Raw genomic sequence first — 57,671 nt, forward strand, 5'->3', positions numbered from 1 at the left:
CGGCCTGGGCGAAGTCGGCGTTCTCCGACAGGAAGCCGTACCCGGGATGGATCGCGTCCGCGCCGGAGTCCGCCGCCGCCTGCAGAACCTTCGCGATGTCCAAATAGCTGGCGGCCGGGGTGTCACCACCCAACGCGAAAGCCTCATCCGCCGCACGCACATGCAGAGCGTCCCGATCCGGATCCGCGTAAACAGCCACACTCCCGATCCCCGCATCCCGGCAAGCCCGAGCAACGCGGACAGCGATCTCGCCGCGGTTCGCAATCAGCACCTTACGCACGAACGCTCTCCTCAACTTCGGTGACAGTTCGAACCATCGACGTCAAAAACGTAGCCCCGGCTCTTCGCCGGCGGCCCACCGGCAGGTAATCACCGCACGAGGACCGCCAGAGAACGCCTGGTGACCGAGTTGTGGTCGGGTGGCCGCGCCCCGGGTTCTCCCGCGGTTCTCGTGCCGCGGCTCTGCTCCGGCGCTCTTCTCCGGCTCTTCTCTCGTGTCTCATGGAGGTATGCGGTCATGACCGATGTGTCCCGTCGGGTGCTCATGAAAGGCGCGGCGCTGACCGGCGGCGCTCTGGCGGTGCCCACGATCGGTGTCGTGGCGGCCGCGGGAACCGCCGAGGCGGCCGTCGTCGAAGGCACCGGGGAGGCCGCCGTCCGCGCGGCCGTCCCCGACCCGATCACCGTCACCCGCACCGATCCGCGCTACCGCGGCCTCATATCGGGCTCCAACCAGCGCTGGGTCGGCTCCCCCGACTACGTACGGCTCGTCGGCTCCGCCGACCAGGTCGTCAGCGCGGTGCAGGAGGCCGTCGACAGGAAACTCAAGGTCGTGGTCCGCAGCGGCGGCCACTGCGACGAGGACTTCACCACCAACCCCGAGGTCCGGGTCGTCATCGACATGGCCGGGCTGGGCTCCCTCGAGTACGACCCGCGGATGCGGGCCATCGCCGTCGAGCCGGGCGCCCTGCTGGGCACCGTCTACCGCACCCTCTACAAGCGTTGGGGCGTCGTCCTGCCCGGCGGCACCTGCCCGACCGTCGGCGCCGGCGGACACATCAGCGGCGGCGGCTACGGCGCGCTGTCACGTTCGCGCGGACTGACCGTCGACCACCTGTACGCCGTCGAGGTCGTCCACGTCGACCAGAACGGCCGGGCCCGCAAGGTGGTCGCGACCCGTGAGGCGAACGACCCGAACCGCGAGCTGTGGTGGGCCCACACCGGGGGCGGCGGCGGAAACTTCGGGATCGTCACCAAGTACTGGCTGCGCTCCCCGGGCGCCACCGGCGACGATCCGACGAAGCTGCTGCCCAAGGCGCCCTCCGAGGTGATCCTGTCGGACGTCAGCTGGTCCTGGGACGACCTGGACGAGGCGAGCTTCACCCGGCTCGTGCACAACTTCAACGTCTGGCACGAGAACAACTCGGGCCCCGGCGCCCCGGGCCGATTCCTCTACAGCCAGTTCAAGGCGATGCACAAGGCGGCCGGCTACTTCCGGATGAGCACCCAGATCGACGCGGCGGCTCCGAACGCCGACCAGGTGCTCGACGGGTTCCTCGCGGCCGTCTCCGAGGGCACCGGGGTCCGCTACACCGTCGGCGACCGCTACCGGGCGCCGTGGCTGTACGCGGTCACGGAGTGGTCCGGCTTCGTCGAGGCCGCCGTGCCGCGCTGGAAGTCCAAGTCGGCGTACATCCGCAAGGCGATGCCGCAGGACCAGCTGAAGGCGATGTACCGGCAGCTGACCCGCACCGACTACCCGGGACCGTACGGGATGATCGCCCTGGTCAGCTTCGGCGGCAGGATCAACGACACGGCGAGCGCGGACACCGCAACCGCCCAGCGGGACTCCGTCGCCAAGATGCTCTACTGCAGCCTCTGGACGAACCCGGCGGACGACGCGGTCCACCAGAACTGGGTGCGCGAGGCCTACGCGGACGTGTACGCGAGCACCGGCGGCGTGCCCCGCCCGGGCGGGGTCAACGACGGCTGCTACATCAACTACGCGGACGCCGACATCGCCGATCCGACGCTCAACACCTCGGGCGTCCCCTGGCACCGGCTCTACTTCAAGGACAACTACCCGCGCCTCCAGCGGGCCAAGGCGAAGTGGGACCCGCGGGACGTCTTCTCGCACCGCCTCGGCATCCGCCTGCCGTAACGATTCCTCACACCGCGGCACCGCGCCCCTCACACGCGGTGCCGCACCCAAGGGGAGAGCCCCGCCGGCCTCGGGCCGGCGGGGCTCTCTCGTGGCCGCCCCCGTCACGGGGCCGCCGGGAAGTGGCCTTCCTCGACGAAGAAGCCGACGTACTTCTCGAACAGCTCCTTCGTCAGCACGGGGATCTCGACGCCGGTCCCGGCCAGGGCCGCCGCCGTCTCGGTGGTGTCGATCGGCGGGTAGAACCCGTCGGTGTCGGACGTCATCATCTCGAAGGCGTCCAACAGCGGCAGCAGCGCGTTGTCGCCCGCCTTCACCGTGGTGTTCCAGTTGTCCCAGCTCACCTCGTCGAGCTCGTAGCCCAGGCCGCGCAGGAACTCGGCGCACCGGGTCAGGGCCAGCGAACTCTGGTTGAAGAGGTGGAAGGTGCGGCCCATCGCGCCGGGCTGCCGCGAGATGCCGGTGATGGCCGCGCTGACGTAGTCGACCGGCAGCAGGTGGAAGCGGCCCTCGGTGCCCTTGGGGATGCTCCGGGACTGGACCAGCCCCTTCAGCGTCAGCCACACGAAGTCGGCGGTCTGGCAGGCGCCGTTGACCTGGTCGCCGGAGATCACGTCGACGCGGTAGACCGAGACCGGCAGGCCCCGGTCCCGGGCCAGCCCGATGATCTGCTCCGCGACCCACTTGGAGCGCAGGTACCCGCTCGCGAGGGCCTCGGCCGGCCCGGTCGGGTCGGTCACCTTCAGCGGGACGCCGGGCTCGCGCACCCCGTTGAAGACACCGACGGTGGAGACGTAGTGCACCGGCACGGTGCGGTGGCGCGCCGCGAGCCGCAGCACCTCCTCCGTACCCGTCACGTTCGAGGCCTTGAGGGTCTCGTACGGGTGCAGCCAGTGCACCCGGGCGCCGTTGTGGTAGACCACGTCGACGGTGCGGGCGAGGGCGTCGAAGGCCTCCTCGGTCAGGCCGAGCCGCGGCTCGGCCAGGTCGCCGAGGACGATCGACAGCCGGTCCTCGTCGATCTCGTCCCACGCCCGGTACCAGCGGGCGTTGGCCTTCAGCCGCTCCAGGGCCGAGGCCTCGTCCTCGCCGCGGACCAGGCAGCGCACCCGGCCCGTGGAGCCGCGCATCAGGTCCCGCAGCAGGAACGCGCCGAGGAAGCCGCTGGCCCCCGTCAGCAGGATCTCCTTCGGGTCCACGGCGGTCCGTACGACCTCCTGCGCGGGCCGGATGTCGTCGGCGAGCCGGATCTCCGCCGCGTAGTCCGTTCCCTTGCGGCCGGCGGAACCGCTGGCGACCTCGCCGTGCAGGAACGCGGCGAGCGCGAGCGGCGTCGGGTGGTCGAAGACCAGCGTCGGCGGCAGCTTGAGGCCGGTGGCCGTGCCCAACTGGTTGCGCAGCTCGACCGAGGTGAGCGAGTCGAAGCCCAGCGCCGAGAACGGCTGCCCGGTGTCGATCGCCGAGGTGTCGGAGTGCCCGAGGACCGCCGAGACCTGCGCGAGGACGACCTCCAGCACCGCCCGCGACTGCTCCTCGGCCGCCAGCCCGGCCAGCCGGTCCGCCAGGGTCTCCGTGGTGACCTCGGTGTTCTGGGCGGTCCGGCGGGCCGGCGTGCGGACCAGCTTGCTCAGCAGCACCGGCACCTGGACCTGTTCCCGCAGGGTCGCGAGGTCCATCGGGGTGGCGACCAGCGCCGCGTGACCGGTCTCCAACGCGATGTCCAGCAGGGCGGGGCCCTGCTCGGACTCCACGGGGCGGAAGCCGCTGCGGGCGATGCGCTGGAGGTCGGCCTGGTCGAGGTGACCGGTCATGCCGCTGGTCTGGGACCACAGGCCCCAGGCGAGCGACGTCGCGGCGAGGCCCCGGGCCTTGCGGTGCTGGGCGAGGCCGTCGAGGAAGTGGTTCGCGGCCGAGTACGTGGACTGGCCGGGACCGCCGACGACCGCCGCGATCGACGAGAAGAGCACGAAGGCGGACAGGTCCAGGTCCTTCGTCAGCTCGTGCAGGTTCCACGAGGCGTCGACCTTGGGCCGCAGCACCGCCGAGAGCCGTTCCGGGGTCTGCGATCCGATCAGCCCGTCGTCCAGGACGCCGGCGGTGTGCAGGACACCGGTCAGCGGGTGCGAACGCGGGACGTCCGCCAGCACCGCGGCCAGCGCCTCCCGGTCGGCGACGTCGCAGGCCGCGATGGTCACCCGGGCGCCGAGCGAGGTCAGTTCGGCCGCGAGCGCGCCCGCCCCCTCGGCGGCGAGACCGCGCCGGCTGGTGAGCAGCAGGTTCCGTACACCGTGCTCGACGACCAGGTGCCGGGCGAACAGGGCGCCGAGGCTGCCGGTGCCCCCGGTGATCAGGACGGTGCCGTCGGGGTTCCACTCGCCGGTGCGGCCCGCGGCCGACTCGGAGATCCGGCCCAGGCGCGGTATCAGCACCTGCCCGGCGCGGACGGCCGACTGCGGTTCCCCGGAGGCGACCACCGAGGCCAGTACCGCGAACGGGTCGGCGGCGGGGTCGTCCAGGTCGAGGTCGTGGTCGACGAGCACGATCCGGCCGGGGTTCTCGGACTGCGCGGAGCGCAGCAGGCCCCACACGGTGGCCGCGCCCAGGTCGGTGACGTCCTCGTCGCGGGCGGCCACACCGCCGCGGGTGAGGACCACCAGCCGGGTGTCGGTGAGGCGTTCCTCGGCCAGCCAGTTCTGTACGAGGGCCAGCGCGTTCCGGGCCGCCGTGTGCACGTCGGCGGCCCGGTCCCCGGTGTCGGGAGTCTCCTGGCGGGCCAGGACGACGTCGACGCGTTCGCCGGCGCCGATGACCCGCGCGGCCCGGGCCACGTCGGTGAACCGGCGGTCCCCGAAACCGTCCTTGCCCAGGGTCGCCCAGTGGGTGGTGTCCCCGGTGGCGACGACCGGGTAGGGCGCCCAGTCGACGTGGAAGAGGGAGTCGCGCCGGCGGGCCAGGGCGTTGGAGACCTCGCCGACGGCGATGGCCCGGCAGGCGACCGACGCGACCCGGGCGACGGGCTGTCCGCTCTGGTCGGCGAGCTGGACGACCAGCGCGTCGTCGGCGTCGAGCGAGAGCCGTACGCGCAGCTTGGAGGCGCCGGTCGCGTACAGCCGGACGCCCTTCCAGTCGGTGGAGATCCAGACCGCGCCCTCGGGGACGGTGCCGTAGCTCGCGAGGCAGGAGGCCGCCAGCGCGACTTCGAGGAGGGCCGGGTGCAGGCCGAAACCGGCCTGGCTGGTGCGGCTGCCGTCGGGCAGGCTCACCTCGGCGTACACCTCGTCGTCGCGGCGCCAGACGGCGTCCAGGCCCCGGTAGACCGGGCCGTAGACGTAGCCTTGCGTGGCGAGCTTCTCGTACGCGTCGTGCAGCGGGACCTCCTCGGCCCCGGCGGGCGGCCACTCGGTGAGCGCGAACGGCTCGTCGGCGCCCTGGAAGCTGAGGTGACCGCGGGCGTTGAGGGTCCACGGCACGTCGGCGTTGTCGGGCCGCGAGTAGATCGCCAGCTCGCGGCGGCCGCCGCCGGCGGCGGAGCCCACGCTGACCTGGAGGTGGATGCCGCCCTTCTCGGGCAGGGCCAGCGGGCCGAGGATCGACAGGTCGTCGAGGACGGTGCTGCCCAGCTCGTCGCCGGCGCGGATCGCCATCTCGATCAGCGCGGTCGCCGGCACCAGGATCTGGCCCAGGACGATGTGGTCCGCGAGCCAGGGATGGGTGCGCAGCGAGAGCCGGCTGGTGAACAGGACCTGGTCGGAGCCGGCGATGGTGACCGCGGCGCCGAGCAGCGGGTGGTCCGCCGATTCGAGGCCCAGGTCGGAGGCGTCGGCCACGATCCCGCTGGTCTCGACCCAGTACCGCTCGTGCTGGAAGGCGTACGTCGGCAGGTCGGCGCGGCGGGCGCCCGTGTCGGCGAAGAACGCCCGCCACCCGACGGGAACGCCCGCCGTGTGGAGCCGGCCGAGCCCGCTGACGAGGGTCTCGGCGTCGGGGCGGCCCCGGCGCAGCAGCGGTACGGCCGTCGCGTCGGTGAGGGTGTCGCGGACCAGCCCGGCCAGGACGGCGTCGGGGCCGATCTCGACGAAGGTCGTCGCGCCGAACTGCTCCATGGTGTGGACCGCGTCGGTGAAGCGGACGGCGCCGCGGACCTGGTCGGTCCAGTAGCCGGGGGTGCGCAGGTCGTCGCCGGTGGCGAGCTTGCCGGTGAGGGTGGAGATGACGGGCAGCTGCGGCTTGTTGTAGGTGAGGGTGGCCGCGACCTTCCGGAACTCCTCCAGCATGCCGTTCATGTGGGGGGAGTGGAAGGCGTGCGAGACCGTCAGGCGCTTGCTCTTGCGGCCCCGTTCGGCGAGCTTTCCCGCGACCTTGAGGGCGGCTTCCTCGTCGCCGGAGACGACGACGGAGGTCGGGCCGTTGACGGCGGCGATCGAGAGCCGGTCCTCCAGGCCTTCGAGGAGCGGCAGCACCTCCGCCTCCGTGGCCTGGACGGCGATCATGGCGCCGCCGGTGGGCAGGGCCTGCATCAGCCGCGCCCGGGCGACCACCAGCTTCGCGGTGTCCGGGAGGTCGAGGACGCCCGCGATGTGGGCGGCCGTCAGCTCGCCGATGGAGTGCCCCGCGAGGTGGTCGGGGGTGATCCCCCAGGACTCGACGAGGCGGTACAGGGCCACCTCGACGGCGAACAGGGCCGGCTGGGTGTAGCCCGTCTCGTCCAGGTCCGTGCCCGAGGCGATGACCTCGCGGATCGGCCGGTCCAGGTGCTTGTCCAGCTCGGCGGCGACCGCGTCGAAGGCCTCGGCGTACACGGGGAAGTGCGCGTACAGCTCCTCGCCCATCCCGGCACGCTGCGCGCCCTGGCCGGTGAAGACGAACGCCGTGTGGCCGCCCGCCTTCGCGCCCCGCACCACGCTCGCGTCCGGTGCGCCGGCGGCCAGCGAGCGCAGGCCCTCCAGCAGCGCGTCCCGGTCGGCGCCGACGACCACCGCGCGCTGCTCCAGCGCCGCACGGCCGGTGGCCAGCGAGTACGCCACGTCCAGCGGGGAGGTTCCGGCGTCGGCCTCGACCAGCTCCAGCAGGCGCCGGGCCTGGTCGGCGAGCGCGTCGGGGGTCTTCGCGCCCAGCGTCCACGGCAGGAAGGGGAGCGCGCGGACGGGCGCGTCGCCGGCCGGCTGCGCCTCCTCGGAGGCCTCCTCGGTCGGCGGCTCCTCCAGGATGACGTGGGCGTTGGTGCCGCTGACGCCGAAGGCGGAGATGCCGGCGCGGCGCGGCGCGCCGCCGGCGGGCCACGGGCGGGCCTCGGTCAGCAAGGAGACGGCGCCCGCGTCCCAGTCGACCATCGGGGTCGGCTCGTCGATGTTGAGGGTCCGTGGCAGCACCCCGTGCCGCATCGCCATGATCATCTTGATGACGCCGCCCGCGCCGGCCGCCGCGACGCTGTGCCCGATGTTCGACTTCAACGAGCCCAGGTGCAGCGGCCGGTCCGCCGGGCGGTTCTGCCCGTAGGTGGCCAGCAGCGCCTGCGCCTCGATCGGGTCGCCGAGCCGGGTCCCGGTGCCGTGCGCCTCCACCGCGTCCACGTCGGCCGCGAACAGCTTCGCGGCGGCCAACGCCTGGTGGATGACCCGCTCCTGGGAGGGGCCGTTGGGAGCGGTCAGCCCGTTGGAGGCGCCGTCCTGGTTGACGGCGCTGCCGCGGATCACGGCGAGGACCTCGTGGCCGTTGCGCCGGGCGTCCGACAGCTTCTCGACGAGCAGCAGACCGACGCCCTCCGACCACGCGGTGCCGTCGGCCGCCGCCGCGAACGACTTGATCCGGCCGTCCTCGGCCAGCCCGTTCTGCCGCGAGAAGTCGACGAACCCGCTCGGGTTGCCCGACACCGTCGAACCGCCCGCCAGCGCCATGGACGACTCGCCCTTGCGGACCGACTGCACCGCCAGGTGCAGGGCCACCAGCGAGGAGGAGCACGCCGTGTCCACGGACACGGCCGGGCCCTCGAAACCGAAGGAGTACGCGATGCGGCCCGAGGCGACGGCGCTCAACTTGCTCGTCATCAGGTAGCCCTCAAGCTCCTCGGGGCCCTCCAGCCCCAGGTAGCTCTGCTCCACCACGCCCGCGAACACGCCGACCGGGGTGCCCCGCAGCGAGGTCGGGTCGATGCCCGCCTGCTCGAACGTCTCCCACGCGGTCTCCAACAGCACCCGCTGCTGCGGGTCCATGGCGAGCGCCTCACGGGGCGAGATCCCGAAGAAGCCGGGGTCGAAGAGGGCCGCGCCCGCAAGGAACCCACCCTTCTTCGTGTACGACTTGCCGGGCTTGCCGCGCTCCGGGTCGTAGAGGGCGTCGATGTCCCAGCCGCGGTCCTCGGGCCAGTCGGTGATCCCGTCGGCCTCGTCCATGACCAGCTTCCACAGGGTCTCCGGAGAGGTCACCCCGCCCGGGAAGCGGCAGGCCATGCCGACGATGGCGACCGGCTCGTCCTGGCCGGCCTCCAGTTCCGCGACCCGCTGCCTCGTCTTCTGAAGGTCGGTGGTCACCCACTTGAGGTACTCGACCATCTTCTGTTCTTTGGAAACAGCCTGGTCCGTGGACGCTGCCGGTTCGTTGGACTTGGTCTCATTGGACATGCGAAATCAACTTCTCCTCAGAGCTGCGTACGTCGGGACCATCAGTTCGCGGAACGGCCGAGCTGGTTGTCGATGAAGTCGAAGAGGTCGTCCGCGGAAGCGGATTCGATCGTGCTCGCCAGGTCCGGGCCCGCTGCCGTTGCCGTCGCCTCGTTCAGCCGGGACAGGATCGCCTGGAGACGTACAGAGACCGTGGAGCGCGCCTGGACGTCCTCCAGGAGGGCGGTCAGGCTCGCCTCCACCCGGTCAAGGTCGGCCATCACGGGCGCCGACGCGTCGCCGGCGCCGTCGGGCGCCACCTCGCCCAGCACGTGCTCCGCGAGGGCGGTGGGGGTCGGGTGGTCGAAGACCACCGTGGCGGACAGCCTCACCCCCGTCGCCGCACCGAGACGGTTGCGCAGTTCCACCGCCGTCATGGAGTCGAAGCCCATCTCCTGGAAGGCCCGGTCGGCCTGCACCGCGTCCTGGCCCGAGTGCCCCAGCACCGTGGCCACTTCACCGCGTACGAGGTCCAGCACCAGCTGGTGCTGCTCCAGCGCCGACAACCCGGCCAGCCGGGTCGCGAGGAGCTCCACGGAGCCCGTGCCGGACTGGGCCGCGCGCCGGTTCGCCACCCGCACCAGGGACCGGAACACCGGCGGCACCAGGCCGTGCGCCCGCATCGCGGACAGGTCGACCGGGAGCACCACGACCGCCGGGCCGCCGCCGGCCGCGGCCGCGTCGAAGAGACCGCCTCCCTCCTGCGGGGTGACCGGCCGGAAGCCCTCGCGGCCGAACCGCTTCAGGTCGTTCTCGTCCAGGCCCGCGTTGATTCCGTGGCTCAGGTCCCACAGGCCCCAGGCCAGTGAGGTCGCCGGCAGCCCGAGGGTCCGACGGTGCGCGGCCAGGCCGTCCAGGAAGGCGTTGGCCGCCGCGTAGTTGGACTGGCCGGGGCCACCGATGACACCGACGCTGGAGGAGAACAGCACGAAGGCCGACAACCCCAGGTCCCGCGTCAACTCGTGCAGGTGCCAGGCCGCGTCCGCCTTCGGACGCAGCACGGCGGTCAGACTGTCCGGTCCGAGCGCCGCGACCAGAGCGTTGTCGAGGACACCCGCGGCGTGCACCACGCCCCGCAGCGGATGTTCCGTCGGGATCGCCGCCAGGGCCGCGGCCAGCGCGTCCCGGTCGGAGACGTCCACGGAGGACAGCGTCACCCGGGCGCCGAGCGCCCCGAGTTCGGCCCGCAACTCCGCCGCGCCCTCGGCGTCCGCACCCCTGCGGCTGACCAGCAGCAGGTTCCGTACGCCGTGCTCGGCGACCAGGTGCCGGGCGAACAGCGCGCCCAGCGCCCCGGTACCACCGGTGATCAGCACGGTGCCCTCCGGACCCCACGGGGTCGGCGCGCCCTCGCTCTCGGAGACCACGCGGCGCAGCCTCGGCAGCAGTACCTCGCCGCCGCGCAGCGCCGCCTGCGGCTCGCCCGAGGCGAGTACGGCGGACAGGGCGTCCACCGGCACCGCGCCGGCGTCCGTGTGGTCCAGGTCGACCAGCACGATCCGGTCCGGGGCCTCGGCCTGCGCGGAGCGCAGCAGCCCCCACACGGTGGCCGAGCCCGGCTCGGGAACCCCCTCGGAACCGGTGTCGACCGCGCCCCGGGTGAGGACCACCAGACGGGTCGCCTCCAACCGGTCGTCGGCCAGCCAGTCCTGCGCCAGCGACAGGGCCTGTCGCGCCGCCGCGTGGGCCGCGCCCACCACGTCACCCGAGGTGTCCGGCGCGATGCGGGCCACCACGGCGTCCACGGCGGCACCGGCCTCGGCGGCCTTGCCGACCGCCGCCACCTCCTCGAAGGACGGCCCGTCGAAACCGCCCTCGGCGGCGCCGAGGACGCCCCAGCGGACCCGGCTGCCCGGCTCGGGCAGCGCGGTGGCCGACCAGTCCACCCGGAACAGCGGCAGGTTGCCGCCGGCGCGCGCGGTGAACTCCTCGTCCGGCACGTCCCGGAAGACGAGCCGCTCGATCGTGGCGACGGGCTGCTCCTCCGCGTCCGAGAGCCGTACGGTCACGGCCCCGTCCGCGTCCCCGTCGAGCGGGGCGATCCGCACCCGCACGGCGGTCGCGCCGGTCGCGTGCAGCCGGACACCCTGCCACCGGGCCGGGACCCTGGTCGTGCCGGCCTCGCCGGCGCCGCCGGCCCCGGCGAGCGCGGCCTCCAGCAGCGCCGGGTGCAGCTCGTAGGCGGCCGCGTCGGGCAGCAGCTCCTCGGGCAGCCGGACCTCGACGGCCTCGCCGCCCACCGCGGCGGGCACCTGCTGTCCGCCGGTGGTCTCGAAGGCGCCGTGCGCGTGGGCCGTCCAACCGGCCTCGGCCTCGTCACCGCGGGTGTGGACCGTGAAGGGACGCCGCCCGGAGTCGTCCACCGGGCCCACGCCCAACTGGAGTTGGAGGGCGCCCTGTACGGGCAGCACCACGGGGGTGCTCGACTCCAGCTCGGCGAGCCCGGCCAGCCCCAGTTCGTCGCTCGCCCGGACCGCCAGCTCCACCAGCGCGGAGGGCGGCAGGACGGCCGAGTCGAAGACGGCGTGCTCGGCCAGCCACGGGTGCGAGCGCACCGAGAGCCGGCTGGTGAACAGCACCTGGTCGGCCCCGGCGATGGTGACGGCCGCCCCGAGCAGCGGGTGCCCGGTCGGGTTCAGGCCGTACCCGGCGTCGGCCACCGCACCCGATCCCTTCAACCAGAACGCCTCGTGCTGGAAGGCGTACGTCGGCAGGTCGGTCCGCTCGGCGCCCGTACCGGCGAAGTAGGCCTCCCAGTCGACGCGGACGCCGCGGCTGTGCAGCCGGCCCACGCCCGCGACGAGGGTCTCCGCGTCGGGGCGACCCCGCCGCAGCAGCGGCACGGCGGCCGCGTCCGTCACGATGTTCTGCGCCAGGGCGGTGAGGACGGCGTCGGGGCCGATCTCGGTGAAGGTGGTGGTGCCGAGGGTTTCCAGGGTGGTGACGGCGTCGGTGAAGCGGACGGCGCCGCGGACCTGTTCGGTCCAGTAGTCGGCGGTGCGCAGGTCGTCGCCGGTGGCGAGTCGGCCCGTGAGGGTGGAGACGATGGGGATGCGGGGTTCGTCGTAGGTCAGGCCGGCCGCGAGGGCCTTGAACTCCGTGAGCATTCCGTCCATGTGGGGGGAGTGGAAGGCGTGGGAGACGGTGAGCCGCTTGGTCTTGCGGCCCTGCGCCTCGAACCGCTCCGCGAGGTGCAGCGCCGCGTTCTCGTCGCCGGAGACGACCACCGATGTGGGGCCGTTGATGGCGGCGATGGCGAGGCGGTCGTGGAGGTCTTCGAGGTGGGGGAGTACTTCGGTTTCGGTGGCCTGGAGGGCGATCATGGCGCCGCCGGTGGGCAGGGCCTGCATGAGTCGGGCGCGGGCGGCGACGAGTTTCGCGGCGTCGGGGAGGGTGAGGATTCCGGCGATGTGTGCGGCGGAGAGTTCGCCGATGGAGTGGCCGGCGAGGTGGTCGGGCCTGAGGCCCCAGGTTTCCAGGAGGCGGTAGAGGGCGACTTCGAGGGCGAAGAGGGCGGGTTGGGTGTTGCCGGTGTCGTCGAGGGCTTCGCCGGTGGTGATGACCTCGCGGATCGGCCGGTCGAGGTGCTTGTCCAGTTCTGCTGCGACGGCGTCGAAGGCGGCGGTGTAGGCGGGGAAGGCGGCGTACAGTTCCTCGCCCATCCCGGCGCGCTGCGCGCCCTGACCCGTGAACAGGAACGCCGACTTCCCGCCGACCCGGCTGTCACGCACGACCCCTGGCGCCGAGGCACCCGAAGCGAGCGCCCGCAGGCCCTCCACCAGGGCCTCCCGGTCCGTGCCGACGACCGCCGCCCGGTGCTCGAACAGCGAGCGACCGCCCGCCAGGGAGACACCGACGTCGATCGGGTCGACGTCCGCGCCGGCTCCGGAGAACAGCTCCAGCAACCGCCGGGCCTGGTCCGTCACGGCCTGCGCCGTCTTGCCGGACAGGGTCCACGGCACCACCGCAAGCGGCGACCGGTCCCGGTCGACGGCCGCGGACTCGGGCCGGGCCGCGGGCTGTTCGATGATGACGTGCGCGTTGGTGCCGCTGATGCCGAAGGAGGAGACGGCCGCACGGCGCGGACGCTCGTACGTCTGCCAGGGCCGGGCCTCGGTGAGCAGCTCGACCGCGCCCGCCTCCCAGTCGACGTGCCCGGACGGCGCGTCCACGTGCAGCGTCCGGGGCAGCACCTCGTGGCGCATGGCCTCGATCATCTTGATGACGCTGCCGACGCCGGCGGCGGCCTGGCTGTGCCCGATGTTCGACTTCAGGGAGCCGAGGTACAGCGGCCGCTCCTGCGGACGCCCCTGGCCGTAGGTGGCCAGCAGGGCCTGCGCCTCGATCGGGTCGCCCAGGGTGGTGCCCGTGCCGTGCGCCTCGACGACGTCCACGTCGGCCGTGGTCAGACCGGCGTTGGCCAGGGCCTGGCGGATGACCCGCTCCTGGGACGGCCCGTTGGGGGCGGTCAGCCCGTTGGAGGCACCGTCCTGGTTGATGGCGGAGCCCCGGATGACCGCGAGCACGGTGTGCCCGTTGCGTTCGGCGTCGGAGAGCCGCTCGACCAGCAGCAGGCCCACGCCCTCGCTCCAGCCGGTGCCGTCGGCGCCGGCGGCGAAGGGCTTGCAGCGGCCGTCGGGGGACAGCCCGCGCTGACGGGAGAACTCCACGTACGAGGTGGGGCTGGACATCACGGTGACACCGCCGGCGAGCGCGAGGTCGCACTCGCCGGAGCGCAGCGCGTTCGCCGCCATGTGCATGGCCACCAGCGAGGAGGAGCAGGCCGTGTCGACGGTGACCGCCGGGCCCTCCAGGCCCAGCGTGTACGAGACCCGGCCCGAGGCCACACTGCCCGCGTTGCCGCTGGCCAGGTAGCCCTCCAGGTCCTCCGGGATCGTCGTGAGCGCCGAGCCGTAGTCGTGGTACATCACACCGGCGAACACGCCCGTGCGGCTGCCGCGCAACGAGGCCGGGACGATGCCCGCGTTCTCCACGGTCTCCCAGGCGGTCTCCAACAGCAGCCGCTGCTGCGGGTCGGTGGCCAGCGCCTCGCGCGGGGACATCCCGAAGAACTCCGGGTCGAACAGGTCCGCGTCGTGCAGGAAGCCGCCGCCCCGGGCGTACGTGGTGCCCGTGTGGTCGGGGTCCGGGTGGTACAGGTTCTCCAGGTCCCAGCCCCGGTTGACCGGGAACTCGGTGATCGCGTCCGCGCCCCGCGCGACCAGCCGCCACAGGTCCGCGGGCGAGGAGACCCCGCCCGGGTAGCGGCAGGCCATGCCGACGATCGCGATCGGCTCCGGCGCTCCGCCCGAACCGGCCGCGACCGTGGCGGCCACGACGGCGGCCGGGGCGTTCTCGCGGTCCCCGAACAGCTCCGCCGACAGGTGCGCGGCCAGGGCCGCCGGGTTCGGGTAGTCGAAGACGAGGGTGCTGGGCAGCCGCATGCCGGTGGCCGTGTTGAGCTGGTTGCGCAGTTCCACCGCGGTCAGCGAGTCGAAGCCCAGTTCCTGGAAGGCGCGGTCGGCGTCGATGCCGGTGTGGTCGGAGTGCCCGAGCACCCCGGCGACCCTCGCCCGGACCAGGTCGATCAGCGCCTGGTCCCGTTCGGTCGCGGAGAGCGCGCCCAGCCGGTCGGCCAACGAGGACTCGCCGGCCGCGCGGGCCGCGGCCTTGCGCGGGGCGGCCGTGACCAGGCCCCGGAACAGCGGGTGCGGGCCGTCGGTCTGCTTGCGCAGCGCGGCGGTGTTCAGCCGGGTCACCGCGAGGATCGCCTCGCCGGTGCCGGGGGCCGCGTCGAAGAGGTCCATCGCGTCGGCGGAGGACAGCGGCAGCAGACCGGTGCGCTCGATGCGCCTGAGGTCGGCCTCTTCCAGCGAGCCGCTGAGGGTGGAGGCCTGGGCCCACAGGCCCCAGGCCAGCGAGGTGGCCGGCAGGCCGTTGGCCTGCCGGTACTGGGCGAGGGCGTCCAGGAAGGTGTTGCCCGCCGCGTAGTTGGCCTGCCCGGCGTTGCCGATCAGGCCCGCGATGGAGGAGTAGAGCACGAAGGCCGACAGGTCCAGGTCCTTGGTGAGGTCATGCAGGTTCCAGGCCGCGTCGACCTTGGGCGCCAGCACCTTCTCCAGCCGCTCGGGGGTGAGCGAGGAGAGCAGACCGTCGTCCAGTACGCCCGCGGTGTGGATCACGCCGGTGAGCGGCTGCTCCGCGGGGATCGCCGCCAGCACGCCCGTCAGGGCCTCCCGGTCGGCGACATCGCAGGCGGCCACGGTGACCTCGGCGCCGAGCCCGGTCAGTTCGGCCGTCAACTCGGCCGCGCCCGCCGCCTCGGTGCCGCGTCGGCTGAGGAGCAGCAGGTGCCGTGCGCCGTGTTCGGTGACCAGGTGGCGGGCCAGTACGCCGCCCAGCGCTCCGGTCGCGCCGGTGATCAGGGTGGTACCCCGGTCCCAACGCGGCGTCACCGCCTGCGCGTCCTGACTCGTACGGGCCAGACGCGGCACGAACAGCCGCTCCCCGCGCACCGCGATCTGCGGCTCGCCCGAGGCCAGGGCCGCGGCCGGCAGCGTGTCGCCGTCCAGGTCCACCAGGACGATCCGCCCCGGGTTCTCCGTCTGCGCCACGCGCAGCAGACCCCACACGGAGGCCTGCGCCAGATCGGTCACGGGCTCGCCCGCCGTGGCGACGGCGCCTCGGGTGACCACCACCAGCGTGGTGTCGGCGAACCGCTCGTCGGCCGTCCAGGACTGGACCGTCGCGAGAGCCTCCCGCACCGCGCGGTGCGTGGCGGCCGGCACGTCGGTGTCGACGCCGCCGGCCGGCAGCGCGAGGACGAGCGTGGTCGGCACGGCTTCGGCCGCGGCGACCGAGGCGAGGTCGGCGTACGGGCGGGCACCGTCGACGGCGAGGTCGCCGATCACGGCCCAGCCCGAGGTGTCCACCGTCGGGCGCGCGGCGGGCAGCGTGTTCCAGGCGACCCGGAACAGCCCGTCGCGGGCCGTGGAGTTCGCCTCGCGCAGCGCCTCCTTCGACAGCGGGCGCAGCAGCAGCGACTCGACGGTCGCCACCGGGGCGCCCGTCCCGTCGGCCACCGTCAGCGAGGCCACCTCGGGGCCGGTCAGCGTCAACCGCACCCGCAGCGCGGCGGCGCCCGTGGCGTGCACGCTCACCCCGGACCAGGAGAACGGCAGCAGCGCCACCCGCTCGTCGTCCACCACACCCGGCAGCAGCGGGTGCAGCGCCGAGTCCAGCAGCGCCGGGTGCAGCAGGAAGCGTCCGGCGTCGGCGCGCCGCGCGTCCGGCAGGGCAAGCTCGGCGAAGATCTCCCCCTCGCCCTTCCAGACGCGGCGCAGCCCCTGGAAGGCAGGGCCGTACGCGTAGTCCCGGGCGGCGAGCCGCTCGTACACCCCGTCCAGGGGGACCTCGGTCGCGCCGGCCGGCGGCCACACCGACAGGGCCTCGCCGCCGGTCTCGGCGGCGGGGGCCAGGACGCCCTTGGCGTTCAGGGTCCACGGTCGGGCCTCGGCCGGCTCCTCGCCGTCGGGACGCGAGTACACGTCCACCCCGCGGCGACCCGAGGCGTCCGCTTCCGCGACCACGAGCTGGACCTGCACGCCGCCGTGCTCGGGCAGCACCAGCGGGGCCGACAGGGTCAGTTCCTCCACCTGCGGGGTGCCGAGCCGGCCTCCCGCCAGGACGGCCAGTTCCACGAAGGCGGTGCCCGGGAGCAGGACGCTGCCGAGGACGGCGTGGTCCCCCAGCCAGGGGTGGGAGCGCAGCGACAACCGGCTGGTGAAGAGGGTCTGCTCCCCGTCGGCGAGGTCCAGGCTGGCCCCGAGGATGGGGTGGTCGGTGGGGCTCAGGCCGAGCCCCGACGCGTCGGCGGGGGCCTCGACGCCGTCGAGCCAGTAGCGCTCGCGCTGGAAGGCGTACGTCGGCAGGTCGAGGACGGAGTCGAGCCGGCCGCCGAAGTACGCGGACCAGTCGACGCGACCGCCTCGCGCGTACACCTGGCCCACGGCCGAGGCCAGTTGCGGGGCCTCGGGGCGGCCCGCCCGCAGGGTGGCCGCGGCCACCGCGGCGTCGGGGTCCTCGACGGCTCCCCTCACCAGGGCGGTGAGGACGGCGTCGGGGCCGATCTCGGTGAAGGTGGTGGTGCCGAGGGTTTCCAGGGTGGTGACGGCGTCGGTGAAGCGGACGGCGCCGCGGACCTGTTCGGTCCAGTAGTCGGCGGTGCGCAGGTCATCGCCGGCGGCGAGTCGGCCCGTGAGGGTGGAGACGATGGGGATGCGGGGTTCGTCGTAGGTCAGGCCGGCCGCGAGGGCCTTGAACTCCGTGAGCATTCCGTCCATGTGGGGGGAGTGGAAGGCGTGGGAGACGGTGAGCCGCTTGGTCTTGCGGCCCTGCGCCTCGAACCGCTCCGCGAGGTGCAGCGCCGCGTTCTCGTCGCCGGAGACGACCACCGATGTGGGGCCGTTGATGGCGGCGATGGCGAGGCGGTCGTGGAGGTCTTCGAGGTGGGGGAGTACTTCGGTTTCGGTGGCCTGGAGGGCGATCATGGCGCCGCCGGTGGGCAGGGCCTGCATGAGTCGGGCGCGGGCGGCGACGAGTTTCGCGGCGTCGGGGAGGGTGAGGATTCCGGCGATGTGTGCGGCGGAGAGTTCGCCGATGGAGTGGCCGGCGAGGTGGTCGGGCCTGAGGCCCCAGGTTTCCAGGAGGCGGTAGAGGGCGACTTCGAGGGCGAAGAGGGCGGGTTGGGTGTTGCCGGTGTCGTCGAGGGCTTCGCCGGTGGTGATGACCTCGCGGATCGGCCGGTCGAGGTGCTTGTCCAGTTCTGCTGCGACGGCGTCGAAGGCGGCGGTGTAGGCGGGGAAGGCGGCGTACAGTTCCTCGCCCATCCCGGCGCGCTGCGCGCCCTGACCCGTGAACAGGAACGCCGACTTCCCGCCGGACTTCGCACCCCGCACCAGCCCCGGGGCGGAACCGTCCTCGGCCAGCGCCCGCAGGCCGCGCACCAGCTCCTCACGGTCGACGCCCGCGACCACCGCCCGGTGGTCGAACGCCGCCCGCCCGCCGACCAGCGCCCGGCCCAGCTCGGCCGGATCGAGGTCCCCGTGGGCGTCCACGTACGCCAGCAGCCGCTCCGCCTGCCCGGCCACGGCCCGAGCCGACTTGCCGGACAGCACCCAGGGCACCACCGGCAGGGCCGGCGGGGCCGGCTGCGACTCCGTGTCGGCCGCCTCCGGGGCGGGCGGGGCCTGCTCGACGACCACGTGCGCGTTGGTTCCGCCGAACCCGAAGGAGGACACGCCGGCCCGGCGCGGAGCACCGGTCTCGGGCCACTCCCGGGCCTCGTGGAGGAGCGCGACCGCGCCCGCCTCCCAGTCGATCCGGGTCGAGGGCTCCTGCGCGTGCAGGGTCCGGGGCAGCACCCCGTGCCGGATCGCCTGGACCATCTTGATGATGCCGCCGACGCCGGCCGCCGCCTGGCTGTGCCCGATGTTCGACTTCAGGGACCCGAGGTACAGCGGGCGGTCCTCCGGGCGATCCTGGCCGTACGTCGCCAGCAGGGCCTGCGCCTCGATCGGGTCGCCGAGCGAGGTGCCGGTGCCGTGCGCCTCGACCACGTCCACGTCGGCCGTGGTCAGACCGGCGTTGGCCAGCGCCTGGAGGATGACCCGCTCCTGGGAGGGACCGTTGGGCGCGGTCAGACCGTTGGACGCGCCGTCCTGATTGACGGCCGTACCGCGGATCACCGCGAGCACGGTGTGCCCGTTGCGCCGCGCGTCGGAGAGCCGCTCCACGAGCAGCAGACCCACGCCCTCGGCCCAGCCGGTGCCGTCCGCGTGCTCCGAGAAGGACTTGCAGCGGCCGTCGGCGGAGAGGCCGCGCAGCCGGGAGAACTCGATGAAGGCGGTGGGCGTCGACATCACGGCCGCGCCGCCGGCGAGCGCGAGGTCGCACTCGCCGGAGCGCAGCGCGTTCGCCGCCATGTGCATGGCCACCAGTGAGGAGGAGCAGGCCGTGTCGACGGTGACCGTCGGCCCCTCCAGCCCGAAGGTGTAAGCCAGCCGGCCCGAGGCGATGCTGCCCGCACTGCCGCTGAACAGGTACCCCTCGTTGCCCTCGGGGGGCAGCCCGGCCCGCGAGCCGTAGTCGTTGTACATCAGGCCCGTGAACACGCCCGTACGGCTGCCCCGCAGCGAGGCCGGGTCGATCCCGGCCCGCTCGAAGGCCTCCCAGGTGGTCTCCAGCAGCAGCCGCTGCTGGGGGTCCACGGCGAGCGCCTCGCGCGGGGACATCCCGAAGAACTCGGGGTCGAACCGGTCGGCCTCGTGCAGGAACCCGCCCTCGGCGGTGTACGAGGTGCCCGCGGCGTCGGGGTCGGTGTCGTACAACCCCTCCAGGTCCCAGCCGCGGTTGACGGGGAACCCGCCGACCGCGTCGACCCCGTCGGTGACCAGCTTCCAGAGGTCATCGGGGGTGGCGACCCCGCCGGGGTACCGGCACGCCATCCCGACGATCGCGATGGGCTCCTGCGCCTTGTCCTCCACCTCGCGCAGACGCTTCTTCGCGTCCCGGGCATCGGCGATGGCCCGCTTGAGGTAGTCCCGGAGTTCTTGCTCGTTCGCCACGTGATCTCAGCTCCCCGACGTGATGTGGCTGGGTGATGAATTTCGGGCCCGCACGGTGTTCCGACGCGTGCCGACCGGTCGTCTGCCGCTCCGTGCCGCTCAGTCCATGTCGTCGAGGAGCGCGAAGAGTTCCTCGTCGCTCGCCCCGTCCAGGTCCTGGTGATCGGCCTCGTCCGGCTTGCCGCCGCCCGCCGAGTCGGCGATGTCCAACAGCTCCCGCAGCCGGCCGGTGATCTGGTCGAAGGCCTCCCGGTCCGAGGACGCGGCGTGAATGGCGGACTTCAACCGGTCGAGGTCCGACAGCACCGGAGTCGCCGCCGACACCTCCTCGACGGTGATCTGCCGGCGGAGGTACACGGCCAGGGCCGCCGGGTTCGGGTAGTCGAAGACGAGGGTGCTGGGCAGGCGCAGACCCGTCGCCGTGTTGAGCTGGTTGCGCAGTTCCACCGCGGTCAGCGAGTCGAAGCCCAGTTCCTGGAAGGCGCGGTCGGCGTCGATGCCGGTGTGGTCGGCGTGCCCGAGCACCCCGGCGACCTGACCGCGTACGAGATCCGTCAGCATCGCGAGCCGCTCCTCCTCCGGCAGGGCGCCCAGGCGCTCCGCCAGCGAGGGACCGTCCGTACCCGCCCCGGACCCGGAACCCGCGACCGCGCGGCGCGGACCGACCGGAGCCAGGTCCCGCAGCAGCGGCAGCAGGCGGTCGCCCTGCTTGCGCAGGGCCTCCACCGCGAGCCGGGTGACGGCCAGGACCGCCTCGCCGGTGCCGGGGGCCGCGTCGAAGAGGTCCATCGCGTCCGCCGAGGACAGCGGCAACAGGCCGAGCCGGGCGAGGCGACGCAGGTCGGCCTCTTCCAGCGAGCCGCTGAGGGTGCTGGCCTGGGCCCACAGGCCCCAGGCCAGCGAGGTGGCCGGCAGGCCGTTGGCCTGGCGGTACTGGGCGAGGGCGTCCAGGTAGGTATTGCCCGCCGCGTAGTTGGCCTGCCCGGCGTTGCCGATCAGGCCGGCGATCGAGGAGTAGAGCACGAAGGCCGACAGGTCCAGGTCCTTGGTGAGGTCGTGCAGGTTCCACGCCGCGTCGACCTTGGGCGCCAGCACCTTCTCCAGCCGCTCCGGCGTCAGGTCCGACAGGACGGTGTCGTCCAGCACACCGGCCGTGTGGATCACCCCGGTGAGCGGCTGCTCCGCGGGGATCGCCGCCAACACCCCGGCCAGCGACTGCCGATCGGTGACGTCACAGGCCGCCACGGTGACCTCGGCACCCAGCCCGGTCAGCTCCGTACGCAGCTCCTCGGCGCCCGGGGCGTCGATGCCGCGTCGGCTGAGGAGCAGCAGGTGCCGTGCGCCGTGTTCGGTGACCAGGTGGCGGGCCAGTACGCCGCCCAGCGCGCCGGTCGCGCCGGTGATCAGGGTCGTGCCCCGGTCCCAACGCGGCGTCACCGCCTGCGCGTCCTGACTCGTACGGGCCAGACGCGGCACGAACAGCCGCTCCCCGCGCACCGCGATCTGCGGCTCGCCCGAGGCCAGGGCCGCGGCCGGCAGCGTGTCGCCGTCCAGGTCCACCAGGACGATCCGCCCCGGGTTCTCCGTCTGCGCCACGCGCAGCAGACCCCACACACCCGCGTGCGTCAGATCGGTGACGGGCTCGCCGGCGGTGGCGACGGCGCCCCGGGTGACCACCACCAGCGTGGAACTCTCGAATCGCTCGTCGCCCAGCCAGAACTGAGCCGAGGAGAGGGTCTCGCGCAACGCGGCCCGCGCGGCCTCGGCCGGCTCGCCCTCGACGGCGCCCGGAACGAGCACCACCGTGGCGGGCACCGGTCCGGCCGCCGCCACCGCCTCCAGATCGGCGTACGGGAGACCACCGGGCACGGCGAGGTCACCGACCACGGCCCAGCCCGCCGCGGTGCCCGCGACCGGGTCGGAGGCCGGCAGGGCGTTCCACGCGACGCGGAACAGTCCGTCCCGGGCCGTCGACGCGGCCTCGCGCAGCGCCTCCTTCGACACCGGGCGCAGCAGCAGCGACTCGACGGTCGCCACCGGGGCGCCCGCCCCGTCGGCCACCGTCAGCGAGGCGGCCAGCGTGTCGGTGTCGCGCCCGGACAGCGTCAGCCGCACTCGCAGCACCGAGGCGCCCACGGCGTGGACGCTCACCCCGGACCAGGAGAACGGCAGCCGCGCCTGCCCCGACTCGAAGGCGACTCCGGGCAGCAGTGGGTGCAGCGCCGCGTCCAGCAGCGCCGGGTGCAGCAGGAACCGCCCCGCGTCCGCCCGCCCGGCGTCCGGCAGCCGCACCTCGGCGTACACGTCGTCGCCCGCGGTCCACAGCCGCGTCAACCCCTGGAAGGCGGGGCCGTACGCGTAACCCAGCGCGTCGAGCCGTTCGTACACCCCGTCGAGGGACACCTCGGTCGCGCCGGCCGGCGGCCAGGCCGTCAGCGGCTCACCGGCGGCGCCGGCCGAGGCGGCCAGCACCCCGTTCGCGTTGAGCGTCCACGGCCGGTCGGCCGCCAGGTCGCCGTCGTCGGTCCGGGAGAAGATCTCCACGGTGCGGCGGCCCGTCCCGTCGGCCTCGCCGACCACGACCTGGACCTGCGTACCACCCTGCTCGGGCAGCACCAGCGGCGCCGACAGCATCAGCTCCTCGACCCGGTCCACCCCGAGCTGCTCGCCCGCCCGGGCCGCCAGCTCCACCAGCCCGGTGCCGGGGACCAACACCGTCCCGTACACCGCGTGCTCGGTCAGCCAGGCGTGGGTGCGGCGCGAGAGCCGGCCGGTGAACAGGTACTCGTCGCGGTGCGCCGACCCGACGGCCGCGCCCAGCAACGGGTGACCGGTGGCCGCCAGCCCCAGCCCGGCCGCGTCGGCCGGGGTCTCGGGGGCGTCCAGCCAGTACCGCTCGTGCTGGAAGGCGTACGTCGGCAGGTCGACGGTCCGCGCGCCCGGGAACAGCCTCGACCAGTCCGGCTTCGCCCCCCGCATCCGCAGCAGGGCCATCGCCGCGACGACGGTCTCCGTCTCGGGCCGGTCCCGGCGCAGCGCCGGGGCCAGCGCCCCGGCCTCCTGCTCCAGGGAACCCTGCGCGAGCGCCGTCAGCACCCCGTCGGGGCCCAACTCCAGGAAGTCGGTGACGCCCTGGGCCTCCAGATGACGGATGCCGTCGGCGAACCGCACGGCCTCCCGGATGTGGGTGGCCCAGTACTCCGGGGAGGTCAGCTGCTCGTCGGTGGCGAGGGTGCCGGTGACGTTGGAGACGACCGGGATGCGCGGCGGGTGGAACGTCAGCCCGCCGGCGACCTCGCGGAACTCCTCCAACACCTCGTCCATGTGCGGGGAGTGGAAGGCGTGCGAGACCGGCAGCCGCTTGGTGCGGGCGCCCTTGGCCCGCCAGGCGTCGCAGATCTCGTCGACGACCGCCGAGTCTCCGGAGATCACCATCGCGTCGGGGCCGTTGACCCCGGCGATCGCGACCGCGTTGCCGTACGGGGCGATCGAGGCGCGCACCGCCTCTTCGCCGGCCTGGATCGCGGCCATCGCTCCGCCCTCGCGGGCGGCCTGCATCAGCCGGCCGCGCTCGGCGACCAGGCAGCAGGCGTCGCCCAGTTCGAGGACCCCCGCGAGGTGGGCGGCGGTCACCTCGCCGATGGAGTGGCCGAGCAGGTAGTCGGGGGTGAAGCCGTGGTGCTCGAACAGCCGGTACAGGGCCACCTCGATGGCGAACAGCGCGGCCTGGGTGAAGGAGGTCTGGTCGATCAGCGCCGAGTCCGCCGAGTGCTCCGGAGCGAACAGCACGTCCTTGATCGGGCGGGCCAGCTCCGAGTCGAACCGGGCACACACCTCGTCCAGCGCCCTCGCGAAGACCGGATTCGCGGCGTACAGCTCGCGGCCCATGCCGAGCCGCTGGCTGCCCTGACCGGTGAAGAGGAACGCGGTCTTGCCGGGCCGGGCCGAGCGGCCCCGCACGACGTTCGACGCGGACTCCCCGTGCGCCAGCGAGGACAGACCCCGGATCAGGGTCTCCCGGTCCGCGCCGACGACGGCCGCGCTGTGCTCCAGCACGGCGCGCCCGGTGGCCAGCGAGAAGCCGATGTCGGCCGGGGACAGCTCCGGGTGGTCGAGGACGAAGCGGTGCAGTCGCGCCGCCTGGGCCGCGACGGCCTTCTCGTCCTTGCCGGACACCAGCCACGGCAGCACACCGGCCGCCTCCGGCTCCGGGGCGGGTCCGCGCCGGGCGGGCGCCGCGGGCTGCTCGATGATGACGTGCGCGTTGGTGCCGCTGATGCCGAAGGAGGACACGCCCGCGCGGCGCGGTCGGCCCGCCTCGGGCCAGGGGGTCTCCTCGGTCAGCAGCGCCAGCGACCCCGCCTCCCAGTCCACGTGCGGGGACGGCTCGTCCACGTGCAGGGTCCGGGGCAGCACCCCGTGCCGCATCGCCTCGATCATCTTGATGACACCGCCGACGCCGGCCGCGGCCTGGCTGTGCCCGATGTTCGACTTCAGGGACCCGAGGTACAGCGGCCGGTCCTCCGGCCGGTCCTGCCCGTACGTCGCCAGCAGGGCCTGCGCCTCGATCGGGTCACCGAGGGTGGTGCCGGTGCCGTGCGCCTCCACGGCGTCCACGTCGGCCGAGGCCAGACCGGCGTTGGCCAACGCCTGGCGGATGACCCGCTCCTGCGCCGGCCCGTTGGGCGCGGTCAGGCCGTTGGACGCGCCGTCCTGGTTGACGGCCGTACCGCGGATCACCGCGAGCACGTTGTGTCCGTTGCGCTTGGCGTCGGAGAGCCGCTCGACGAGCAGCAGACCGACACCCTCGCTCCAGCCGGTGCCGTCGGCGCCCGCCGCGAAGGACTTGCAGCGCCCGTCGGGCGACAGGCCCCGCTGGCGGGAGAACTCCACGAAGGTGTTCGGACCGTTCATCACGGTCACGCCGCCCGCCAGCGCCAGATCGCATTCACCGGAGCGCAGCGCGTTCGCCGCGAGGTGCATGGCCACCAGCGAGGAGGAGCAGGCCGTGTCCACGGTGACCGCCGGACCCTCCAGCCCGTACGTGTAGGACAGCCGACCGGAGATGACGCTGGACAGGTTGCCCGCGAGCAGGAAGCCCTCGAACTCCTCCGGCACCGACGGCAGCCGCGAGGCGTAGTCGTCGTACATGGCGCCGGTGAAGACGCCGGTGTGGGAACCGCGCAACAGCGCCGGGTCGATGCCCGCGCTCTCGAAGGTCTCCCACGCCGTCTCCAGCAGCAGCCGCTGCTGCGGGTCGGTCGCGGTCGCCTCGCGCGGGGAGATCCCGAAGAACTCCCGGTCGAAGAGGTCCGCCTCGTGCAGGAAGCCGCCCTCACGGACGTACGAGGTGCCCGTCCGCTCGGGGTCCGGGTCGTACAGGCCCTCCAGGTCCCAGCCGCGGTTCACCGGGAACGGACTGACCGCGTCCACCCCGTCGGCGACGAGCCGCCACAGGTCCTGCGGAGACCGCACCCCGCCCGGGAAGCGGCACGCCATCCCGACGATGGCGATCGGCTCGTCCGAGGCGCCCTTGGCGCGGGCCCTGACGGCCTTCGCCGGCGCGTCGTCCGCGGAGACCTTCGACAGCAGGTACGCGGCCAGCGCGCCCGGCGTCGGATGGTCGAACACCGCCGTCGCCGGGAGGCGCAGGCCGGTGGCCGACCCGAGCCGGTTGCGCAGGTCCACGCCGGCCATCGAGTCGAAGCCGATCTCGCTGAAGGCCCGCTCGGGGTCGATGGACGCGGCGCCCGCGTGACCGAGCACCGAGGCGACCGTGGACCGCACGAGATCCCGTACCGCCTCCGCCCGCTTGTCCTCGGGGAGGCCGGCGATCTGCCCGGCCCAGCCCGACGCGGCGCCCGCGCCCGCCCCGGCCTGTCCGGCGCGGCGGGTCCGGGTGCGCACCAGCCCCCGGTACAGGGCGGGCGGCGTCTCGGAACCGGTGCGCAGCCGGGCCGGGTTCAGCGCGACCGGAACCAGCAGCGGTTCGGTGGCGTTCAGCGCCGCGTCGAACAGGGCCAGACCCTGCGCGGGGGTGAGCGGGGTCATGCCCGCCCGGTCCCAGCGGGCCAGGTCGGCGTCGGTGAGCCCGGCGCCCATGCCGTGACTGGAGTCCCACAGGCCCCAGGCCAGCGAGGTCGCGGCCAGACCGGCGGAGCGGCGGTGCGCGGCGAGGGCGTCCAGCCAGGTGTTGGCCGCCGCGTAGTTGCCCTGACCGGCGGTGCCGGTGACACCCGACACCGAGGAGAACAGGACGAACGCCGCCAGGTCCAGGTCCCTGGTGAGCTCGTGAAGGTTCCAGGCCGCGTCCACCTTGGGCCGCAGCACCGAGGACACCTGCTCCGGGGTGAGGGACTCGATCGTCGCGTCGTCCAGCACACCGGCCGTGTGCACCACGGCCGACAGCGGGTGCTCCGCGTCCACGGCCGTGAGCAGCGCGGCCACCGAGGCGCGGTCGGCGGCGTCCGCCGCGACCACCTTCACCTCGGCGCCGAGCGCGCCCAGTTCGGCCGCCAGCTCCCGCGCGCCCGGGGTGGCCGGGCCGCGCCGGCTGCTGAGCAGCAGGTGCCGGACCCCGTGCTCGGTGACGAGGTGGCGGGCGAAGAGCGCGCCGAGGCCGCCGGTGCCGCCGGTGACCAGGACGGTTCCCCCGGCCCCCAGGACGGGAACCTCGGGGGTCGCGATCGCCGCCGCACGGGCCAGCCGGGGGGCGAACGACTCGCCCGCGCGGACCGCGAGTTGGGGTTCACCGGTGGCGAGGGCCGCGGCGAGCGTCGCGTCGTCCGTCGCGCCGTCGGTGTCGACGAGCACGAGCCGGTCCGGGTGCTCGGACTGGGCGGAGCGGATCAGGCCCCACAGCGGGGCCGCGTCCAGGTCGGTGACGTCCTCGCCGGGCAGTGCGGCGACCGCGCCGGCGGTGACGAACACCAGCCGGGAGTCGGCGAACCGTTCGTCGGCCAGCCACTCCTTGACCAGCGCCAGCGCCCGCAGGGTGGCCAGGTGCGCGCCCTCGGCGCCGGCGGCGCCGGAGCCCGCGTGCCGGACGAGTACGGTCGTCGCGCCCGCGGCCGGGGCCAGGTCCCCGCCCACCTCGGTCCAGTCGACCGACGCCCGGGCGGCGGTCACCGGCTGCCACCGCACCTCGTACAACGAGTCGTTCGCGCCGTCCGCGACCGAGGTCAGGGCCTCCTTGGCGACCGGGCGCAACGTCAGCGCGTCCACGTCCGCGACGGGCGCGCCCGCCCCGTCCGCCAGCGTCAGACGGTACGTGTCGGTCCCGGCGGGGGAGATCCGCACCCGCAGCTCGGCGGCGCCCGCCGCGTGCAGCGAGATCCCCGACCAGGCGAACGGCAGCCGGATCCGGTCGCTCTCGCCCTCCACGGCCGCGTCCAGCACCAGCGGGTGCAACACCGAGTCGAACAGCGCCGGGTGGACGCCGAACCGGCCGGCGCTCTCCCGGTGCGCCCCGGGCAGCCGCACCTCGGCGTAGAGGTCCTCGCCGGCGCGCCAGAGCGCCGTCAGGCCCTGGAAGGCGGGGCCGTACGCGTACCCCAGGGCGGCGAGCCGCTCGTACACGCCGTCCAGCGGCTCGGCGCTCGCGCCGGCCGGCGGCCACGCGGACAGGTCAGCGTCCTCGGCCGGTACGACGGCCTCCGCGAGGGCGCCCGTCGCGTGCCGGGTCCACGGTCGTGCCGCGCCCTCGCCGCCGTCGGGACGGGCGTGGACGGAGAAGGGCCGCACCCCGGACGCGTCCGGGGCGCCCACCGCGACCTGTACCCGTACGGCCTCGCGTCCGACGAGCGGCAGCGGGGCCTCCAGGGTCAGTTCCTCGACACGGGTGACGCCGAGGTGGTCGCCGGCCGCCACGGCCAGCTCCAGGAACGCCGTCGCGGGCACCAGCACGGTCGTGCCGATCGCGTGGTCCGCGAGCCACGGGTGGGAGCCCACCGAGAGCCGGCCGGTGAACAGGGCGTCCTCGCGGTCCGCGAACTCCACGCTCGTGGAGAGCAACGGGTGCTCCGAGGCGTCCAGCCCCAGGCTGCGCGCGTCGGTGGACGTGGTCGGCGCGAGCCAGTACCGCTCGCGCTGGAAGGCGTACGTCGGCAGCGGGGCCGGCGTCGCGCCCGGGAAGAAGGTCCAGGCGTCGAAGCTGCCACCGGCGGTCCACACCCGGGCCAGGCCGGCCGCGAGCGTGTCGGCCTCGGGGCGGCCCGCGCGCAGCAGCGGCACGGCCACGGCCCCGGTGTCCTCCAGCGCGCCCTGCGCCAGGGCGGTCAGTACGGCGTCCGGGCCGACCTCGACGAACAGGGTCGTACCCTGCGCGGCCAGCTCGCGGACGGCGTCCAGGAACCGCACGGCGGCACGGATCTGCCCGGCCCAGTAGTCGGGGGAGGTCAGTTCGGCCTCGGTGGCGACCGCACCGGTGACGGTGGAGACGATCGGGATCGCCGGCGCCGCGAAGGCGGCGTCGGCCGCGACCGCGCGGAACTCCTCCAGGATCGCGTCCATGTGCGGGGAGTGGAAGGCGTGCGAGACGGTCAGGCGCTTCGTCTTGCGACCCTGCTCCCGCCACCGCGCGGCGACGGCCTCGGCGGCGTCCTCGTCACCGGAGATCACCACGGAGGACGGACCGTTGACGGCGGCGACGGACACCGCGTCCTCGAGGCCCGCGAGGGAGGCGGCGATCTCCGCCTCCGTGCCCTGGACGGCGATCATGGCGCCGCCGGGACGGGCCGACTGCATCAGCCGGCCGCGGGCGGCCACCAGCCTCGCGGCGTCCGCCAGGGTCAGCACCCCGGCGGCGTGCGCGGCGGACAGCTCGCCGATCGAGTGCCCGGCCAGCAGCGCGGGCACCACCCCGTGGTGCTCCAGCAGCCGGAACAGGGCCGTCTCCACCGCGAACAGGGCGGGCTGCGTGTAGGTGGTCTCGTCCAGCAGCGCGGCGTCGGAGCTGCCCTCCGCCGCGAAGAGCACCTCGCGCAGCGGGCGCTCCAACAGCCCCTCGAAGGCGGCGAACACCGCGTCGAGGGTGCGGGCGAAGACGGGGTGGCGGGCGTACAGGTCACGGCCCATGCCGAGCCGCTGGGCGCCCTGGCCGGTGAAGAGGAAGGCGGTCCGGCCGGCGCTCGGGGCAGCGCCGGTGACGACGGCGGGCGCGTCGGAGCCCGCGATCAGCGCGTCGAGCCCCGCGAGCAGGGCGTCGCGGTCCTCGGCGAGGACGACGGCGCGCTGCTCGAAGGCGGTACGGGTGGCCGCGAGCGCCAGCCCGACGTCCGCGAGGTCCGTGTCGGGAGCGGCGGCGTGGACGCGCAGCCGCTCGGCCTGGGCGCGCAGCGCCTTCGGGTCGCGGGCCGACAGCAGCCAGGGCGCGGGAAGTTCCGGCGCGGCCGGGGCCTCGACGGAGGTCGCGGTCGCGGGCACCGTCTCGGGGGCCTGCTCGATGACGACGTGGGCGTTGGTCCCGCTGATCCCGAAGGAGGAGACGGCGGCGCGGCGCGGCCGACCGGTCTCGGGCCACGCCCGTTCCCCGGTGAGCAGCTCCACGGCGCCCGCCGACCAGTCCACGTGCGGGGACGGCTCGTCCACGTGCAGGGTCCTGGGCAGTACGCCGTGGCGGATCGCCTGGACCATCTTGATGACGCCGCCGACGCCGGCCGCCGCCTGCGCGTGGCCGATGTTCGACTTCAGCGAGCCGAGGAACACCGGGGCCAGGCCCTCGCGGTCGCTGCCGTAGGTGGCCATGACGGCCTCGGCCTCGATCGGGTCGCCGAGCCTGGTTCCGGTGCCGTGCGCCTCCACGGCGTCCACGTCCGAGCCGGTGAGGCCCGAGTCGGCCAGGGCCTGGCGGATGACCCGCTGCTGCGCGAGTCCGCTGGGGGCGGTCAGGCCGTTGGAGGCGCCGTCCTGGTTGATGGCGGAGCCGCGCAGCACCGCGAGGACGGTGTGTCCGTTGCGTTCGGCGTCGGAGAGCCGCTCCACGAGCAGCAGGCCCACGCCCTCGGACCAGCCGGTGCCGTCGGCGCCCGCGGCGAAGGACTTGCAGCGGCCGTCGGGGGCGAGCCCGCGCTGGCGGGAGAACTCCACGAACATGCCGGGGGACGCCATGACCGTCGCGCCGCCCGCCAGGGCCAGGTTGGTCTCGCCCGACCGCAGCGAACGGATCGCGAGGTGCAGGGCGACCAGCGAGGAGGAGCAGGCGGTGTCGGTGGTCACCGCAGGGCCGAGCAGCCCCAACTGGTAGGCGATCCGGCCCGACATCACGCTGGTGGTGCTGCCGGTGAGCACCGAGCCCTGGACGCTCTCGGGGGCCTCGTACATCCGGGGCCCGTACTCCAGCGCCGTCGCGCCGACGAACACGCCGGTCCGGGAGCCGTGCAGGGACTCCGGGCGGATCCCGGAGCGCTCGACGGCCTCCCAGGCGGTCTCCAGCAGGAGCCGCTGCTGCGGGTCCATCGCGAGGGCCTCGCGCGGCGAGATGCCGAAGAAGCCGGCGTCGAACTCGGCCGCCTCGTGCAGGAAGCCGCCGCGCCGCACCGCGCTCTTGCCCGGGCGGTCGGGGTCGGCGTCGTACAGGTCCTCGTCCCAGCCGCGGTCGACGGGGAACCCGGAGACGGCGTCGCCGCCCTCCGCGACCAGCTTCCACAGCTCGTCGGGGGAGGAGATCCCGCCCGGGAACCGGCAGGCCATGCCGACGATCGCGATGGGCTCGTCGGCGTCGGCGGGACGGGTGAACTCCTCGGCCGACACGGCCGCCCCGGCCAGCTCGGCCCCGATGAACGAGGTGAGCGCCAGCGGCGTCGGGTGGTCGAACAGCAGCCCGCCGGGCAGCCGCAGGCCGGTGGCCTCGGCCAGCGCCTTGCGCAGCTCGGTGGTCATCATCGAGCTGAAACCGAGCTTCTGGAACGGGGTCCGCTGCTCCAGCACCTCGTCCGGCCCGTACTCCAGGATCGCGGTGACGTGCGAGGTGACCAGCTCGGAGACGGCGCGGTCCCGCTCCGCCTCGGACAGCCGGGCGAGGCGCGCGCCGAGTGCGCCGCGCGGTCCGGCGGCCGGCTCCTCGGCGGTGTCGGCCCCCGGGAGGGGCAGCGGGGCCGACGTGCGGGCGGCGGCGTCGAACCAGTGCCGGCGGCGCTGGAACGCGTACGTGGGCAGGGAGACCCGGCGGGCGCCGGTCCCCGCGTACAGCACACTCCAATCGACGTCGGCGCCGAGCGTGAACGCGGTCGCGACGGCGGTCAGCAGCGTCTGTACCTCGGGGCGCCCCGCACGGAGTGCCGGGGTGCCCTCGGCGAGGGCGCTGAGGACGGCGTCGGGGCCGATCTCCAGGAAGGTCTCGGCGCCCAGCGACCTCAGGGTGGCGACCGCGTCCGCGAACCGGACGGCGCCGCGGACCTGGTCGGTCCAGTAGCAGGGGGTGCGCAGGTCGTCGCCGGAGGCGAGTTCGCCGGTGAGGGTGGAGACGACGGGGATCCGCGGCTCGTTGTAGGTGAGGCCCTTCGCCACCTTGTGGAAGGGCTTGAGCATCGCGTCCATGTGGGGGGAGTGGAAGGCGTGCGAGACCGTCAGGCGCTTGGTCTTGCGGCCCCGTTCGGCGAGCTTTCCCGCGACCTTGAGGGCGGCTTCCTCATCGCCGGAGACGACGACGGAGGTCGGGCCGTTGACGGCGGCGATCGAGAGCCGGTCCTCCAGGCCTTCGAGGAGCGGCAGCACCTCCGCCTCCGTGGCCTGGACGGCGATCATGGCGCCGCCGGTGGGCAGGGCCTGCATCAGCCGCGCCCGGGAGGCGACGAGCTTCGCCGCGTCCGGCAGGGACAGGATCCCCGCCACGTGCGCGGCGGCGAGTTCCCCGATGGAGTGGCCCGCGACATGGGACGGGGCCAGACCCCAGGACTCCACGAGCCGGTAGAGGGCCACCTCCACCGCGAACAGCGCGGGCTGGGTGTTGCCCGTCTCGTCGAGCGCCTCACCGGAGGCGATGACCTCGCGGATCGAGCGCTTCAGCAGCGGGTCCAGCGCCCCGGCGACCGCGTCGAAGGCCTCCGCGAACACCGGGAAGGCCGCGTACAGTTCCTCGCCCATCCCCGGACGCTGCGCGCCCTGGCCGGTGAAGAGGAACGCGGTCGTGCCCGCGGCGGGCGCGCCCCGGACCACCCCCGCGCCCGGCCGTCCCTCGGCCAGCGCCCGCAGCCCCTCCACCAGCGCCGACCGGTCCGTGCCGACCACGACCGCGCGCTCCTCGAAGGCCGTGCGGGTGGTCGCCAGCGAGAAGGCGGTGTCCACCAGGTCGGGGGCGCCGTCGGCGGCGGCGAACGCGGCCAGCCGGCCGGCCTGCGCGCGCAGCGCCTCGTCCGACCGGGCCGACAGCACCCAGGGCAGCGCCTCGGTGGCCGCCTCGGTGGGCTCCTGCGGCGCGGGGACGGCGGGCCCCTCGGTGACCACGACGTGCGCGTTCGTGCCGCCCATGCCGAAGGAGCTGACGCCCGCCGCCAACGGGCGCTCCGGGTGCGGCCAGGCGGAGTGCTCGCGCTGCACCGCCAGTCCCAGCGCGTCCAGCGGGATCCGCGGGTTCGGGGTCGCGAAGTTCAGGCTGGCGGGCAGCTCGCGGTGGGTGATGCTCAGCAGCGTCTTGATCAGGCCCGCGATGCCCGCGGCGCCCTCCAGGTGTCCGATGTTGGTCTTGACGGAACCGACGCGCAGCGGGTCCCCGGGCGCCCGGTCCGCGCCCAGCGCCGCGCCGAGCGCGGCGGCCTCGATCGGGTCGCCGACGGGCGTGCCGGTGCCGTGCAGTTCGACGTACTGGACCTGCTCGCCGGCGCCGAGCGCGGCCCGCTCGTGGGCCAGGCGCACCACCTGCTCCTGCGCGGCCGCGCTCGGCACGGTCAGACCTCCGGGCGTGGCACCGTCGTTGTTGACGGCGCTCGCGCGGATCACGCCGTGGACGTGGTCGCCGTCCGCGAGGGCGAGCGAGAGCGGCTTGAGGACCAGGACCCCGCCGCCCTCGCCGGGCACGAAGCCGTTGGCGCGGGAGTCGAAGGTGTACGTGACCCCGTCGGGGGAGAGCGCGCCGAAACGTTCCTCCGTGGTGGCGTTCTCCGTCAGCAGGTTCAGGTTCACACCCGCCGCGAGCGCGAGCACGGACTCCCCGGCCCGCAGGCTCTCGCAGGCGAGGTGCACCGCGACGAGCGAGGACGACTGCGCGGAGTCCACGGTGAGGCTGGGACCCTGGAGACCCAGGTGGTAGGAGACCCGGTTCGCGATGACGCCGCGGTTCACCCCGGTCATCGTGTGCGGGGTGATCGCCTCGGTGCCGTACTGGTACAGCAGGTTCGTGTAGTCGTCGCGCAGGGTGCCCACGAACACCGAGGTACGGCTGCCGCGCAGCGCCTCGGGCACGATGCCCGCGTCCTCCAGGGCCTCCCAGGCCAACTCCAGTACGAGCCGCTGCTGCGGGTCCATCGCCGCGGCCTCGCGCGGCGAGATCCCGAAGAAACGGGCGTCGAACCGGTCCACCCCGTCCAGGAACGCGCCGCGCTGCCGGCCGTCACCGGGCGCCGCGTCCTCGGGTACGCCCCAACGGCCCGGCGGCACCTCGTCGACGGCACCTCGCCCGCTCCGCAGGAGCTCCCAGAACGCGGCCGGGCCGTCGGCTCCGGGGAGCCGGCAGGACAGCCCCACGACAGCGATCTGCTCCACCTTCTCGGTGTGCGCCCCGGCTGCTACAGGATTCCGCTCACTGGTCACCACGCTCGGCTGCCCCTTCTTGGATTCAACGCGCCCGGAGGAAATGCGCCCGGATCGAATGCGCCCGGATTCACGTGCCCGGATTCATGTCTCGGCCTCACACACCCCCGGCTCCACGTGCCCGGATTCGATGCGCCGGATTTCGACGTTCCCCGATTCGACGTGCCCGGAGGAATACGCCCCGGGTTCGATGCGCCTGGATTCACAGGCTAGTGAAAACGACCTCGTGGACAGTCATGGCCTGGTAACCAGGGCCGCTGGAACGGCTGGTGACCCCGCCATTGCCACACAGTGAGCGGCCGGTGGAACGCACCTGGCTACCGTGAATGCGGGCTCACGCGCTTCATTCGGACGTACTCGATCCGGTGAGCTCCAGCTGCGCTGTAGTGACGTGCGAATTCAAGGAGAGCTGATCGCTGTGAGTGCTGCATCTTCCCAAGGGGCCAACCCCGGATCCGCCGAAAACGCACGCGGAGGTCGCGCGGTCGTCCTCGGCGGGAGCATGGCGGGACTCTTCTCCGCCCGCGCCCTCTCCGAGAACTTCGCGGAGGTGCTCGTCGTGGACCGCGACGAGCTGACGGGACCGAACGAACTCCGCCGGGGCCTGCCGCAGGGCCACCACCTGCACGGTCTGCTCGCCCGCGGCCAGCAGATCGTCGAGGAGTACTTCCCCGGCATCACCGAGGACATGAAGGCTGCCGGCGCGCAGCTCGGCGACGTGGCCGACGACGTCCGCTGGATCATCAACGGCAAGCGCCTGCGGCAGGTCCACTCCGGCCTGTTCGCCCTCACCTCCAGCCGTCCCTTCCTGGAGCGCCACATACGCGAACGCGTGCTCGCGCTCCCCGAGGTGACCTTCCTGGAGCAGGCCGACATCCTCCGCCTGGTCACCAGCGAGGATCGCCGAGAGGTCACCGGTGTCGTCGTGCGCCGCGACGGCGTCGAGGAGGTGGTGCAGGCCGACCTGGTCGTGGACGCCACCGGCCGCGGTTCGCGCACCTCCGTCTGGCTCCAGGAGTTCGGCTTCGACGCCGTCGAGGAGGAGAAGCACAAGATCGGCCTCGGCTACACCACCCGCTACTACCGGGTCCCGGACGAGGCCTTCGAGGGCAACATCTCCATCAACACCGTCGCCTCCGCGGGCGTCCCGCGCGGCGCGATCTGCCAGAAGATCGACGGCGGCCGTTCCATCGTCACCGCCTACGGCATCCTCGGCGACCACCCGGCCACCACCCCCGAGGGCTTCCACGCTTTCATCGAGTCGCTGGCCGCGCCCGACATCCACGAGGTGCTCAAGGTATCCGAGCCGCTGGACGAGCCCGTCGCGTACAAGTTCCCGACCAACCTGCGCCGCCACTACCAGCGCCTGACCGACTTCCCGGCCGGCCTGCTGGTCATCGGCGACGCCGTCTGCAGCTTCAACCCCAGCTACGCGCAGGGCATGACCGTCTCCGCGCTCGGCTCGCTCGTACTGCGCCGGCACACCGCCGAGTCCCGGCGGCCCGACCCGATCGCGTACTTCAAGGACCTCGCCGCCGACGCCGTCGACGGCTGCTGGGAGATGGCCGTCGGCGCCGACCTCAGCTTCCCCGAGGTCGAGGGCGAGCGGACCGAGGAGGTCCAGCTGGCGCACGCCTTCATCGCCCAGGTCCAGGAGGCCGCGTCCCGCGACGACGCCGTGGCCCGCGCGTACTCCCGGGTCATCGGCCTCGTCGACTCCCCGGCCGTCCTGCACGACCCGGAGATCGAGGCCGCGATCGCCGCGGTCCAGGAGTAGTCATGAGGATCACCCTGAACGACCTGACCTTCGACGTGGCCGTCGACGGCCCCGCCGACGGCGAACCGGTCCTGCTGCTCCACGGCTTCCCCCACAACAAGGAGTCCTGGACCGAGACCGCGCCCCTGCTGCACGCCGCCGGGCTGCGCACCATCGCCCCCGACCAGCGGGGCTACTCCGACGGCGCGCGCCCGACCGAGGTCGACGCGTACCGTCTCGAACACCTCGCCGCCGACGCGCTCGGCATCCTCGACGCGCTCGGCGTCGCCGGCGCCCACGTCGTCGGTCACGACTGGGGCGCGGCCGTGGCCTGGTACCTGGCGGCGCGCCGGCCCGAGCGGGTGCGCACGCTCACCGCGCTCGCCATCCCGCACCTCGACGCGTACCAGCACGCCTACCGGGTCGACGAGGAGCAGCAACACAGCTCCCAGTACGTGGAGTTCCTCGTCTCCGCCGGCGCCGCCGACCACTTCCTGGCCAACGACGCCGTCGAACTGCACGGCTGGTTCAACCAGGTCGGCGAGGGCGTCCTGACCGACGCCCAGATCGCCCGGTACGTCACCACCCACACCGCTCCCGGCGTGCTGGACGCGGCCCTGAACTGGTACCGCGCCAACAACCTGCTCGGCGAGGACCTCGCCTTCGGCCCGGTCACCGTCCCGACGACCTTCGTCTACAGCCGCACCGACACGGCCGTCAGCGAACTCGCCGTCGAGAGGACCGCGGAGCACGTCACCGGCCCCTACCGGCTGGTGACGCTGGAGAAGACCTCCCACTGGCAGCCGCAACAGGACCCCGACACGGTCGCCGCCGAGATCATCCGGCGGGTCCGCACGGTCCCCCCGGCAACACCGACAGAAAACTGATGAAGGGACAACCATGACTTCGAACACCGCCGCCCCCGCGGTGGAGTTGCGGGCCGGGCCGCGGGAGTGGTTCGGACTGCTGGTCCTGCTGCTGCCGGTGACACTGATGACGGCCGACCTGGGCGTGCTGTGGCTGGCCACCCCCTACGTGACGGCCGACCTGCGGCCCACCAGCTCGCAGCTGCTGTGGACCACGGACATCTACGGGTTCCTGACCTGCGGATTCCTTGTCGTCATGGGAACCCTCGGTGACCGGATCGGCCGCCGCAAGCTCCTGATCCTGGGCTCGCTCGGCGTGATCGTCTCCTCGCTGCTCGCGGCGTACGCGACCAGCCCGGAAATGCTGATCGTGGCGCGCGCGCTGCTCGGCGTGGCCGGCGCCGCCGTGCTCCCGTCGACGCTCTCGCTGATCATCCACATGTTCAAGGACGACCGGCAGCGGGCCACCGCCATCGCCACCTGGGTCACCGCGCTCTCCGTCGGTATCGCCGTCGGCCCCGTCATTGGCGGCGTGCTGCTCGACTCCTGGTGGTGGGGGTCCGTCTTCCTGATGGGCGTCCCGGTCATGCTCGTTCCCCTGCTGCTCGCGCCGGCGTTGCTGCCCGAGTACAAGGACCCGAACGCCGGCCGGATCGACCTCGCCAGCGTGGTGCTGTTCCTGGCGGCGATCCTTCCGATCGTCTACGCCGTCAAGAAGTTCGCCGAGATCGGCTGGAGCCTGGGCAACCTGGCCGCCCTGCTGATCGGCGCCGCCTTCACCGTGGTCTTCGTCCGCCGGCAGAACGCGCTGGAGACCCCGCTGCTGGACATGCGGCTGTTCCGGACCCGCGCCTTCACCGGTGCGCTGCTCACCCTGCTGTTCGGCATGATGGCGCTCAACGGCGTCGAGTACCTCGTCCCGCAGTACCTGCTGGTCGCCGGTGAACTCAGCCCGCTGGCCGCCGGTGTCTGGCTGCTCCCCGGAGCCGCCGGTCTGATCCTGGGCTCGCAGCTCACCCCGGTGTTCGCCAAGCGGATCCGGCCCGCCTTCGTCATCACCGCGGGTCTGGTCGTCACCCTGGCCGGCTTCTGGCTGACCGGGATCGCGGGCCCCGACAAGGACGGCATCGTGCCCGCCGCCCTCGGCCTCGCCGTGATCATGTTCGGTGTCGCCCCGATCAGCGTCCTCGGCACCTCCCTGGCCGCCGGCGCGGCCCCGCCGGAGAAGGCCGGTTCCGCCGCCGCCACCGGGCAGACCGCCTATGACCTCGGGCTCGCCCTGGGCATCGCGGTGACCGGTTCCATCGCCGTCGCCGTCTACCGCGGCGCGGTAGACGACAACACCCCGGCCGGGATCCCCGCCGAGGCCGCGGCGGCCGCCCGGGACACCGTCGGCGGAGCCACCGACGCCGCCGCCTCCCTCCCCGCCGACCTCGGGGCCCAGTTGGTGGCCGCCGCGCGCGACGCGTTCACCTCCGGATTCCAGGCCACCGCCTGGGTCAGCGCCGGACTGGCCGTCGTCACGGGCGTCATCGTCCTCGTCCTGCTGCGCCACATCCCCGCGATCGGCGCACCCGCCGCCGAGGCCCCGGCCGAGCCGGAGCAGGTCGGGACGGCGGAGTCGGAGCCCGGCACGCAGCCGGCCGCCGCGGTCCGCGAAGAGTCCACCACCCGTGCCTGAAGGGGATGACATGACCGCCGAACCCACCACGGCCACGACCGAGTACGCGGAACCCTTCCTGTTGGGGGTGCTCGCCTCGGGAGGTCTGGACGCCGAGTACGTGCGCGGCGAGGGCAACACCCTTTACCTGCGCGACGAGGACGGCCGGGAGATCCCCGTCCTGGACTACGTCGGCGGCTACGGCTCGCTGATGCTGGGGCACAACCACCCCGGGATCAACGCGTACGCCAAGGAACTGCTGGACGCGCAGACGCCCGTCCACGCGCAGTTCTCGCGGCACCCGTACGCCAACGACGTCGCCGAGGTCCTCAACCGGATCGTCCAGCGCGAACGCGGGGACGACGAGCAGTACTACGCCATCTTCGCCAACAGCGGGGCGGAGGCCGTCGAGGCCGCCATCAAGCACGCCGAACTCGACCGGGGCCTGCGCCTGACCGCGCTCACCGATGAGATCGCCGCCCACGTGGCCGACGTGCGCGGACAGGTCGAGGCCGGCGCCGCGAGCGTCCCGGCCGCCGTCGCCGAGTCCTTCGAGGACCTGGTCACCGACGTCCTCGCCCGCAACGAGGCCCAGCGCGGGCGCAGCCCGCTCTTCCTCGTCCCCGAGGGCGGCTTCCACGGCAAGCTCGCCGGCAGCGTGCAGCTCACCCACAACGAGGGGTACCGGCTGCCGTTCAAGGCGCTGGCCGCGCAGTCCCGGTTCGTGCCGCGCGACCGGCCCGGCACGATCCGCAAGATCATCGACGAGGAGCGCGCCCACCTGCTCGACCTCGTCGTCGAGGGCGGCCAGGTACAGGTCGTGGAGCGGGACTTCCCGCTCTTCGTGGCCTTCGTCCTGGAGCCCGTCCTGGGCGAGGGCGGCATCCACGAGCTGAGCCGGGAGTTCGCCGACGAGATCCAGGAGGTCTGCGCGGAGACCGGGATCCCGATCGTCATCGACGAGGTGCAGACCGGCATGGGCCGCACCGGCAGCTTCCTCGCGGCCACCCACCTCGGGCTGCGCGGCGACTACTACACCCTCGCCAAGAGCCTGGGCGGCGGCATCGCCAAGGCCGCCGTCATGCTCGTGCGCAAGCCGCTCTACCGCGGCCAGTTCGAGCTGGCGCACAGCTCCACGTTCGCCAAGGACAGCTTCTCCTGTCTGATCGCCCTCAAGGTGCTCGAACTGATGGAGGCCGACGACGGCGAGGTCTACCGGCGCGCGGCCGAGCGCGGCGAGCGGCTGCTCGCCATGCTCCGCTCGGTCCGGGACGACTTCCCCGAGACGGTCAAGGACGTGCGCGGCCGCGGCCTGATGCTGGGGCTGGAGTTCCACGACCAGTCGGGCTCCGCCGCCGAGCCGCTCAAGGCGGTGGCCCAGAGCGGGTTCTTCGGCTACTTCGTCGCCGGGCACATGCTCCGCGCGCACCGGATCCGGACGTTCCCCACCTCCAGCGCCGTCAACACCCTGCGGTTCGAGCCGTCGGTGTACCTGACGGACGAGGAGATCGGCCGGCTGGAAGAGGCGCTCCGCGACGTGTGCGTGATCATCCGGGACACGGATGGCGCGAGCCTCGCACCGATCGGCTGATCAAAATCAGACCGCTTGTGCTGTTTAGGGGTTGAGATTCAGTCGCAAACCCCTTGAGTGGCCGAAGAGCGAGTCGCTCGTGTAGCGACTGACCCCCTGTGGCCGCCCCACCGCCAGAGGGCCCGGGATCCCCCCTCCCGGGCCCTCTGGCCTTTTGTTTTACCGAAGTTGAGGACCCTCGGAGAGGGGTCGGAATCATCCTTCTGTGTGCTCCGGTGTACTCATCTAACCTTTTGACAAACCGGCGTGCTGGTTTGTAATCTTCCGGTCGAGTGAGCATGAGCTATCAGCCGCAGGACCGGGGGAGATATGCGCTTTCGGATGTTGGGTCCGCTGGAAGTGATGTCCGCTGACCAGCCGGTACCGCTCGGCGGCACCAAGCCGCGCGCCACACTGGGATATCTGCTGTTGCAGGCCAACCAGGTCGTTCCCACCAGCCAACTCCTCGCCGCGCTCTGGAGCACCGACAATGCTCCGGTCACGGCGCGGAAGATCCTTCAGAACGCCGTGTGGGGACTGCGCGGCATGTTGAACCAGTGCGACCCCGGCTTCGACGGGGCGCCCGCCGAGCTCGTCACCCGGGCGCCCGGCTACATGATCCGCGTCGATCCCGACCACGTGGACCTCCACCTCTTCCGCCGGCGCGTGCGCCAGGGCCGTGCCCTGCTCTCCGGCGGCTCCCCGCACGAGGCCGCCAACCGGTTCTGCGAGGCACTGGAGTTGTGGCGCGGCCCGGTCCTGTCGGACCTGGTCGAGACCGGCACCATGTGGCCGGAACTCACCGCCGTGCAGAACACCCGCCTCGACGTCCTGGAGGACTACTTCGAGGCGAAGCTGCGCTGCGGCCAGCACTACGCCGTCCTCGGCGAGTTGGAGACCACCGTCGAGGCGGAGCCGCTGCGCGAGCGCGCCTCCGGACAGCTGATGCTGGCGCTCTACCGCTGCGGGCGGCAGGCCGACGCGCTCGGCGTCTACAACCGCATCCGCGTCACCCTCGTGGAGGACCTCGGCCTCGAACCGGGCCACGAGCTGCGCCGCCTCCAGCAGGCGATCCTGGCCCACGACCCGACGTTGAACCTCGCCCCTGCGGCGGTCGTCCTCGGCGGCTCGGCCCCGGTCGGCGTCCCCGGGGGGCAGGTGCGCCGGCGCGAGGACGTGCGGGAGGCCCGCCCCGCCGGCCGCCGGACGGGCCCCGGGGAGGAGCGCCGCGAGCAGCGGCACGAGGACCGGGACCACCGTGAGGAACGCCGGGACGACCGGTCCGGGAGCCTGCGCGAGGACCGGCACGAGGGCCTCCGCGAGGACCTCCGCGACGACCGCGACGACGACCGCGACGACGACCTTCACGAGGACCGCCGCGACGACTTGCGCGAGGACCCTCGCGAGGACCGCCGGGACGACCTTCGCGAGGAGCTGTACGAAGAGCGGTACGAGCAGCGGTACGCGGACCCGCGCGAGGACCGCCGCGACGACCGGCGGCGGATGCTGGCCGCCGTGCCCACCCACCCCCGCGGCCTCCTGCTGGCCGAGCGCCCGGGCGCGCCCCGCGCCGGGTCGGTCAGACGGTCGCAGCCCGTGCCCCAGCCCCTGTCCCGGGCCGTGGTGACCGAGCGCCGCCGCATCAGCGTGCTCCTCGTGCAGACCCGGATCACCGCCGAACGACCGGGCGGTGCACCGGAGTTCATGGACGAGATGTTCGAGAGCGTCAACGCGATCGCCCGCCGCCGCATCGAGCGCTTCGGAGGCGACGCCGTCACCTCGATCGGCGCCGTCTCCCTCGGCCTCTTCCGCGCGGGCGGCGACGAGGACAGCGCCCTGCGAGCGGTCCGCGCGGCGGCGGCCATCCGTGACCGGCTCACCGATCCGGCCACCGACGGCGGCCCGAACCCCTCGCCCTGGCACGGGCTGACCCTGCACGCCGCCGTCGCGACCGGCAACGCGCTGGTGCGCTACCGCCCCGACGACCCCTCCGCCGCGCCCTCCGTCAACGGCGCGCTGCTGGACACCTGCCAGTGCCTGCTGGAACTCTCGCCCGCCGGTGAGATCCAGCTCTGCGAGGCCACCCGCGAGGCACTGGAGGTCCCGCTCGGCGGGTCGCTGGGGGTCTTGCGCGAACGCGGGCCGGCCACCACCGGGGTCTGGGCGGTCTGACGCCGCCCGACCCCGGACCGGGCATTTCATCCCCGTGTTTTCGATGCCCTTACCAATTGAATCGGACCTCCACAAGCGGAATTGGTGACGGATTACTTCACGATGGAATCTGGCCGATAATCTGCGTTTCAAAGGGATTGACGGCCATTGACTCCACCCCGCCTCCACCCGGTGTGCGGCGTGACGTCGAGTTCCGTAACTCCAGAACCATTTCTTCGTGGAGGTACACGCTAATGACCGGAGTTTCCCGCCGGGTGTTCATGAGACACACTGCGGCCGCCGGCGGCGCAGCCCTGGCTCTGCCCGCACTGGGCGGCTGGGCGGGTGAGGCGTTCGCCGCCGAGCCGACGGCCGCCGCCGGCATCGCCACGACCTCCCTGGTCACGGTGGCGCCGTCCGACCCGCGCTACGCGAGCCTGGTCGCGGGGGCCAACGGCCGCTGGGTCGGCACCCCCGACTACGTGCTGGTCGCGAGCACGGCGGACCAGGTGGTCCAGGCGGTGCAGGAGACCCTCGACCGCGGGGTCCGGTTCGCCGTCCGCAGCGGTGGCCACTGCTACGAGGACTTCACGAGCAACGCCAACATCCGCGTCCTCATCGACATCTCGGCGATGACCGGCGTGGCCCACGACGCGAGCCGTCGCGCCGTCGCGGTCGAGGCCGGCGCCCAGCTCGGCAGCGTGTACGAGACCCTCTACAACACCTGGGGCGTCACCATCCCCGGTGGCACCTGCCCGACGGTTTCCGTCGGCGGTCACATACCGGGCGGCGGGTACGGTCCGCTGGCCCGTTCCCACGGAGTCACCGTCGACCACCTGTACGCCGTCGAGGTCGTGCACGTGGACAGCGCGGGCGTCGCCCGCAAGGTCGTGGCCACCCGCGACGCGAACGACCCGAACCGCGAACTGTGGTGGGCGCACACCGGAGCGGGCGGCGGCAACTACGGCATCGTCACCCGCTACTGGTTCCGCAGCCCCAACACCACGTCCACCGACCCGGCCCTGTTCCTGCCCAAGGCGCCGCGCGAGCTGATCATCTCCGAGGTCGCCTTCTCCTGGACCGGCATGACCGAGGCCGCGTTCACCCGGCTCCTGCACAACTTCACGAAGTGGCACGAGGACAACTCCTCGGCCACCTCCCCGTACGCCAAGCTCTTCAGCGCGATCAAGCCGCGGCACAAGCTGGCCGGCGAGTTCCTGATGAGCTCGCAGATCGACTCGGCCCTGCCCAACGCCGACCAGCTCCTCGACGACTACCTCGCCGCGATCGTCGCCGGCACGGGCCTGACGTATCGGGTGGACACCCGCCGGCGCGTCGACTGGCTGTACAACGTCCTGCACTGGCCGGGTCTCGGCGGCTCCGGCTTCGAGGGCAAGGGCCGCTTCAAGGCCAAGTCCTCCTACCTGCGCAAGACCATGCCCGCCGCGCAGATCAAGGCGTTCTACAAGCACCTCACGCGCAACGACTACACCAACTCCGCGGCTCTCGTGGAGATCGCCGGTTACGGCGCCGCGGCCAACGTACCGGCCACCTCGGCGACCGCCACCGCACAGCGCGACTCGATCATCAAGATGCTGTTCGTCAACCTCTGGGCCACCCCGGCCGAGGACGCCGCGAACCTCGCCTGGATCCGGGAGTTCTACCGCGACGTCCACGCCGCGACCGGCGGTGTCCCCCGCCCGGGCGTGGTCAACGACGGCGCGTTCATCAACTACGCCGACGCCGACCTGGCCGACTCGACCCTGAACACCTCGGGGATCGCCTGGCACCACCTGTACTTCAAGGACGGCTACTGCCGCCTTCAGGCGGCGAAGAACCAGTGGGACCCGCGGGACGTGTTCCGCCACACCCTGTCGATCAGACTGCCCTGATCCACGGAGCCGGCGTACCGACCGGGCCCCCGGCCCGAGGGAGAACCCCTCGGGCCGGGGGCTTTCGGCGCGCGAGCGCGAGCGCGTGCCCGTGACCGTGACCGGGTGACCGCCGGCGCGCCGGCGGAACCGGGCGCACGACGGACGCCGCCGCCCCCCTGTGCGGTGGAGGCGGCGGCGTCCGGGTTCTCCGTGTGCGGACGGAAGACCGATCGGCGTGGGGACCGAAACCCGACGTCCGACATGACGTCGGGTGTGGGGGATGGATCAGATGCCGAGGCCGGATCCGCCGCTGACGTCGATGTTCTGGCCGGTGACCCAGCGGGCGTCGTCGGAGGCGAGGAAGGAGACGACGTCGGCGACGTCGCCCGGCTGTCCGACGCGGTTGAAGACCGAGAAGGCGGCGGCCTGGGCCTTGGCCTCGGGGATGGCCATCCAGGGGTGGATGTCGGTTTCGATGGTGCCGGGGGAGACGGCGTTGACGGTGATCTGGCGGCTGCCGAGGGTCTGGGCGAGGGTGAGGGTGAGGACCTCGATGGCGCCCTTGCTGGCGGCGTAGGAGGTCATGCCGGGGAAGGCGACCTTGGTGACGCCGGAGGAGATGTTGATGATGCGGCCGCCGTCGCGCAGGCGGTCCAGGCCCTTCTGGATGATGAAGAAGGGGGCCTTGGCGTTGATGGCGAAGACCTTGTCGTAGTCGGCCTCGGACACCTCGTGGATCAGACCCGGGCCCGCGATCCCCGCGTTGTTCACCAGGATGTCCAGGCCCGCGGTGTCGGAGTGCGCGCCGATCTGCTCGTCGAAGGCGGCCCACAGGGCGTCGGCGTCACCGGCGACACCGAGCGCGGAGCGGAAGGCGAAGGCACGGCCGCCCGCGGCCTCGATCGAGTTCACCGTCTCCTTCGCGGCGGCCTCGTCGCTCGAGTAGGTGAGCGCGACGAGCGCACCCTCCTTGCCCAGGCGCTGGGCGATGGCGCGGCCGATGCCCCGGCTGCCACCGGTGACCAGAGCAGTCTTGTTCGTGAGGGCAGTCATTCGGATACTCCCAATTCTTTTGTCCAGGCGCGGCCGCTGCAGATGAGGTCGCAAGTGTGATGCTGCCCGGCTCCACTCATCGGCCGTTCACCGGCGGGTCATCGTCCGGTGTCGGAGACGAATCCACGAATTACCATCGGACCATGACTCAGAATTCGGTTCAGAATCCCGTACTCGTCATCGGCGGCACCGGAAAGACCGGCCGTCGGGTGGTGCGCCGGCTCGCGGAAAGCGGAGTTCCGGTCAGGTCGGCCTCGCGCTCGGGCGAAACCCGCTTCGACTGGCTCGACGAGACCACCTGGGGCCCGGCCCTCGACGGCGTGTCCGGGGTGTACATCGTCCAGAACGACAGCGAACCGCGCACCCGCGAGCTCGCCCGGCGCGCCGCCGACGCCGGCGTCCGCCGCCTCGTACTGCTTTCCGCCCGCGGGGTCGACACCCCCGGCTACTACGGCGAGGACCCCTCCACCAGCGATGCCTTCCTCGCCGGCGAGGCGGCCGTCCGCGAATCCGGCCTCGCCTGGACGGTGCTGCGCCCGGGCTGGTTCGCCCAGAACTTCGACGAGGGCTTCTTCAACGAGGGCGTCCTGTCCGGCGAGTTGCGGCTGCCGGCCGGCGACGGCGCCGCGACCTGGATCGACGTCGAGGACATCGCGGCCGTGGCCGTCGCCGCACTGACCGAGGACGGCCACGACGGACAGACGTACGAACTCTCGGGCCCCCGCGCGGTGTCCCTGCCCGAGGTGCTCGACCTGATCGGGGCGGCGACCGGCCGCAAGGCCGTCTACACGCCGCTCTCCACCCCGGACTTCATCGCGGAACTCGGCGCACAGGGCGTGCCGGCCGCCGACGCCGCGATCTGGGCCGCGGCCCTGTACCCGGTCCAGCAGGGCTTCGAGGCGAAGGTCTCCGACGGGGTGCGGCGCGCCCTGGGCCGGGAGCCGCGCGACTTCGCCGACTACGTCGCGGCGGCCGCCGAGTCCGGCGCTTGGCGCGCTTGAGTGGTTGTGTAGTCGTATTGGCCAGTCTGTAGGGGTCTACCGCGTTTTGTTCGGGACGACGAGACGCCTCTCGGATCTGGAAAGGATCAAGCATGAGCATCGTCGAGGAAGCGCCGACCGGCCCTCCGCCGGCCGCGACCATGGGGTCGAGGGTGGCGGAGCTCGCCGAACTCCGTCAGTCGGTCATCGCCGGCCCCAGCGAGAAGGCCACCGAGGCACAGCGGAAGAAGGGCAAGCTCACCGTCCGCGACCGCCTGGAACTCCTCTTCGACAAGGGCACGTTCACCGAGGTGGAAGCCTTCCGGCGGCACCGCGCGACCGGGTTCGGCCTGGAGGACAGGAAGCCGCACAGCGACGGCGTGGTCACGGGCTACGGCCAGGTGAACGGCCGACCCGTGTTCGCGTACGCCCACGACTTCCGCATCTTCGGCGGCGCCCTCGGCGAGGCACACGCCCAGAAGATCCACAAACTGATGGACCTCGCCGAGAAGGCCGGGGCGCCGATCATCGGCCTGTGCGACGGCGCGGGCGCCCGCATCCAGGAGGGCGTCACCGCCCTCGCCGGGTACGGCGGCATCTTCCAGCGCAACGTCCGCAACTCCGGTGTGATCCCGCAGATCAGCGTGATCATGGGCCCGTGCGCGGGAGGCGCCGCCTACTCGCCGGCCCTCACCGACTTCGTCTTCATGGTGCGGGGCACCTCGCAGATGTTCATCACCGGCCCCGACGTGGTCGCCGCGGTCACCGGCGAGCAGATCACCCAGGACGCCCTGGGCGGCGCCGACGTGCACTCCTCCGTCTCGGGCGTGGCGCACTTCGCGTACGACGACGAGGAGCACTGCCTGGAGGACGTCCGGCACCTGCTCTCCTACCTGCCCTCCAACAACCGGGAACTGCCCCCGGCGGAAGTCGCCGACGACCCGGCCGACCGCCGCACGGAGGCGCTCCTGGACCTGGTGCCGGCCGACCCCAACCGGGCGTACGACATGCACAAGGTCATCGAGGAGATAGCCGACCACGGCGAGTTCTTCGAGGTCCACGAGCGGTGGGCGCCGAACATCATCTGCGCGCTGACCCGCCTCGGCGGCCAGGTCGTCGGCATCGTCGCCAACCAGCCGCAGAACATGGCCGGCGTCCTCGACATCCAGTCGTCGGAGAAGGCCGCCCGGTTCGTCCAACTCTGCGACGCCTTCAACATCCCGCTGGTCAGCCTGGTCGACGTGCCCGGCTTCCTGCCGGGCGTCGACCAGGAGCACAACGGCGTCATCCGCCACGGCGCGAAGCTGCTGTACGCGTACTGCAACGCGACCGTCCCGCGGATCTCGCTCGTCCTGCGCAAGGCCTACGGCGGCGCGTACATCGTCATGGACTCCCGCTCGATCGGCACCGACATCGCGCTCGCCTGGCCGATCAACGAGATCGCCGTGATGGGCGCCGAAGGTGCGGCCAACGTGGTGTTCCGCCGCGAGATCGCCGCCTCCGACGACCCCGAGGCCACCCGCGCGGCGCGCATCGACGAGTACCGCGAGGAACTGATGCACCCGTACTACGCCGCCGAGCGCGGCCTGGTCGACGACGTCATCGACCCGGCCGACACCCGAGCCGCGCTGATCGGCGCCCTCGCGGTACTGCGCGGCAAGCACGCCCCCCTGCCCAGCCGCAAGCACGGCAACCAGCCCCAGTAGAGGGAGACACCCGATGGCGGTACGAGCGGTCCCCACCGAGCCGGACACGTCGCAGTTCCTCTCCGCCCAGGCCTGGCGCATCACCAGCGGCTCACCCGCCGCCGAGGAGGTCGCCGCGCTCGCGGTGGCCCTGTCGGCGGTCATGCGGGCCCGGGCGGCCGAGGCGATCCGGCTGGCCGAGGAGGAACAGGAGCAGGCCGCGGCCCGCTGGACGCCCTCCGCGGCCCGCCGCCGCGCGGCCACGTCCTGGGCCGCGGGCGCCCAGCCCACCTGGGCCAACACGGCCTGAGCGGCGCATGATCGACCCCCGCACGGCCCGAGGCCCCGCCCCACCACACGGTGGGGCGGGGCCTCGGGCCTGCCCGGCCGGCGGCCGGGACCACACGGGCCGCACGCCGCGGTCAGGCGCGCGCCGAGTCCGGCAGGCGCTCCGCCGCCGGGGCGCGGACCTCCCCGACCTCCCGCGCCCCGGAAGCCTCCCCCGCCGACCGCAGCGCACTGCGCCGCGCCCACGCCAGGGCCGGCACGGTCACCCCGATCAGCACCAGCGCCACGTAGGACATGGCGTCCACCGGCGAGGCGGGCGGGTTGACCCACCCGTTGAGGTACACCCAGCCCATCGCCGTCGCCCCGAGCACCGCCGTCAGGTACGAAAGCGGCTTCACCGCCCGCTCGCGCACCAGCAGCACCACGTGCGCCGCGCAGATCAGCACGTACGGGAACACCCACAGGTAGACGATCAGCGTGGCCAGCGCCGAGTACACCGACAGCAGCGAGTCCGGATAGGCGAGCACGGCGACCGCCAGCACCGCGAAGCCGATGACCGCCAGGACGGTCACGGCGACGGTCGGCGACCCGTGCTCGGGGTGCGCGCGCCCCACCCGGCGCGGCAACAGACCGTCGTCCGAGAGCGTCGCCACGAACCGCGACCCGAAGTTCACGAACCCGATGAGACCCGCGAAGGTCGCCACCGCCAGCACCAGGTCGGTGGCGCTCGCGAAGGTCTCGCCCAATCCCGCGTTCAACGCCAGCGCGGCCGCGGGCGACATGCCCGCCGCCAGGTCGTCCGCCGCCGCGAACAGCCCCGGCACCTGGAGCACCGTCGCCACCAGGTACACCACACCGAGCAGCACCGGAATGCCCAGCACCGCGAACGGCACGTCCCGCTTGGGATCCTTCGTCTCCCGCGCCAGCGCGGCGCAGCTCTCGAAACCCATCAGGAACGTCGCCCCGGCCGCCATGCCCTGGAAGACCCCGCTGAACGAGAACCCGCCCTCGAAGGACAACTGCTCCGCCAGATGCAGTCCGGTCGTGCCCGCGCCGGCCACCACGACCACCCCGACCACCGGGATCGCCACGGCCATCAACACCACCGCCGCCTTCACCGACAGGTCGACGCCGCGCCGCGCGAACAACACCGCGATCAGCAGCGCCACCGCGTACACCGCGAGCTGCGCCGGCACCTCCAGGCCGGCCGCATACCCCCGCGACAACAGGAAGCTGCCGACGTACACCCCGATGACCATCGTGATGCCCGCGATCATCGCCGCGTAGCCCAGCAGCAGCGCCGCGGCGGCCACCAGCCGGGCCCACGGGCCGAAGACCAGCGAAAGGTAGGAGTACAGCGAGCCGTTGGCGACGTGTCGGCGCGCGAAGGTGACGACCGACAGGCCGACGAACGTGGTCACCGCGGCCGACAGCAGGGCGGACAGCCAACTGCCGTTCCCGGCCGAGACGAACATCAGGGCGGGCACCGCGGCCAGACCCACCGCGGGAATCATGCTGGCGACGGCCAGACCGACGATCTGACCCCGGGACAGTTGCCGGGGTTCCGTTTCCGTGCTGGACATGGGGCGCGCCTCCAAGGGCGGGAGCGGGGGAGAGGAGAGCGGAAAGGGGACCGCTCAGGCTCGATGGGGAGCTCGGTGGGGAGTGGCGAGAAACGGTTGGAAGTCTCGCCACGCCGTCTCACGGCGCGGTAACCCACGGCCCACCGCCCGCTCCGGCGCGACGTTCGCCCAGGCTGTGGGGGTGCCTGTAGTACCCGTCCAAGGCCTCTCGACCGGCGGTCCACCGGCTCGACCGACCCTGGAAGTCGACTCGACAGGATGTTGAAGGAGAGAAGACATGGCCAATGACTGGTTCCGGCGGTTCGGCCCCGCGTCCGACAGCGACACGCGCCTGTTCTGCTTTCCGCACGCGGGCGGCGCGGCCAGCGCCTACCTCGCGCTGTCACAGGAGCTGACCCCCGAGTTCGACGTCCTGTCCGTGCAGTACCCCGGCCGTCAGGACCGCCGGATGGAACCCGCCGTCGACGACATAGGCCGGCTCGTCACCGCGCTCGCCGACGAACTCGCCGCCGGCTCGACCCTCGGGCCCGGCCGCCGGGGCGACGATCGCCCGTACGCTTTCTTCGGGCACAGCATGGGCGCCGTGCTCGCGTACGAGCTGACCCGCGAACTCGACCGGCGCGGACTGCCCGCCCCCGAGCGGCTGTTCCTGTCCGGCCGGTTCGCCCCGACCCCGCTCGGCAGCGCCAGCGACCGGCTGGACACCGACGAGAAGGTGATCGCGATGATCCGCACGCTCGGCGGGACGGTCGGGAAGGTCTTCGACGACCCCGACCTGTTGGAGATGGTCATGCCGCCCCTGCGCGCCGACTACAAGGCCATCGGTTCCTACGCCTGGCAGCCCGGCCGCCCCCTCGACGTGCCCTTCACCGTGCTCGTCGGCGACCGCGACCCCGTCGTCCCCGTCGAGGACGCCGCCGCCTGGCGGGTGCACACCGCCGCAGGCAGCGACGTACGGATCCTGCCCGGCGGGCACTTCTACCTCGACCACAGCGTCCCGCAAGTGGCCGCCGTCATCCGCGCCGCACTCCACCGCCGCGGCGCGAGCGCGTTGGGGGCCGCCTGATGCCGACCGGCCCCGGCAGGCTGCTGGCCATCAGCGACCTGCACGTCCGCCACGACGAGAACAAGAAGGTCGTCGACGGCCTGCGCCCGGAGACGGAACACGACTGGCTGCTGCTCGCCGGGGACGTCAGCGAGTCCACCGTCGACTTCGAGGAGACCCTCCGGCTGCTGAGCGACCGGTTCGCCAAGGTGATCTGGGCGCCCGGCAACCACGAACTGTGGACCACCGCCGCCGACCCGGTCCAACTGCGCGGCCAGGCCCGCTACGACCACCTCGTCGCGATCTGCCGACGCCTGGGCGTCACCACCCCCGAGGACCCCTACCCGGTGTGGGAGGGCGCCGGCGGCCCCGTCGCGATCGCCCCGCTCTTCCTGCTGTACGACTACACGTTCCGGCCCGCCGGAGCCCGCACCCGGCAGGAGGCCATGGACATCGCCGAGCGGGCCGGGGTCGTCTGCACGGACGAGTTCTACCTGCACCCCGACCCCTACCCCAGCCGCCAGGCATGGTCCCGGGCACGCGTCGCGCACACCGCCGCGCGGCTCGCCGAGATCCCGGACCACCTGCCGACCGTGCTGGTCAACCACTATCCGCTGGTCCGCGAACCCACCCGCGTCCTGCGGTTCCCCGAGTTCGCGCTGTGGTGCGGAACCGAGGCCACCGAGGACTGGCCCGTCCGCTTCCGGGCGGTGGCCGTGGTCTACGGCCACCTGCACATCCCGCGCCTGATCCACCAGGACGGGATTCCCCACCACGAGGTCTCCCTGGGCTATCCGAGGGAATGGAAGCAACGCGCCACCGCCCCGGCGGGCGCCGTACGGATCCTCGCGGAGCGCACATGATCGAGGAACTGCTGGCCCCGGGCACGGCCGCCGTGGAGTCCTTCGGAGACGACCCCGGAGCCCTGGCCGAGCTCCACCCCGAGGAGGAACTCCTCGTCGCGGGCGCCGAGGACGGACGCCGACGGGAGTTCGCGACCGTACGGCGCTGCGCGCGCGAGGCCCTCGGCAAGCTCGGCGTGGCCCCCGCGCCGATCCTGCGCGACCGGAAGGGGGCGCCCCGGTGGCCCACCGGATTCGTCGGCGCGATGACCCACTGCCAGGGCTACCGGGCGGCCGTGGTGGCGCCCGCCGGACGCGTGGCCGCGCTCGGCATCGACGCCGAACCCAACCTGCCGCTGCGCAGCCGGGGCGTCGCGGACCTGGTGACCGTCGCGGGCGAGCGCGCCTGGCTGCCCGAACTCGCCGCCCGCCGCCCCGAGGTGGAGTGGGAGCGGCTGCTCTTCAGCGCCAAGGAGAGCGTGTACAAGGTCTGGTACCCGCTGACCGGACGCTGGCTCGACTTCCAGGACGCGGAGATCACGGTCGACCCGGCCTGGTCCACCTTCCACGCCCGGCTCCTGGTACCCGGCCCGGAGGTCGACGGCGTCCGCCTCGACTCCCTCGACGGCGGCTGGCTGGTCCGCGACGGCCTCATCGTCACGGCGATCACGGTGCCCCGACCCGCGCCACGAGCCGGAGCCCGCGAAGCGTGAGTTCCTCGCCCGCCCGACCCTCCTCGAAGACTCGGGTGGTCACGTCGACGGCCACCGTCTCGGGTACCGCAGGGAGCGGCCCCGGCCGGCAGGCGCGCCCCAGAGTCTCGTGGAGGCGTCCCGGGTGCGCCCCCAGAGAGCCGGCCTGGGCGAGGCCGAGTTCAGCAGATGATCACACTTGGTGAACTCGGGTGACGTGTTGTCAGTGGCAAGTGCTTTCATGGGCCGGTCGCGCCGGGAGGCGCAACACGACCACCGAGGGGGATGTGGCTGTGCCCTGGATCAACACGTATGTGAAGTCGGACGGCACCAAAGTCAGTGGCCACCTCCGGCTGCCACCGGGGGCCCGCCGGGAGACCGCCCTGTTGGGCCTGTTCGTGGTCGGCGTGTTCGTCCTCGGCAACAGCCCCACCACGGCCGGGGCGGACGCGGAGCCACGGCAGGGGTTACCCCGACCACAACCGCGATCGACGTCCGTCCAACCGATGTATCCGATCAAGTGGCCGGCGTGGGAGAACCGGCCGACACCTCGGCCGGAGCCGACGGTCTCGTATCCGATCGTCTTCCCCGACACGGCGAGCGGTCGGTGACCCGTCGCCCGCCCGCGAGGCGGCGCAAGCGGGGTGGCAGCGCACGGCGGCGCAGGAGCGGCCACCCGAACGGGCTGTGGCTGCTCGGCGGCCTGGCGGCCGTGGTCGCCTTCAGCCTGGTCATGGCCCTCCTGTCATGGCTGGCCGCCCACCCGTGGGTGCTGATCCTGATCCTGGTCACAGCGGTCGGCGTCGGATGGCTCTGGCTGCGACGGCGCCAGGAGGCGGCCCGATGGGAACAAGTGCGGTCCCGGGGGCTGCGCTACGCCGTCGAGCACCTCGACGGCCTCCACTACGACGACTTCGAGTTCGCCGTACGGGACCTCATGCACCGCGACGGCTGCGCCGACGCCCAGAAGGTCGGCGGACGGGGCGACAACGGCGCGGACGTGAAAGCCACCGACCCCTACGGCCGCCGCTGGGTGATCCAGTGCAAGCACCGCAAGGCCGGCTGGTCCGGCTCCGCGGTCGGCACCCCGGACCTCCAGGTCCTCAACGGCACCGGCCGCCAGGTCCACGGCGGCGATGTCCTGGTCATGCTCACCAACGGCCGCTTCTCCGGACCCGCGCTCGCCTTCGCCAAGTCCCAGCACCTCCACCTCGTCGACCGCCACCTCCTCGCCCAATGGGCCGCCGGCTCCCGACCCCTGTGGGAACTCCTCAGAGCCGTCCCGCCACCCAGGAAGCCCAGCGCGCTCTCCTGACGGGGCGGGCCGCCGCCCCGGGGCCTCGTCATCGCACCGTCTCAGGCCGTCAAAAAGCGTGGTGGTCAAGGGAGTCGAGTGCCAGGATCTGCTCCCATGACACAGAATCCGGCCGGCGCGACACGCGTGTCCACGGCACTTCTCGCGCTCTCGACCGTGCTCGTGGGCCTGATGGCCGGCCTGTTCTTCGCCTTCGACGTCTCGGTGATGCCCGGCCTCGCGGCCGGCGACGACCGTACGTACGTGAGCGCCATGCGCTCCTTCAACGCGGCGATCGACGGCAGCGGCCTCTTCGTCACCGTGTTCCTGCTCGCCCTGGTGGCCGCCGTGGCCTCCGCGATCGTCGAGTTCCGCGCGGGCCGGCGCGGCACCGCCCTGTGGGTCGCTTCGGCGGCCGTCGCCTACCTCGTCGTCCTGGTCGTCACCTTCGCGGTGAACATCCCGCTGAACAACGACCTGGCCGCCGGTGGCGACGTGGCGAAACTGACCGACCTCTCGATCGTGGACGAGTTCAAGGGCACCTGGGTCACCACGAACATCATCCGCACCGTGCTGTGCACGGCCGCGCTCACCGCGCTCTCCCGCGCGCTGATCCTGTACGGCCGGGCCACCACGCGCTGACGCGCCGGGCGACGGTCAGAGCCTCTGGTGTGGGGTTCGAGGTGCGAGGGGCGACCGGCGCTCGACGATCGCTCGTCAAGCGCCGACGCCCGGCCGTCAGGCGCCCTGGACGAGCAGCGCCCAGGCCAGGAACCCGGCGCTCGCCGTGCAGAGCAGTGTGCGCCACACGTTGGCCCGTACCCACGGGCTCTCGAACGCGCGGCGAACGGCGGCCGGGTCGGCGATTCGATCGACCGGGCCGGCCTTCTCCAACGCGTTGTTCAGCGGAATGTTCACCCCACCGGTCACGACCATCGCCAGGACGTAGCAGACGAACGCCGCGATCAGCGGCACCAGCGCGCCACCGGGGCCGTCCACCACGTGCAGGCCCAGCGCCAGCCCGGTGAAGACCAGGGCGCCGAGGTAGCCCAGCAGGAACCAGCCGTTGAGGATGGCGACGTTGACGCGCTGCATCACCTCGATGACGATCCGGTCGTCACCGCGCTTGAGAGCCGGCATGACGGACACGGAGAACCCGTAGAAGAGACCGCTCATCAGCCCCACCGTGATCGTCGCCGCGATCAGCGACGCGTACCGTACCGCTTCCACGCAAGCCCCCCGGTCGTGTGGCCCGTCCGATGTGGGGCCGATCATACGGTCCACGCCACAGCCTGCCCCAGGCAATTCCCGCGGCCCCGAGGACTTGTCCGATCAGCTCAACCCCTGCCTGACCTCCTCCGGACGCGGGGTACGCTCCGGCTCCCGGCCCCGCACGGCCACCTGCGACTCCCGAGAGGATCACTTTCGTGAAGGACCACAAGGACAGGCTGGACGCGCTCCGGGCGGACATCGAGCGCCGCAATCCCGCCCAGCCCGAGTTCCACCAGGCCGTACGCGAGGTACTGGAGACCCTGGCCCCGGTGTTCGCCGCCCGACCCGAGTACGCCGACCCGGCGGTGGCTCTGGTCGAGCGGCTGACCGAACCCGAGCGGCAGATCCTCTTCCGCGTGCCGTGGCAGGACGACCGGGGCCGCGTCCACGTCAACCGCGGCTTCCGGGTGGAGTTCAACAGCGCGCTGGGCCCGTACAAGGGCGGCCTGCGCTTCCACCCGTCGGTGGACATCGGCGTGGTGAAGTTCCTCGGCTTCGAGCAGGTCTTCAAGAACGCCCTGACCGGTCTCGGCATCGGCGGCGGCAAGGGCGGCAGCGACTTCGACCCGCACGGCAAGTCCGACGCCGAGGTCATGCGCTTCTGTCAGTCGTTCATGACCGAACTCCACCGCCACATCGGCGAGCACACCGACGTCCCCGCGGGTGACATCGGCGTCGGCGGCCGCGAGATCGGTTTCCTGTTCGGCCAGTACCGGCGCATCACCAACCGCTGGGAAGCCGGCGTGCTCACCGGCAAGGGCCAGGGCTGGGGCGGCTCCCTGATCCGCCCCCAGGCCACCGGATACGGCAGCGTGCTGTTCGCCGCCGAGATGCTCGCCGTGAAGGGCGCCTCCCTGGACGGCCTGACCGCCGTGGTCTCCGGCTCCGGCAACGTCGCCCTGTACACGATCGAGAAGCTCCGGCAGCTCGGCGCCAACCCCGTCACCGCCTCCGACTCACAGGGCTACGTCGTCGACGAGAAGGGCATCGACCTGGAGCTGCTGCGCCAGATCAAGGAGGTCGAACGCGGCCGGGTCAGCGAGTACGCCCAGCGTCGTGGCGCCTCGGCCCGCTTCGTCCCCGGCGGCCGGGTCTGGGAGGTCCCGGCGGACGTCGCCTTCCCGTCGGCCACCCAGAACGAACTGACGGAGGCGGACGCGCTGACGCTGGTGCGCGGCGGGGTCCAGGCGGTCTCCGAGGGCGCCAACATGCCCACCACCCCGGAGGGCGTGCGGGTCCTCCAGCAGGCGGGCGTGGCCTTCGGTCCCGGCAAGGCCGCGAACGCGGGCGGAGTCGCCGTGAGCGCCCTGGAGATGGCACAGAACGCCGGTCGGGCCTCCTGGAGCGCGGAGCGCGTCGAGGACGAGCTGGCGGGCATCATGCGCTCGATCCACGCCGTCGCCCACGAAACGGCCGAACGCTACGGCGCGCCCGGCGACTACGTGACGGGCGCGAACATCGCCGGCTTCGAGCGGGTCGCCGACGCGATGCTGGCCCAAGGCGTGATCTGAGCCCACCCGCGGTGCGCCGCACCGCACCGCGCTCGGGCCCGTAGCCTGACCCTGCCACCACCCATCGGATCACCAGGGAGCTGCCGCGTGCTCACCGCACTGGACGGCGTGTACGGAGACCGCCCCGACGCCCTCACCGTCGCCGGCCGCGCCACCTCCTACGAGGAACTGCTCGGCGCGGCCTCCGCCGTGGCCCGCGACATCACCGCCGGCGGCGCACCGGCCGTCGCCGTGACGGCCACCGCCTCCCTGGAGACCGTCGCCGCCACCGTGGGCGCGCTGCTGGCCGGGGTCCCCCTCGTACCCCTGCCCCCCGACGCCGGCCCCGCCGAACGCGAGCACATCCTCCGGGACTCCGGCGCCGCGCTCCTCGACGTGGACTACACCCGTCGCGCCGACACCCCCGCCACGCCCGCGGCCGGGGCGACCGACCCCGCCCTGGTCCTCTACACGTCCGGGACCACCGGTCCCCCCAAGGGCGTGGTCCTCACGGCCGCCGCGATCGCCGCCGACCTCGACGCCCTCGCCGAAGCCTGGCAGTGGACCGCCGAGGACACCCTCGTGCACGGCCTGCCCCTCTTCCACGTACACGGACTCGTCCTCGGGGTCCTCGGCGCCCTGCGCACCGGCAGCCGGCTCGTCCACACCGGCCGCCCCACCCCCGAGGCGTACGCGCAGGCCGCCGGCAGCCTGTACTTCGGCGTCCCCACCGTATGGTCCCGGATCGCCGGGTCCCCGGCCGAGGCCGCCGCGCTCTCCCGCGCCCGGCTCCTCGTCTCCGGCAGCGCCGCCCTGCCCGCGCCGGTGTTCCGGGTCCTGGAGGCCCTGACCGGCCTGCGCCCGGTGGAGCGCTACGGAATGACCGAGACCCTGATCACCGTCAGCGGCCGGGCCGGCGGAGAGGTCCGCCCCGGTACGGTCGGCACCCCGGTGCGCGGCATCCGCACCCGTATCGCCGCCGAACCGGGCGCCGAGATCGGCGAACTCCAGCTCACCGGACCGACTTTGTTCTCCGGATACCTGGGCCGCCCCGAGGCGACGGCCGCCGCGTACACCGAGGACGGATGGTTCCGCACCGGCGACATCGCCGCCGTCGACGAGACCGACGGCGTTCACCGCATCGTGGGCCGGGCCTCCATCGACCTGATCAAGTCCGGCGGGTACCGCATCGGCGCGGGCGAGATCGAGAACGCCCTCCTCGACCACCCCCGGGTCAGCGAGGCGGCCGTCGTCGGACTGCCGGACACCGACCTCGGCCAACGGATCGTGGCCTTCGTCGTCGCGCAGGGCGTCACCGGCACGGAACTCACCGACTTCGTTGCCGCGCACCTGTCGGTGCACAAACGCCCCCGCGAGGTCCGCTTCGTGACCGCCATCCCGCGCAACGCCATGGGCAAGCCGCAGAAGAAGCTGCTGCTGACGAACGACTCCGAGGACCGGCGATGACGACTCCCCCCTCTGCTCCCGTCTTCTTCGACCGCTGGACCGGTTCGCCCTGGCTGCGCCGGTTCCACCCAGGGCCGCCTTCCGGTCCCGCGCCGACCCTCGTGTTCCTTCCGCACGCGGGCGGCAGCGCCGCCTACTACCACCCGTTCTCCGCGGCCCTGGCCCCCTGCGCCGAGGTGCTCGTCGCCCAGTACCCCGGGCGCCAGGAGCGCATCGGCGAGCCGGTTCCGGGCAACATCGCCGCGATGGCCGACGGGCTGCTGGAAGCTCTGATGCCGTGGCGGGAACGGCCGTTGGTGCTGTTCGGGCACAGCATGGGCGCACTCATCGGCTACGAGGTGACGCGCCGCCTGGAGCACGCCGGCACGCCCGCGCGCGGTCTGATCGTGTCCGGGCGACGCTCCCCGCTGATCGAGCGCTCCGAGGGCGTCCACCCGCAGGACGACGACGCGCTGATCGCCCTGGTGAGCGAACTCGCGGGCACCGACGCCAGACTCCTGGCCGATCCGGACTTCCGCGAGCTGATCCTGCCGGCGCTGCGCGGCGACTACCGCGCCGTCGAGACGCATCGACACGTGCCCGGACCGGTGCTGCGCACCCCGGTGAGCGTGTTGACCGGCGAGTCCGACCCCCGGGTCGGCGTGCCCGAGGCCATGGCCTGGCGGGAGGTGACCGCAGGGGCCTTCACCTTCCGCGGCTTCCCCGGCGGCCACTTCTACCTGAACGAACAGCGGGACGCGGTGTCCCGGGCGATCGCGGAGGACCTGGCGGCGTTCACGGCCCGGGCGGGGCGGTCCGCACCGACGGGGTGAGGCGACGTCCTCGACGGCGTGGTTCCTGCCGGCGGGGGTGTGGCCGGCGGGGTGAGGCCGGCGCCCGTGGCGTGAGCGGCGCCGGCGCCGTCCTCAGGGGCGGACC

Annotated in this window: 25 protein-coding genes and 1 pseudogene (1 of these 26 running past the window's edge); 18 read left to right on the top strand and 8 right to left on the bottom strand. The window is 73.1% G+C overall.

The features are described 5' to 3' along the window. A partial coding sequence (locus OTB19_RS09735) for a biotin carboxylase N-terminal domain-containing protein (RefSeq protein ID WP_324290512.1) occupies window positions 1-280 on the bottom strand: 280 nt, incomplete at its 3' end. A 237-nt stretch (window positions 281-517) separates the two neighbouring features. On the opposite strand from OTB19_RS09735, the gene OTB19_RS09740 reads away from it, so the two are divergent. After that, complete coding sequence (locus OTB19_RS09740) at window positions 518-2,161, top strand: FAD-binding oxidoreductase (protein WP_267797643.1); 1,644 nt, start codon at window positions 518-520, stop codon at window positions 2,159-2,161. 104 nt (window positions 2,162-2,265) lie between these two features. On the opposite strand, the gene OTB19_RS09745 is transcribed toward OTB19_RS09740, so the two are convergent. The 3 genes and pseudogenes from OTB19_RS09745 to OTB19_RS09755 form a co-directional block, all read right to left on the bottom strand. After that, the gene (locus OTB19_RS09745) at window positions 2,266-8,778 is read right to left on the bottom strand and encodes a type I polyketide synthase (RefSeq protein WP_267797644.1); all 6,513 of its coding nucleotides are present in this window, start codon (window positions 8,776-8,778) and stop codon (window positions 2,266-2,268) included. 41 nt (window positions 8,779-8,819) lie between these two features. Further along, window positions 8,820-19,439 (bottom strand): annotated as a pseudogene (locus tag OTB19_RS09750) (SDR family NAD(P)-dependent oxidoreductase); the annotation flags it as partial. 102 nt (window positions 19,440-19,541) lie between these two features. Beyond that, window positions 19,542-33,188: a type I polyketide synthase gene (locus OTB19_RS09755; RefSeq protein ID WP_267797646.1), complete on the bottom strand. Its 13,647-nt coding sequence runs from the start codon at window positions 33,186-33,188 to the stop codon at window positions 19,542-19,544. Window positions 33,189-33,603: 415 nt separating this feature from the next. On the opposite strand from OTB19_RS09755, the gene OTB19_RS09760 reads away from it, so the two are divergent. The 6 genes from OTB19_RS09760 to OTB19_RS09785 all read left to right on the top strand — a co-directional run bounded on the left by OTB19_RS09760 (window position 33,604) and on the right by OTB19_RS09785 (window position 43,080). Next, a complete protein-coding gene (locus OTB19_RS09760; protein WP_267797647.1) occupies window positions 33,604-34,962 on the top strand; it encodes an FAD-dependent oxidoreductase in 1,359 nt (452 codons plus the stop codon). A gap of 2 nt (window positions 34,963-34,964) precedes the next feature. Continuing rightward, window positions 34,965-35,828: an alpha/beta fold hydrolase gene (locus tag OTB19_RS09765; RefSeq protein WP_267797648.1), complete on the top strand. Its 864-nt coding sequence runs from the start codon at window positions 34,965-34,967 to the stop codon at window positions 35,826-35,828. Window positions 35,829-35,841: 13 nt separating this feature from the next. Continuing rightward, a complete protein-coding gene (locus OTB19_RS09770; RefSeq protein ID WP_267797649.1) occupies window positions 35,842-37,488 on the top strand; it encodes an MFS transporter in 1,647 nt (548 codons plus the stop codon). A gap of 10 nt (window positions 37,489-37,498) precedes the next feature. Next, window positions 37,499-39,058 carry an aspartate aminotransferase family protein gene (locus OTB19_RS09775; RefSeq protein WP_267797650.1) on the top strand — a complete coding sequence of 520 codons (1,560 nt, stop codon included), beginning with the start codon at window positions 37,499-37,501 and terminating at the stop codon, window positions 39,056-39,058. Between the two features lie 342 nt (window positions 39,059-39,400). Next, on the top strand, window positions 39,401-41,209 hold the full coding sequence (locus OTB19_RS09780; RefSeq protein ID WP_267797651.1) for an AfsR/SARP family transcriptional regulator: 1,809 nt from the start codon (window positions 39,401-39,403) through the stop codon (window positions 41,207-41,209). A gap of 233 nt (window positions 41,210-41,442) precedes the next feature. Next, the gene (locus OTB19_RS09785; RefSeq protein ID WP_267797652.1) at window positions 41,443-43,080 is read left to right on the top strand and encodes an FAD-dependent oxidoreductase; all 1,638 of its coding nucleotides are present in this window, start codon (window positions 41,443-41,445) and stop codon (window positions 43,078-43,080) included. 267 nt (window positions 43,081-43,347) lie between these two features. Here the strand turns inward: OTB19_RS09785 and OTB19_RS09790 are convergent, their stop codons facing one another. Continuing rightward, window positions 43,348-44,115, bottom strand: coding sequence for an SDR family oxidoreductase (locus tag OTB19_RS09790; RefSeq protein WP_267797653.1), 768 nt, complete (start codon window positions 44,113-44,115; stop codon window positions 43,348-43,350). Between the two features lie 143 nt (window positions 44,116-44,258). Between OTB19_RS09790 and OTB19_RS09795 the strand changes: the two genes are divergently transcribed. From OTB19_RS09795 to OTB19_RS09805, 3 genes are all read left to right on the top strand, one after another. Further along, a complete protein-coding gene (locus OTB19_RS09795; RefSeq protein WP_267797654.1) occupies window positions 44,259-45,116 on the top strand; it encodes an NAD(P)H-binding protein in 858 nt (285 codons plus the stop codon). Between the two features lie 92 nt (window positions 45,117-45,208). Then, window positions 45,209-46,801 carry an acyl-CoA carboxylase subunit beta gene (locus OTB19_RS09800; RefSeq protein WP_267797655.1) on the top strand — a complete coding sequence of 531 codons (1,593 nt, stop codon included), beginning with the start codon at window positions 45,209-45,211 and terminating at the stop codon, window positions 46,799-46,801. A gap of 13 nt (window positions 46,802-46,814) precedes the next feature. Continuing rightward, window positions 46,815-47,090, top strand: coding sequence for a hypothetical protein (locus tag OTB19_RS09805; protein ID WP_267797656.1), 276 nt, complete (start codon window positions 46,815-46,817; stop codon window positions 47,088-47,090). A 112-nt stretch (window positions 47,091-47,202) separates the two neighbouring features. Here the strand turns inward: OTB19_RS09805 and OTB19_RS09810 are convergent, their stop codons facing one another. Next, window positions 47,203-48,651, bottom strand: a complete 1,449-nt coding sequence (locus tag OTB19_RS09810) for an APC family permease (RefSeq protein WP_267797657.1) — start codon at window positions 48,649-48,651, stop codon at window positions 47,203-47,205. A gap of 277 nt (window positions 48,652-48,928) precedes the next feature. Between OTB19_RS09810 and OTB19_RS09815 the strand changes: the two genes are divergently transcribed. The 5 genes from OTB19_RS09815 (at window position 48,929) to OTB19_RS09835 (ending at window position 53,166) form a co-directional block, all read left to right on the top strand. Next, window positions 48,929-49,717 carry a thioesterase II family protein gene (locus OTB19_RS09815; RefSeq protein WP_267797658.1) on the top strand — a complete coding sequence of 263 codons (789 nt, stop codon included), beginning with the start codon at window positions 48,929-48,931 and terminating at the stop codon, window positions 49,715-49,717. Beyond that, on the top strand, window positions 49,717-50,559 hold the full coding sequence (locus OTB19_RS09820) for a metallophosphoesterase family protein (RefSeq protein ID WP_267797659.1): 843 nt from the start codon (window positions 49,717-49,719) through the stop codon (window positions 50,557-50,559). The genes OTB19_RS09815 and OTB19_RS09820 overlap by 1 nt, the downstream gene beginning before the upstream one ends. Further along, on the top strand, window positions 50,556-51,251 hold the full coding sequence (locus OTB19_RS09825) for a 4'-phosphopantetheinyl transferase family protein (RefSeq protein WP_267797660.1): 696 nt from the start codon (window positions 50,556-50,558) through the stop codon (window positions 51,249-51,251). Before OTB19_RS09820 ends, OTB19_RS09825 begins: the two co-directional genes overlap by 4 nt. Window positions 51,252-51,837: 586 nt before the next feature. Next, window positions 51,838-52,545 carry a restriction endonuclease gene (locus OTB19_RS09830; protein ID WP_267797661.1) on the top strand — a complete coding sequence of 236 codons (708 nt, stop codon included), beginning with the start codon at window positions 51,838-51,840 and terminating at the stop codon, window positions 52,543-52,545. A gap of 96 nt (window positions 52,546-52,641) precedes the next feature. After that, on the top strand, window positions 52,642-53,166 hold the full coding sequence (locus OTB19_RS09835) for a DUF1772 domain-containing protein (RefSeq protein WP_267797662.1): 525 nt from the start codon (window positions 52,642-52,644) through the stop codon (window positions 53,164-53,166). A gap of 96 nt (window positions 53,167-53,262) precedes the next feature. On the opposite strand, the gene OTB19_RS09840 is transcribed toward OTB19_RS09835, so the two are convergent. Next, a complete protein-coding gene (locus OTB19_RS09840) occupies window positions 53,263-53,754 on the bottom strand; it encodes a DUF1772 domain-containing protein (RefSeq protein WP_267797663.1) in 492 nt (163 codons plus the stop codon). Between the two features lie 197 nt (window positions 53,755-53,951). Between OTB19_RS09840 and gdhA the strand changes: the two genes are divergently transcribed. The 3 genes from gdhA to OTB19_RS09855 all read left to right on the top strand — a co-directional run bounded on the left by gdhA (window position 53,952) and on the right by OTB19_RS09855 (window position 57,565). Continuing rightward, a complete protein-coding gene (gene gdhA, locus OTB19_RS09845; RefSeq protein WP_267797664.1) occupies window positions 53,952-55,307 on the top strand; it encodes an NADP-specific glutamate dehydrogenase in 1,356 nt (451 codons plus the stop codon). Window positions 55,308-55,394: 87 nt separating this feature from the next. Then, window positions 55,395-56,753 (top strand): AMP-binding protein, encoded by a 1,359-nt coding sequence (locus OTB19_RS09850; RefSeq protein WP_267797665.1) that lies wholly within the window; start codon window positions 55,395-55,397, stop codon window positions 56,751-56,753. After that, entirely contained in the window at window positions 56,750-57,565 is an 816-nt protein-coding gene (locus OTB19_RS09855) for a thioesterase II family protein (protein WP_267797666.1), read from the top strand. Before OTB19_RS09850 ends, OTB19_RS09855 begins: the two co-directional genes overlap by 4 nt. Before the next feature lie 93 nt (window positions 57,566-57,658). Here OTB19_RS09855 and OTB19_RS09860 read toward each other — a convergent pair whose 3' ends face one another. Then, window positions 57,659-57,671 carry the 3' end of a MarR family winged helix-turn-helix transcriptional regulator gene (locus OTB19_RS09860; protein ID WP_267797722.1) on the bottom strand. It continues 395 nt past the right edge of the window, so only the last 13 of its 408 coding nucleotides appear in the window; its start codon lies beyond the right edge, outside the window — the gene reads right to left on this strand; it ends in the stop codon at window positions 57,659-57,661.

The organism is Streptomyces sp. H27-H5, assembly GCF_026627505.1.
Taxonomy (GTDB): Bacteria; Actinomycetota; Actinomycetes; order Streptomycetales; family Streptomycetaceae; genus Streptomyces.

Bases quoted from the DNA above. Each gene is read 5' to 3' on its own strand.
- OTB19_RS09740 (WP_267797643.1), top strand. From the start codon at position 518: ATGACCGATGTGTCCCGTCGGGTGCTCATGAAAGGCGCGGCGCTGACC.
- OTB19_RS09745 (WP_267797644.1), bottom strand. From the start codon at position 8,778: ATGTCCAATGAGACCAAGTCCAACGAACCGGCAGCGTCCACGGACCAG.
- OTB19_RS09765 (WP_267797648.1), top strand. From the start codon at position 34,965: ATGAGGATCACCCTGAACGACCTGACCTTCGACGTGGCCGTCGACGGC.
- OTB19_RS09770 (WP_267797649.1), top strand. From the start codon at position 35,842: ATGACTTCGAACACCGCCGCCCCCGCGGTGGAGTTGCGGGCCGGGCCG.
- OTB19_RS09775 (WP_267797650.1), top strand. From the start codon at position 37,499: ATGACCGCCGAACCCACCACGGCCACGACCGAGTACGCGGAACCCTTC.
- OTB19_RS09780 (WP_267797651.1), top strand. From the start codon at position 39,401: ATGTCCGCTGACCAGCCGGTACCGCTCGGCGGCACCAAGCCGCGCGCC.
- OTB19_RS09785 (WP_267797652.1), top strand. From the start codon at position 41,443: ATGACCGGAGTTTCCCGCCGGGTGTTCATGAGACACACTGCGGCCGCC.
- OTB19_RS09790 (WP_267797653.1), bottom strand. From the start codon at position 44,115: ATGACTGCCCTCACGAACAAGACTGCTCTGGTCACCGGTGGCAGCCGG.
- OTB19_RS09795 (WP_267797654.1), top strand. From the start codon at position 44,259: ATGACTCAGAATTCGGTTCAGAATCCCGTACTCGTCATCGGCGGCACC.
- OTB19_RS09800 (WP_267797655.1), top strand. From the start codon at position 45,209: ATGAGCATCGTCGAGGAAGCGCCGACCGGCCCTCCGCCGGCCGCGACC.
- OTB19_RS09805 (WP_267797656.1), top strand. From the start codon at position 46,815: ATGGCGGTACGAGCGGTCCCCACCGAGCCGGACACGTCGCAGTTCCTC.
- OTB19_RS09810 (WP_267797657.1), bottom strand. From the start codon at position 48,651: ATGTCCAGCACGGAAACGGAACCCCGGCAACTGTCCCGGGGTCAGATC.
- OTB19_RS09815 (WP_267797658.1), top strand. From the start codon at position 48,929: ATGGCCAATGACTGGTTCCGGCGGTTCGGCCCCGCGTCCGACAGCGAC.
- OTB19_RS09820 (WP_267797659.1), top strand. From the start codon at position 49,717: ATGCCGACCGGCCCCGGCAGGCTGCTGGCCATCAGCGACCTGCACGTC.
- OTB19_RS09825 (WP_267797660.1), top strand. From the start codon at position 50,556: ATGATCGAGGAACTGCTGGCCCCGGGCACGGCCGCCGTGGAGTCCTTC.
- OTB19_RS09835 (WP_267797662.1), top strand. From the start codon at position 52,642: ATGACACAGAATCCGGCCGGCGCGACACGCGTGTCCACGGCACTTCTC.
- OTB19_RS09855 (WP_267797666.1), top strand. From the start codon at position 56,750: ATGACGACTCCCCCCTCTGCTCCCGTCTTCTTCGACCGCTGGACCGGT.